Genomic DNA, 42,792 nt, shown 5'->3' on the forward strand with positions numbered 1-42,792 from the left:
CGTATTGGCCGGGAAACCCGCGCCACACAGATTGCGCAGGCTTGCAGATAAGCCACAACCTGTGGGAGCGACTTAAGCCACTAATCGGCCGTCGACAGTTGCTCCCACCCGTTGAGCTATCGCTTCGAGCGTGCCGTCAAGCGATGCTGGCCAGCAGCTTTTCCCATTCCTTGTTCTCTTTCTTGGACACACCACCGAGCAGGTCGAGGGCCTGACGCAAGCGGTAGCGGGTCAGATCAGGGCCGAGGATTTCCATGGCATCGAGCACCGACACCGAGCTTGCCTGGCCGGTAATGGCCGCGAACATCAGCGGCATGGCGTCGCGCAGCTTCAGTTCCAGCGCCTGGACCACGGCCTGGATGCAATCGGTGATACGCTCTTTCTCCCACTGCCGCAGGCTCTCGAGCTTCCACAGGATCAACTGCATCACCTGGCGCACTTGGTCAGCGGACAGCTTCTTGCTTTCGAACAGCTTGGCATCGAGCTTGAGGCCGCCTTCGAAGAAGAAAACACCCAGCGGCGCGATCTGGCTGAAGGTTTCGACACGACCCTGCACATGGGGGGCGATCTTCATCATGTAATCGCTGTTGAACGCCCACTTTTGCACGCGTGCGGCAAACTCCTGCACTGGCAGCTCGCGCAGCCATTGGCCGTTTAGCCAGGACAGCTTCTCGATGTCGAAGATCGGCCCCCCCAGAGAGATGCGCGACAAGTCGAAATGCTCGACCATTTCAGCCAAGGAAAACTTCTCACGCTCGTCGGGCATCGACCAGCCCATGCGGCCGAGGTAATTGAGCATTGCCTCGGGCATGAAACCCATGCGCTCGTAGAAAGTCACCGAGGTCGGGTTCTTGCGCTTGGACAACTTGGACTTGTCGGGGTTACGCAGCAGTGGCATGTAGCAGAGCTTGGGTTGCTCCCAACCAAAGTACTCGTAAAGCTTGATCAGCTTCGGTGCCGACGGCAGCCACTCTTCGCCGCGCAGCACATGGGTGATACCCATCAGGTGGTCATCGACCACGTTGGCCAAGAAGTAGGTCGGCAGGCCGTCGTTCTTCATCAGCACCTGCATGTCCATGCGGTCCCATGGAATCTCGACATCGCCACGCAGCATATCCGGGACTACGCAGATACCTTCGCTCGGTACCTTCATACGGATCACGTGGGGCTCGCCTGCGGCAAGACGGCGCTGGACTTCCTCGTCGCTGAGCAACAGCGCACGGCCGTCATAGCGCGGGGTTTCACCACGGGCCATCTGCTCGGCGCGCATCTGTTCCAGCTCTTGGGCCGTACAGAAGCAGTAGAAGGCATGGCCGGCATCGACCAATTCCTTGGCGTATTTGGCGTAGATCTCGCCACGCTCGCTCTGCCGGTATGGGCCGTGCGGGCCACCGACATCCGGGCCTTCGTTCCATTCGATGCCAAGCCAGCGCAAGGCATCGAAGATCTGCTGCTCCGACTCGCGTGTGGAGCGTAGCTGGTCGGTGTCTTCGATACGCAGGATGAACTCACCGCCATGCTGCTTGGCGAAGCAGTAGTTGAACAGGGCGATGTAGGCGGTGCCGACATGGGGGTCGCCCGTGGGCGATGGCGCGATACGCGTGCGAACGGTGGTCATGGAGGGTCTCGAACGAAAGATGAAACAAAGGCGGGATGTTAGCAGGGAGCAGGCACTGGGCTCCAGCAATGGCGCGAACGCCACTTGTCTAATGGCTATCTGCCGCTGTTAAATTTACTTACATTTCTGGAACGATAGTCCTCATGCCTGCCCAACTCAAACGCCGCCTGGCGATCTTTTTCGCCCTGGTAGCCCTCATCGCCTTGGCCTTCCTGGCAGAGTGGTATCTACGCGGCCGCTTCTACGAAAGCACTGACAATGCCTATGTTCAGGGCGAAATCACCCGCATTTCCAGCCAGCTCGGTGCACGCATCGACGGGGTACTGGTCGACGACAATCAGCATGTCAACAAGGGCGACCTGCTGGTGCGCCTGGAGGCGGCCGACTTCGAACTGGCCGTGGCACGTGCCCGAGCAGCCTTAGCCACACGCGAGGCCGAATACGCCCAGGCGCAAAGCCGGTTGACCCAACAGAGCAGCTTGATTGCCGCCGGGCAGGCTCAAGTGGCAGCCAATCAGGCCACGCTCGAGCGCTCGCGGCTGGACCTGGGCCGCGCCGAGAAACTGCGCAAGCCTGGGTTCATCTCCGAAGAACGGGTGACTACCCTGTCGGCCGAGAATCATGTGGCCGGCGCCCAAGTGGATAAGGCCCGCGCTGACCTGCAGAGCCAACGCCAGCAGATCAACGCTCTGAGTGCCGACCTCAAACGCCTTGATGCGCAGATCGCCAATGCCCGAGCCGACGTGGCCCAGGCAGAGCTGAACCTTGCCCGTTGCGAGATACGCGCACCTTTGAGCGGCACCATCGGCCAGCGTAACGCCCGCAGCGGCCAGGTGGTGCAGGCAGGCGCCTACCTGCTGTCGATCGTGCCCGATGAAAATATCTGGGTGCAGGCCAACTTCAAGGAGACTCAGATTGGCAAGATGCACCCCGGGCAGCGTGCCACCCTGTTGTTCGACAGTTATCCCGACACCCCGATCGAAGGCCGCGTCGATAGCCTGTTCGCGGCGTCCGGCGCACAGTTCAGCCTGTTGCCGCCTGATAACGCCACCGGCAACTTCACCAAAGTGGTACAGCGCATTCCGGTGAAATTGACCTTCGCCGCCGACAACCCCCTGCACGGGCGCATTCGCCCGGGTATGTCGGTGACTGCCACCGTCGATTTGCGCCACGAGGATGATGGCCGCGATGGCCGGTGATCAACTGCAGCGCCCCACTGCCGAGCCAACACGGCGCGACTGGATAGCGGTGATGAGCGTGATGCTCGGTGCGTTCATGGCCGTGCTGGACATCCAGATCACCAACTCCTCGCTCAAGGACATCCAGGGAGCGTTGTCGGCCACGTTGGAAGAAGGCTCGTGGATTTCCACCTCGTATCTGGTAGCGGAGATCATCATGATTCCGCTGACCGCATGGCTGGTGCAGTTGCTGTCGGCGCGACGTTTGGCGGTCTGGGTGTCAGGTGGCTTCCTGTTGTCCTCATTGCTGTGCTCGATGGCCTGGAACCTGGAGAGCATGATCCTGTTCCGCGCCCTGCAGGGCTTCACAGGTGGTGCCTTGATTCCGCTGGCCTTCACGCTGACCCTGATCAAGTTGCCCGAACATCACCGCGCCAAAGGCATGGCCATGTTCGCCATGACGGCGACGTTCGCCCCTTCGATTGGCCCCACCTTGGGAGGGTGGCTAACTGAAAACTGGGGCTGGGAATATATTTTCTACATCAACATCCCACCCGGGCTGGTGATGATCGCCGGCTTGCTCTACGGCCTTGAGAAAAAGCCGGCGCATTGGGAACTGCTCAAAAGCACCGACTATGCCGGCATCGTCACGCTGGGCCTTGGCCTGGGCTGCCTGCAAGTCTTTCTCGAGGAGGGTCACCGCAAGGATTGGCTGGAGTCGAATCTGATCGTCGGCCTTGGCGCCGTAGCTTTGGTCAGCTTGATCACGTTCGTAATCGTGCAGTTTTCCAAGGCACAACCGCTTATCAACCTGCGCATTCTGGGCAATCGTAACTTCGGGCTGTCGAGCATCGCCAGCCTGGGCATGGGCGTGGGCCTGTATGGCTCGATTTATCTGCTGCCGCTATACCTGGCACAAATCCAAGGCTATAACGCGCTACAGATCGGCGAAGTGATCATGTGGATGGGCATTCCGCAGTTATTTCTGATCCCGCTGGTGCCGCAGCTGATGAAGATCGTGCCACCCAAGCTGCTGTGCGCGCTGGGCTTCTGCTTGTTCGGGGTGGCCAGCTTCGGTTCGGGGGTGCTGAACCCAGACTTCGCCGGACCTCAGTTCAACCACATCCAGATCATCCGCGCCCTCGGCCAACCGATGATCATGGTGACCATTTCGCTGATTGCCACGGCCTACATCCAGCAGCAAGATGCTGGCTCGGCGTCGAGCCTATTCAATATTCTGCGAAATCTAGGCGGTGCGATCGGCATCGCTTTGTTGGCCACCCTGCTGGATGCCAGAACCAAAGTGTACTTCGACTATTTGCGCGAATCGGTGGTACCGAGCAACCCGCAAGTGGCGGAGCGCCTTGCCCAATTGGCAGAGCGGCTGGGCAGTGACAGTGCGGCGCTTGGCAAGCTCAGCGAGATCACCCATCAGCAGGCGCTGATCATGGCCTATAACGACGCGTTTCACCTTGTGGGAATAGGTTTGGCGGTGAGCATGGTCGCCGTGTTGCTGACCCGCAAGCTGCCCCAGGGGCTAAAAGCGGGTGAGGCTCACTAGGCCCTGTATGACAGGCCTCGCTGCTGGGGTGAAGCTGCATTGAAAGCCTGCGTTCGATGCTGATTTAAAAACCGCAAACGCCGCTTTCTTCGGCTGTTAGTGCCCTAGCCCGACCTGCAATTCACACAGTGAGGGTTCAAGTTGCGCATACCACCCTGTTCGCGCACGACCCAGCAACTGCAGGTTGCGCACCTCTGTGGGGCGGCTCAACCCGCGAAAAGCTGGGTGATGATCAACTGGTGATCAGGCGCTCGCGCAGCTTGGTAATCTCGTCGCGTAACTGCGCGGCAGCCTCGAACTCCAGGTCGCGTGCAAACTGCATCATCTTCTCTTCCAGTTGTTTGATGCGTTTGGTGATTTCGCCTGGTGTGCGCAGCTCGGCCTCGTAGCGGGCGCTCTCCTCGGCTGCCTTTGCCATGCCCTTGCGCTTCTTGCTGCGCGCACCGGGCACGGTGGCACCCTCCATGATATCGGCGATGTCCTTGACCACACCCTTTGGCACGATGCCATTGGCCTGGTTGAAGGCAATTTGTTTCTCGCGACGCCGCTCGGTTTCGTCGATGGCACGCTGCATGGAGCCAGTGATGCTGTCGGCGTATAGAATCGCCCGGCCATTGAGGTTGCGCGCAGCACGGCCGATCGTCTGAATCAGCGAACGCTCGGAACGCAGGAAACCTTCCTTGTCGGCATCGAGGATCGCCACCAGCGACACCTCGGGCATATCCAGGCCCTCGCGCAGCAGGTTGATACCCACGAGCACATCGAAGGTGCCCAAACGCAGATCCCGGATGATCTCGACCCGCTCGACGGTATCGATGTCGGAGTGCAGGTAACGCACCCTGACATCATGGTCGGCCAGGTAATCGGTAAGGTCTTCGGCCATGCGCTTGGTAAGCGTGGTTGCCAGAACCCGATCGCCCTCAGCCACACGCTTGCGGATCTCCGACAGCAGGTCGTCGACCTGGGTGAGCGCCGGGCGCACCTCCACTTGCGGGTCGACCAGACCGGTCGGGCGCACCACCTGCTCGACCACCCGGCCGGCATGTTCGGCTTCGTACGGGCCCGGGGTGGCCGAAACGAAAATAGTCTGTGGACTGACAGCCTCCCACTCGTCGAAACGCATCGGCCGGTTGTCAAGCGCTGACGGCAGCCGGAAGCCGTATTCGACCAGGGTTTCCTTGCGCGAGCGGTCGCCTTTGTACATGGCGCCGACCTGGGGCACGCTGACGTGGGACTCGTCGATCACCAGCAGCGCATCGGCCGGCAGATAGTCGTACAGGGTGGGCGGCGGCGCCCCGGCCGGGCGGCCGGACAGGTAGCGCGAGTAGTTTTCGATACCGTTGCAATAGCCAAGCTCGAGGATCATTTCCAGATCGAAGCGGGTACGCTGCTCCAGGCGCTGAGCCTCGACCAGCTTGTTGGCCTTGTGCAGGTACTCAAGACGATCCGCCAGCTCTTCTTTGATGCCCTCCACCGCCTGCAGCAAGGTTTCTCGTGGCGTCACGTAGTGGCTCTTGGGGTAGAAGGTGAAGCGTGGCAGCTTGCGAAACACCTCGCCGGTCAGCGGATCGAAGGCTGCGATGTTATCCACTTCATCATCGAACAGCTCGATGCGGATAGCCTCAAGGTCCGATTCAGCCGGGAAGATGTCGATGACGTCGCCGCGCACCCGGAAAGTGGCACGGGCAAAGTCCATTTCGTTGCGGGTGTACTGCAGGTCGGCCAGACGGCGCAGCAAGGCGCGCTGGTCGAGTTTGTCGCCGCGGTCCACGTGCAGCACCATCTTCAGGTACGTCTCGGGGCTGCCCAGGCCGTAAATACATGACACCGTAGTGACGATGATCGCATCGCGGCGCTCCAGCAACGCCTTGGTAGCCGACAGACGCATCTGCTCGATGTGGTCGTTGATCGAGGCATCCTTCTCGATGAAGGTATCCGACGACGGCACATAGGCTTCTGGCTGGTAATAATCGTAGTAGGAGACGAAGTATTCGACGGCGTTGTTGGGGAAGAACGCCTTGAACTCGCCATACAACTGCGCCGCCAGCGTCTTGTTTGGCGCCAGTACCAGGGTCGGCCGCTGTACCTGCGCAATGACGTTGGCGATGCTGAAGGTCTTGCCCGAACCAGTCACCCCAAGCAGCGTCTGGTGTGAGAGGCCGGCCTCGATGCCTTCGACCATCTGACGGATGGCCTCGGGCTGGTCGCCTGCCGGCTGGAAACGGGTGACGAGCTGAAACTCGGACATGACGGACCTCGCGGCAACGCAGTAACTGTAAATTTAGCCAGTAGTCTATACCCAAAAACGCCCGAAGTGGGCCGGATTCAAGGCCAGGCTGTCAGCGCACATTACGGTTGACCGGGCAATTGGACCAACGGTCGAAAAATATTTGCGCAAATCGCCGGAAAACCTGCGCCAGGCTGTCGCAGTGACCGGTCGGTATCACTATACTGACTCCCCGTTTGTGCACCGCTTCAGTGCATTCGGCTGGAGCGTGTACGCCCTATCACTCTCCAATCAGAGCCGAAGTAACAATGAGCCTGTTTTCCGCTGTCGAGCTGGCACCCCGCGACCCTATTCTGGGCCTCAACGAAGCTTTCAACGCCGACCCACGTACCGACAAGGTCAACCTGGGCGTAGGCGTTTATTGCAATGAGGAAGGCCGCATTCCGCTGCTGCGCGCCGTGATCGAAGCCGAAACTCAGCGTGCCGCCCAGCACGCCTCGCGCGGCTACCTGCCTATCGATGGGATCGCCACCTACGACCAGGCTGTGCAGAAGCTGCTGTTCGGTGCCGGGTCGCCGTTGCTGGCCGCTGGTCGTGTGGTCACCGTGCAAGCCGTTGGCGGCACTGGCGCCCTGAAGATCGGTGCCGACTTCCTCAAGCGCATCTCGCCGAACGCGGTGGTGGCCATCAGCGACCCGAGCTGGGAAAACCACCGTGCGCTGTTCGAAAGCGCAGGTTTCCCGGTGCAGAACTATCGGTACTACGATGCGCCGAGCAACGACGTCAACCGTGCCGGCATGCTCGAAGACCTCAATGCATTGCCGTCCGGCTCGATCGTGGTGCTGCACGCCTGCTGCCACAACCCAACCGGCGTCGACCTGAGCCTGGAAGACTGGAAGAACGTGCTGGAAGTGGTCAAGGCCAAAGGTCACGTGCCGTTCCTCGACATGGCCTACCAGGGGTTCGGTGACGGCATCGCCGAAGACGCCTTCGCCGTGCGCCTGTTCGCCGAATCGGGCATGGAGTTCTTCGTCTCCAGTTCGTTCTCCAAGTCGTTCTCGCTGTATGGCGAACGCGTCGGGGCGCTGTCGATCGTCACTGCCTCCAAGGACGAAAGCACCCGCGTGCTGTCGCAGGTCAAGCGCGTGATCCGCACCACCTACTCCAACCCGCCGACCCACGGCGCCACGATCGTCGCGACAGTGCTCAACAGCGCCGAACTGCGCCAGATGTGGGAGACCGAACTGGGCGAAATGCGTGAGCGTATTCACGGTATGCGCAAGCAGATGGTGGCGCTGCTGGCCGAATACGGCGCCAACCGCGACTTCAGCTTCGTTGGCCGCCAGGTGGGTATGTTCTCCTACTCGGGCCTGACCGTTGAGCAGGTTGCGCGACTGAAGAACGACTTCGGCATCTACGCACTGGATACCGGCCGTATCGCCGTCGCCGCGCTGAACCAGAGCAACATCCATGTGGTCACCAAGGCCATCGTTCAAGTGCTGTAACTGATTGATTTGTCAGGAGGAGGCTTGACTTCCTCCTGGCAGACGGTAAGATACGCGCACATTCCGCGATAGCTCAGTCGGTAGAGCAAATGACTGTTAATCATTGGGTCCCTGGTTCGAGTCCAGGTCGCGGAGCCAAACACTGAAAAAGCCCCCGATTGCGCAAGCATCGGGGGCTTTTTCGTTGCCTGGCTAAACGGCTATTGTGCCGATGAGATCCAGCGCCGGCACGTTGTGGCAAAAATTTCTCAGCAAGGGCGCCCGATTGGGTAGAACTCGCCGTTGCTCCAAACCCCGAGCCACTCCTGGTCGTCGATCATGCGCGGCACGGCCAGATCGACCATCTGGTAAAACACATTGCGATGAATCAGCGCCTCCAGATTCGTGCGCATCAAGATATAAGGCGCCGGCTCTTGAGTGACCGGATCGGTTTCGACCCGCAGCGGGTTTTGCGGCCCAGCGTCGACCTGATCCTCAACATTGCTGGTAAAGCGCAGCACCTGCGCCTGGCCACTGCCCAGCACTTGCAGCGCTACCGCCACGAACGGCGCGTCGTCCACCCGGATACCGACCTTCTCTACCGGCGTCACCAGGAAATAATCATCGCCGTCGCGGCGCATGATTGTAGAAAACAGGCGAACCATCGCCTTGCGCCCGATCGGTGTACCCAGGTAGAACCAGGTGCCGTCCCGGGCGATCCGCATGTCGATGTTGCCGCAGAAATCCGGGTGCCACAGATGCACCGGCGGCAGGCCTTTATGCTTGGGGATCTGCGCCAGTAGGTCGTTGGCCTTGCCGGAATCGCTCATACGCTGCCCTTACTCGCTCATGCCCAGAAGGCTACGAGCGTACTCGCGCATGGGCCTTGCGAGCAAATCCTGAGGCGATTGGTCATGGAACGTCAACAAACCGCCACGGCTCTTGATCCGCGCGGTGTCGATCAGGTAACGCGTATTGGTTTCGATAAGCATCATCTGAACTACCCCAGTGTCCCAACCGAGGCGGTCGACAGCCTGCTCGTCGTACCATTCGTCGCCATTGCCAATACGGTCATCGCTGCGGGCGAAGCGGGTATAGAGCACATAATCGGCGCCGAACGACCGGGCTTGGGCGATCGCTTCCTCAAGCCCCAGCGGCCCTTGGGCGCGACGCACCAGCGGGAAATACTCGACAAATCCTTTGAAGGCCTCCTCGGCTACCACATTTTGCTTTGGCACCGGGCCTTTACCGGGCGGCATGAACGCGCCTTGGCCGATGAATATGAACGAGTCAGGCTGCAGGCGAATCGACAGCGTTCGGCGGGTATCGCTATGGTCCAGCAAACCGGCATCGCTCATATGGTAACGGACGCCCTCGCCCATATCGCTGACATTCATGCAGCCGCCCAGCGCCATCAGCGCCAGCAGCAAAACCAGGCTACGCATCTTTCCTCCAGTGGCCGGTGACGAAAAACCGGCGAATAGCCGGCGGATGCAGCTTTTGCGCCAGCTTCAGCCGCCTATCACCTTCATCACCATCACGTCACCGGAAAACGCCAGCTCCTGCTTGTCTGCCAGGGCCTTCACCAACAACCGTTGCAGCGCGGGCAGTGCCAGATGGCGGGGTTTTTCCAGCAGGTCGGCGACATAGTGGCGGTTGCTCGAAGACAGGCAGCCGTGTAACCAGCCAGTGGAGGATAGCCGCAGGCGCGAGCAGGTACGGCAGAACGGCACGCTTTCATTGGCGATGACGCCGAAATGGCCGTGCCCGGGGATCTGATAGCGCAGTGCGGTAGCATCGACCGCAGCATCGACTTGCTCAAAGCCGTACCGGCTACCGATCACATCGAGCAAAGCTTCGAGCCCAACGAACTGTTGCACGAAGGCCTTGTTATCCCGAGCCAGATGCCCCATACGCATCAGCTCGATGAAGCGCAGCTCAAAGCCTCGGGCCATGCAGTACTCGAGCATGGGTAATACCTGCTCAAGATTCTGACCACGCATTGGCACCATGTTGACCTTGATTCGCATGCCTGCGGCGCTGGCTTGGTCCATGCCCGCCAACACACTGCCCAGATCCCCGCCGCGAGCAATGCGGCGGAACGCCATGGGGTCCAGGGTATCAAGGGACACATTCAGGCGCCGAATGCCGGCTGCCTGTAACTGGGGCAGCTTGCGTGCCAGCAATTGCCCGTTGGTGGTAAGGGCAATGTCGTCGAGCCCGAGCTTGGCCACCGCCGTGAGAAACTCATCCAACCGCGGACTGACCAAGGGTTCGCCGCCGGTAATGCGCAAACGCTCGATGCCAGCCGCCTCAACCAGGTAGGCGACACCCCGGGCCAGAGCTTGGGCGGACAATTCATCCTGAGCCGCGACCAGACGCTTGCCATCCGGCACACAATAGCCGCAAGCGTAGTTGCAGGCAGCCGTCAGGCTGACGCGCAGATTGCGAAAACGCCTGCCTTGACGATCGACGATCATGGGTAACTCCAGCATGGATGAATCGGGCCGGCAAAACTTGACTCAAGAATCAGGTTTTTGCAAGCCCCATTTCATGCCAGACTCACCCGCTCATGCACCGCTTGATCAGTGACTAGGTTCCGGATCACGTTTGCGCTTGTTGCCCATGCGCACGCCGATGTCCATGAGGAACTGGAAGAAGCCCTCCTGATCCTCAAGCACATTGCTCCAGAACGGCGAGTGATACAGCGCCACAGCACCGTGCACCAATGCCCAGGCAGCGCAGTAGTGAAAGTACGGCGGTACGTCTTCGAGCTTGCCTTCGCTGATGCGGCCCTTTATCAGTTGAGTCAGGCGGTCGAAGTTGGACGCACGGATGCTGTGCAGCTGCTCGACCATTTCCGGCACCTGATTACCCTTGACCACCTTTTCTTCGAGGCGATCGAACAGCCGATAACGCTGTGGGTCGCGCATACGGAACTCGAAATAGGCGCGCGACAGTGCTTCTTTGTCGCGGTCGACATCGGCCGAATGCAGCAGTGCATTCAGGTCACGCTCGTAATCGAGCATCAACCGCAGGTAAATCTCGGCCTTGGACTTGAAATGCTTGTAGATCGTGCCTTTGCCGATACCTACAGCATCGGCGATCATCTCGACGGTGACGCTGTCTTCACCCTGTTCGAGGAACAGCTTCAGGGCTGTGTCGAGGATTTCCTGTTCGCGGCGGCGAAATTCACGGACCTTACGAGGTTCTTTCTGCATAGGAAGGACTGGATGACATTGAAGCGGTTTATTATGCCTAACTTGCAGCAAATTGCACGGATCATCCACGCATGTCTATGTTTCATGATGAGATCGGGCTGGCTAGCGAGGCAACTGCTCAGGCAAGCGACCATGATCAGCAGCCCACACCCGCTGCGCTCAGGACCGCCGCCCCCACGTCAGAATGCCCGTGCCATGCGTTCAGAGAGGAAGGAACGGCGCGCGTATTCCAAATCTGTTTAAAAAACGTACAGAAAGCACTGGCACGGCGGAAATCATGGCCAATACTTAAAGTGTTGGCGCGGCGCATCCCCCCAAGTGGCGCGCCGATAAAGGTGCTCAGGGACCGCGTACCTTTGTTTTACTCCTAATGGTCTTAACCCGGATTCCCCCCCCAGAACCCGGGTTTTTTTTGCCCAGGCAGCGGGGAAAGGGTCACCGTACTCGAGCTTGGGGGAACAGGCGCTTGAAGTTGTTCGTCGTTTGTTCAGCCAACTGCTCGTAGCTGACGCCGCGCAACGATGCTACATACTCGGCCACTTCGCGCACATACTGGGGCAAGTTCGGCTTGCCGCGATGCGGGATGGGTGCCAGGTAGGGCGAGTCGGTTTCGACCAGCAGGCGATCGACCGGTACCTGCCGAGCCACCTCACGCAGGGCCTCGGCATTGCGGAAGGTGACGATTCCCGATAGCGAAATGTAGTAACCCAGCTCCAGCGCTGCCTTGGCCATCTGCCAGTCTTCGGTGAAGCAGTGCAACACACCTGCCTGGGGCAAGTTGGCTTCACGCAGTAAGGCCAAAGTATCGGCCTGCGCAGCACGGGTATGCACGATTACCGGCTTGCCAGTCTGGCGCGAGGCCTCCAGATGCAGTCGGAACGACGCCTGCTGCAACTCGGCGGCTTCGGGTTCGTAGTGATAGTCAAGGCCCGTCTCACCGATCGCTACCACGTGCGGATGGGCAAGCTCGCCCAGCAGCCATTGCAGCGCTGGAGTTTCCCCGGGCGCGAGGTCCAGCGGATGCACGCCCACGGAGCAATCGACATCGGGGTACTGTTCACTCAGCGCCTTCACCGCACCGGCGTTTTCAGCACTGACACCGATGCACAGAAAATGCCCTACCCCACGCTCCCGCGCTGCCTGCAATGCAGCGTCGAGGGAGCCCTGGTGGGCGCTCAGGTCAAGACGGTCGAGATGGCAATGGGAATCTACGAGCATGGCAAACGGCACACATGAGAGAATGGAAAATCAACGAGAACCCGGCAGTTGCACCCAGTGGGCCAGTAGCGCCTCTAGCAGCAATACGCGATTGAGGTTGGCTTTGCCCAGCACCTTCTGTCGCTGCTCTAGGACCCAGGCCTGGGTTTGCAGCACTTTATCTTGGCGGGCCTTCTGCGCCAGGTACTGCACGACCTTGCGCATATCGGCCAAGCCCAGGCCCTCTTCATCCTGGGTCAACTGGTAGCGCAGAATCAACTGCGACCATTCAAAGAACCAGTCGAACAATAGCAACAACGGTACACTGCCCCAGGCCTCGGCCAATTGGCTCGGCGACTGCTGCTGCTTGAGCAGCTTTTTGACACCATCGGTCACCAGAGCACGCTGCTCCCGAATACCTTGAGCCTGCAGGGTCGCAGCCCTTAGTGGCGACCCTGCAGCCAGGGTCAGCAGTTCCTGACGCTCGGATTCATCACAATCGGGTAGCGCCGAGGCCAGCCATGCCTGGCTATGCTCAACGCTCGGCTGGGGGCACGCCACTTGCTGGCAGCGGCTTTTGATGGTCGGCAGCAGGCGACTGGGCTGGTGACTGACCAAAAGCAGCACAGTATCGCCAGACGGCTCCTCAAGGCTTTTGAGCAAGGCATTGGAGGCATTGACGTTCATTGCCTCGACCGGCTCGATCAAGACCACTTTACGCCCGCCCAGTTGCGCGGTCTGCACGACGAACGACACCAGTTCGCGTACCTGGTCCACTTTGATCGGCTTTTCAGCCTCTTCAGGTTCCAGTACGAAGTTGTCCGGATGGCTACCAGCCTTGAGCAGCAGGCAAGACTTGCACTGGCCGCAGGCATCCAGCCCATGTGGCTGCTGGCACAGCAACCGCGCCATCAGCCGCTCGGCCAGCGCACGCTTACCAATACCCTGCGGCCCGTGTAGCAGGTAGGCATGGGCATGGCGTTCACGGCCGGCCAGTTGCTGCCAAAGCGCCTGCTGCCAGGGATAGGCCTCAGCCACGGCAGCGCTCCACGATAGCGGGCAGCAGCACATCGATGGCGCGCTGTACCGCTTCAAGCGGCTGCGCCGCATCGAGCAGGGTATAGCGTCGCGGCTCGGCCTGGGCGCGCTGCAAATAGGCCTGGCGCACGGCCTCGAAGAACGCTTGCCCCTCCTGCTCGAAACGATCCAGGCGACCACGCGCAGCGGCACGGGCCAGGCCGACTTCAACTGGCAGATCGAAGACCAGGGTCAGGTCCGGGCGCAGATCACCCTGCACGAAGCGCTCAAGCTCAGCGATACGCGCCACGGACAACCCACGGCCACCACCTTGGTAGGCATAGGTAGCGTCGGTAAATCGATCGCACAAGACAACGGCACCACGGGCCAAGGCCGGGCGAATCACCTGGGCCAGGTGCTGGGCACGGGCAGCGAACACCAGCAGCAGTTCTGTATCTGCCGCCATCAGCTCATCACTGGGCGCCAACAGCAGCTCACGGACCTTCTCGGCCAGCGGGGTGCCGCCAGGCTCGCGCGTCAGGACCACGTCCAGGCCCTGCTCCCCCAGGCGCGCGGCCAGGTAATCACGGTTGGTGCTCTTGCCCGCGCCTTCGGGGCCTTCCAAAGTAATAAACAAGCCGCTCACAGGCAGTCCTTAGTGTTGGTCGTCGGGCGTTGGCGCATCTGCCGGTGCAGCTTCGCCGGAGGCACCCTGCTCTGCAGGTTCGGCAGTGCCAGCAGGCGCACTTTGCGGTGCCGGGCTGGAGCGGTAATCCGCGCGACGTTTGAGCTGGAACTCGCGCACAGCAGAGTTGTGATCGTCCAGGTCATCGGAAAAAACATGGCTGCCGTCGCCACGAGCAACAAAATACAAGCTGGTGCCATCGGCTGGGTTGAGCGCGGCATGAATTGCCTCACGCCCGACCATGGCAATGGGTGTAGGCGGCAACCCGATCATGGTGTAGGTGTTGTAGGGTGTCGGTTCACGCAGGTCGGCGCGGGTGATCTTGCCGTTGTAACGCTCACCCATGCCGTAGATGACCGTCGGGTCGGTCTGCAGCATCATGCCCAGGCGCAGGCGGCGTACGAACACCCCGGCAATTTGCCCACGCTCCTGGGGGATGCCGGTTTCCTTTTCCACCAGCGAGGCCATGATCAGTGCCTGATAGGGGTCGCGGTAGGGCAAGTCCGTCGTACGCTCTGCCCACTCCTTGGCCAGCACTTCGTCCAGGCGCATATAGGCCTGCTGCAGCAGTTCCACATCGCTCATGCCGCGCACGAAGCGGTAGGTGTCAGGGAAGAAACGGCCTTCTGGGAAAACACCCGTGTGGCCGAGCTTATCCATCACCTCGGCATCGGACAATCCATCGAGCGTGTGTTTGATCTTTTCATGCCTGGCCACTGCGGCGCGCACCTGGCGGAAAGTCCAACCTTCGACCAGTGTCAGGTTGTACTGCACCACATCGCCACGGCGCCAGGCATCGAACAGCTGTGCCACGGTCATACCCGGCGTGAGCCGGTACTCACCGGTATGCAGCGGTGTACCCGCCATATTGAAGCGCCAGTAAAGGCGCAGCCACACAGCATCGTCCAACAGGCCCTCGGCCTGCATGCGATAGAACATGCGATTGGGGTTGGTGCCATTGGGCACATCGAGCAGGCGCTCTTGCGCCACATGCAGGGGCTGCTCCAGAACAGAGTTGACCTTCCACGCCGACCAGCCTAGGACGAGGCCGGCTAGGATCAAGCCCATTTCCAGCAGCAGCAGGAATTTGCGTCTCACGAATTCAGGTATCCAGTAACGTACGAGCAACGGCCTGCAGTTTACGGGTGAGCGGCCCCGGCGACCAGTTGAGCGCGCCAACTGCACGCACCGGCCAGACGCCGTAGACACTATTGCAGACGAACACTTCATCAGCCTGCTGCAGTTCTTCGAAAGCGATGTCACGAACCTGGGTTGGCATGCCCAAGCGCGGCGCATGCTCCAGCAGGGCACCACGCATCACACCGGCAACACCGCAACGGCTGAGATCGGCCGTTACCAGCACGCCAGCACTTACCATGAACAGGTTGCTGTACACCCCTTCGACCACCCTGCCCTGCCCATCCCGCATCAAGCCTTCGGCATGTTCGCCGTCCTGCCATTCGGCACGGGCCAGCACTTGCTCCAGGCGATTGAGATGTTTGAGCCCAGCCAGCAACGGTTGTTCCCCAAGCCGGGTTTGGCAGGCGAACAACCTAACGCCATGCTCGGCGTGCTCGGCAGGATAGCTGGGCAGTGGCGCGCCCTGCAGAATACGCCGCGGCGCAACACCGGCAGCGGGCGCATACCCGCGCTGGCTGTCACCGCGGGTGAGAATCAGCTTGGCAACACCGTCACCCAGCTGGCAAGCGAAGCGTTGAATTTCGTCACCTACCAGCGCCAGGTCAGCATCGATTGCCAGGCGCTTGCACCCCAGGGCCAAGCGGGCCAGATGCCCGTCCAGCAGGCTGGCACGCCCACCACGCACGGCGATGGTCTCGAACAGCCCATCACCGTAGGCCAGGCCGCGGTTCTGCAGATTGATTGCAGTAGCGTCCTGGCCGTCGACCCAGCAGTGCATCAGTCAGCGAACCGGCGGAATACCAGCGAACCGTTGGTGCCACCAAAACCGAACGAGTTGGACAACACTACATCGATTGGCATGCTGCGCGCCTGATGTGGCACGAAGTCGAGGTCGCAGCCTTCATCCGGCTCATCGAGATTGATGGTCGGCGGCGCCATCTGGCTGTTGATCGCCAGCACGCTGAAGATCGCCTCCACCGCACCGGCGGCGCCAAGCAGGTGCCCGGTCATCGATTTGGTCGAGCTGACAGCCAGCTTGTAGGCATGATCACCGAACACACGCTTGATCGCCGCTACTTCGGCGATGTCACCGGCTGGCGTCGAAGTACCGTGGGCATTGATGTAGCTGACCGCCTCAGGCGCGATACCAGCATCACGCAAGGCATTGGCCATGCAACGGGCTGCGCCCTCACCGCTGTCGGGTGGCGAGGTCATATGGTAAGCGTCGCCGCTCATGCCAAAACCAACCAACTCGGCATAGATGGTCGCACCGCGTGCCTTGGCGTGCTCGAGCTCCTCGAGTACCAGGGCACCGGCACCGTCAGACAGCACGAAGCCGTCACGGCCCTTGTCCCAGGGACGACTGGCACGGGCTGGTTCATCGTTGCGGGTCGACAGCGCACGGGATGCGCCGAAGCCGCCCATGCCCAAACCACAGGCGGCCATTTCGGCGCCACCGGCGATCATCACATCAGCTTCGCCGTAGGCGATGTTGCGCGCAGCCATGCCGATGCAGTGGGTGCCAGTGGTACACGCCGTGGCGATGGCGTAGTTCGGCCCCTGCAGCCCCAGATGGATCGATAGGAAGCCGGAGATCATGTTAATGATCGAGCCCGGCACGAAGAACGGAGAAATACGGCGCGGGCCCTGCTCGTGCAGGGTACGGCTGGTTTCTTCGATGTTGGTCAGGCCGCCGATACCCGAGCCCATGGCCACGCCAATGCGCTCACGGTTGGCATCGGTGACCTCAAGGCCGGCGTTGCGCACCGCCTGAAAACCGGCTGCCAGGCCGTACTGGATGAACAGGTCGAGTTTGCGGGCTTCTTTTGCCGACAGGTACTGCTCAACCTCGAAGCCTTTCACCGAGCCGCCAAAACGGGTGGAGTAGGCAGACAGGTCCGTGTGCTCGATCGGACCAATGCCACTGCGGCCAGCCAGAATGCCCTGCCAGGTGCTCGGTACATCGGTACCCAGTGGCGACAGCATACCCATACCGGTGACCACGACGCGTCTACGCGACACAGTACTCTCCTTTTCTAATCACAGAGTTTCTTGCCATTGCATTCAAGCAATGGAATGAAATGGCAACAAGCTCTCGCAGCGAGCGAAATGACGCCATGGGCTTGCAAAGAAAAAACCGCACGCCAGCAAAGGCAGTGCGGTTCTTCTCGACAAGAAGCGTCGACTACAACGTCTTAAGCCTGGTGGTTCTTGACGTAGTCGATTGCAGCTTGAACGGTAGTGATCTTCTCGGCTTCTTCGTCAGGGATTTCGGTCTCGAATTCCTCTTCCAGAGCCATCACCAGCTCAACGGTGTCAAGCGAATCGGCACCCAGGTCATCGACGAAGGACTTCTCAGCAGTCACTTCCTCTTCCTTGACGCCCAGTTGCTCGGCGACGATTTTCTTGACGCGTTCTTCGATGGTGCTCATACCTAGTTTTCACTCCTAATGGACATATGTCAGGCAGCTGGCCGGTGACCAAGTTTATAGAAAGACGTTCGCTTTTCAAGCGGAACGATCCTTCGCTTGAGCAACCTCACCGGCTGCCTGGAATCTGGTTGCAGCTTTATAACGGATTTTAGGCTCGCAGTATGACTCTTTTTTGAAGCAATCCGTCACATCGCATTGCAGTTTTACATGTACATCCCGCCGTTGACCGGCACAGTTGCGCCGGTAACGTAGCCAGCGCCGTCCGATGCCAGGAACGAAACCACCTTGGCGATTTCCTCAGCCTGGCCCAAGCGGCCCAGCGGAATTTGCGTCTGCAGGGCTTCGCGCTGCGCTTCTGGCAGCTCGCGGGTCATGTCTGTGTCGATGAAGCCTGGGGTAACCGAATTGACGGTGATGCCCCGCGAGCCCACTTCACGCGCCAGCGCACGGCTAAAGCCTTCGAGGCCGGCCTTGGCCGCCGCGTAGTTGGCCTGGCCGGCGTTGCCCATGGCACCGACGACCGAGCCGATGCTGATGATACGACCCCAACGCGCCTTGGTCATGCCGCGCAGTACGCCCTTGGACAGACGGTAAAGGCTGTTCAGGTTGGTATCGATCACGTCGAACCACTCGTCGTCCTTCATGCGCAGCATGAGGTTGTCACGGGTGATGCCGGCATTGTTGACCAGAATGGCGGGGGCGCCGAACTGCTCGCCGATAGCGCTCAGCACAGCTTCCACGGACTCGGCGCTGGTGACGTTCAGCTCCATGCCAGTGCCAGCGATCCCATGCTCTTTGAGGGTGGCAGCGATGCGCTCGGCACCGGAAGCCGAAGTGGCGGTACCGATCACGGTCGCGCCCTGGCGGCCCAGCTCGAGGGCGATAGCCTGGCCAATACCACGGCTAGCGCCGGTGACCAGTGCAACTTTACCTTGCAGGCTCATGCAAGCTTCTCCAAATCAGGCCAGCGCCGCACGGGTGGCGGCGACAGCATCAGGGGTATTGAGGTTGTAAGTGGTCACGCCCTCGGCGCAACGCTTGTTCAAGCCGGCCAGCACCTTGCCCGGGCCGCACTCCACCAGGTTCACCGCGCCATTGGCGGCCAAGGCCTGCACGCACTCAACCCAGCGCACAGGCTGATACAGTTGCGCCAACAGGTCTTGCTTGAGCGCATCGAGGTCGGCGGCGATGGCCGCGGTGACGTTCTGCACCACTGGAATCTGCGGGGCCTTCCACTCGATGGCGTTGACCGCCTCGGCGAAACGCTCGGCGGCAGGCTTCATCAGCGCACAGTGCGACGGCACACTGACCGCCAGCGGCAGAGCACGCTTGGCGCCCGCCTCTTTGCACAATTCGATGGCACGGTCCACTGCAGCCTTGTTGCCGGCGATCACCACCTGGCCAGGGGAGTTGAAGTTCACCGCACTGACCACTTGATCTTCGGCGGCCTTGGCGCAAATCTCGACCACCACCGCGTCATCCAGGCCAAGGATGGCCGCCATGGCGCCGTGACCTGCAGGTACGGCTTCCTGCATCAGCTGGCCACGGCGCTCGACCAGACGCACCGCGTCCTTGAGGGTCAGGCTGCCCGCGGCGACCAGTGCACTGTACTCACCCAGGCTATGCCCGGAAACGAAAGCTGGCTGCGCGCCGCCTTCTTCGAGCCACAGGCGCCACAGGGCGACCGAGGCGGTAAGAATCGCCGGCTGGGTCTTGTCGGTTTGATTGAGCTTTTCTTCCGGTCCATTCTGAACCAGGTCCCAAAGGTCGTAGCCCAGAGCTTCGGAGGCCTCTTTGAAGGTCTCGATGATCACCGGCTTTTCGGCGCCCAGCTCTTTGAGCATGCCCAGGGATTGGGAACCTTGACCGGGGAAGACGAATGCGAGGGATGCAGACATTGAACAAGCCCTTATGATCTTGTCATCGGATAGAGTGCGCCAGCCAAAGGCCAGGCGCGGAATCTGAAAACTTGGATGGAAACGCAGACCAAGCGGTCACATTTAAGCACTTCATCGTTTGAATGCCTAAGGTAACAGGTCTTCAAGCCGGCCATGCAGCCGCCGTGGGAGGTTTTCCTGGATCTCGATCAGCGCCCGCTGGATCGCGCTTTGAAACCCTTGGACGCCCGCCGAACCATGGCTTTTGATAACGATGCCCTGCAGGCCGAGAAAGCTTGCGCCATTGTGCCGCGCTGGCGCGAGGTCAGCCTGCAGGCGCTTGAGCAGCGGCATCGCCAATACCCCAGCTATCCGCGACAACGCGCCGCCCTTGAACAATTGTTCGATACGCTGACCAATCATGGTAGCAAGGCCTTCGCTGGACTTGAGCAGGATGTTGCCAACGAAGCCGTCGCACACCACCACATCCGCTTCGCCACGATACAGGCCGTCACCCTCGACGAAACCAACATAATTGAGGCCACGGGCATCCTGCAGCAAGCCGGCTGCCAGCTTGACCTGCTGATTCCCCTTGATGTCCTCGGTACCGATGTTCAGCAAAGCGACCCGCGGCCTGTGGATACCCAAGGCCTGGGCCGCCACCGAGCCCATCACCGCGAACTGGTACAGATTATCGGCACTGCAATCCACGTTGGCACCCAGGTCGAGCAACTGGCAATAGCCTGACTGCGTAGGGATTGCCGCGACCATGGCCGGCCGGTCGATACCTGGCAGGGTCTTGAGCACGAAACGCGACAACGCCATCAGCGCGCCGGTATTGCCGGCACTGACGCAGGCCTGAGCCTTGCCGTCACGCACCAGTTCGAGGGCAATGCGCATCGACGAATCCGGCTTACCACGCAACGCCTGGGATGGCCGCTCGTCCATGTCAATCACCTCACTGGCGGCGACAATCTGCAGGCGCGCGCGATCGGCAGCTGATAGGCCGCTGACCAGTTCTTCAAGGAGGGAGGGTTGACCGACGAGGGTCAGGTGCAGCGAAGGGGTAGCCGAAAGGCAAGCAATGCTAGCCTGGACAATGCTGCGGGGACCGAAGTCCCCGCCCATTGCGTCGATCGCGATGATCTGAGCGGACAAGGATTACTCGTCAGCGCCCTTGTCGATCACTTTGCGACCACGGTATACGCCTTCTGGCGAAACGTGGTGACGCAGGTGTACTTCACCGGTGGTTTTTTCTACCGACAGCGCGTTTTCCGACAGAGCGTCGTGCGAACGGCGCATGTCACGGGCAGAGCGGGATTTTTTGTTCTGCTGAACAGCCATAATTGATTAACTCCTAAACGTTTGGGTCACGCTTTAACTGCGCCAAAACACTGAACGGGTTGGACCGCGATACCTCGTCCTTGCTCGAGTCGGGCTCGTCTGCGCCCGCCGGCTGCTGGCATTCTTCCGGATGATGAGCAGGCACGATAGGCAAGGCGAGCAGCAGCTCCTCCTCGACCAAAGCCTGCAGATCCAAAGGATCTTCGCCCAGTTCCAGCACGTCATAGCCTTTCGGCAACGACTGGGTATTCGCACCCTCCTTCACCACAGCGTAAGTACACTCGCTATGGATCGGCAGGGTGACCAGCTCAAGACAACGCTGGCAAACCATTTTGACTTCGACGTCCAGCTCGCTGTGGATAACCACCACGTGCTGTTCATCTCGTTCAAAATCGAACTTCGCCTGCACCGTACCGACATCGTCGGAAAGCGGGTCGCAGAGTCTTTCCAAATCAGCGAGTTGCAGCGTACCAGTGATGGATACGCCTCGATCGGCTAATTTGCGCGGGTCAACGTGAGGTGGAATCGGGTCATTCAACATAGGCGCAGCATTCTAGGGATGCCCCCCGCCCCTGTCAAAGGAAATTAGGCGGCATCTCACATGTTAGAATCAGGTTCACCTGACCAGGAGTCTATCATGCTGCCTTTGTTGCTGGCTTCCAGCTCTGCTTACCGGCGCGAACTGCTCGCGCGCCTGCGCTTGCCCTTCACCTGGGCCAGCCCCGATATAGACGAACGACGCCTAGCTGACGAGCCCGCCACGCAGCTGGTTCAGCGCCTAGCGAGACAGAAAGCCGAAGCGCTTGCCGAGGATCACCGCCAGCACCTGATCATTGGCTCAGACCAGGTGGCCGTGCTGGGCGAGCAGATCATCGGCAAGCCACACACCTTCGAGCGCGCCTGCGAGCAACTGCTCGAGTCCAGCGGCCAGCAAGTGACCTTCCTGACCGGGCTGGCACTGCTCAATACAGCGACTGGGCAATGTCAGATCGACTGCGTGCCGTTCACGGTAACGATGCGCGAATTGAGTAGGGAGCGTGTCGAGCGCTACGTGAGGGCGGAGCAGCCATTGGATTGCGCCGGCAGCTTCAAGGCCGAGGGCCTGGGAGTGAGTTTGTTTCAGAGCACCCATGGGTGCGATTCAACGAGCTTGATCGGGCTGCCGCTGATTCGGCTGGTGGATATGCTGACCCGTGAAGGCGTGGCTGTTCCCTAGCCGGGCTTGGGGGCTATGGTGCCGTCGAGATCAAGCGCCGCAGGGGCGGCACTTGATCTGACCAGCACCACGAAACTCAAGGCACACTCAACGCAACTGCGGCCCCTGGAACCCCATCCACATCGCCAGGTGCTCAGCCACACTGGCACCGATGCGCTTGGAGAACCGGTCGAATGGCGACTCCTGCACGGTGTAATCGACCAGATCCTTCTCACCGACCACTTCACGTGCTACGTAGCTGGCACTGCCCAAGCCATCCACCAACCCCAGCGACTTGGCCTGCTCACCCGACCAGATCAGCCCACTGAACAGTTCCGGATGCTCTTTGTCCTTCAAGCGGTCACCGCGCCCCTGCTTGACCATGGCGATGAACTGCTGGTGCGTGGTGTTGAGCACACCCTGCCAGAACGCACGCTCATCAGGCTTTTCCGGCGAGAACGGATCAAGGAAGGCCTTGTGCTCCCCTGCGGTATAACTACGGCGCTCGACACCCAACTTCTCCATCGCGCCGACAAAGCCATAGCCGGCCGCCGTCACGCCAATGGAACCCACCAGGCTTGCCTTGTCGGCATAGATCTCATCCGCAGCACTGGCGATGTAATAGGCGCCGGAGGCCCCTAGATCAGTGATGACCGCGTATAGCTTGGTGTCCGGGTGCTCGGCGCGCAGCCGACGGATCTCGTCATACACGTACCCTGCCTGCACCGGGCTGCCACCTGGGCTATTGATACGCATGACCACCGCCTTGGTCTTTGGGTCCTTGAACGCTTCGCGCAGGCTCTTGATCAGATTATCGGCACTGGCAGCTTCCTGATCGGCGATCACCCCCCGCACCTCAACCAGCGCTGTATGATTGCCGCTTCGGGTAGCCGCTGCATCCATATCCATCAACGGCGTGAACAGCACAAGAATGCCGAACAGGTAGACGAAGGTCAGCAGCTTGAAGAATATCCCCCAGCGCCGCGCCCGACGCTGCTCTTGAACGCCTGCCAGCAGCGTCTTTTCCAAGAGTTTCCAGCTCTTTTGCTCGACACGAACCTCTTCGTTACGTGCTTCGCGCGCTTCGCGAGCGAGGCGCTCCTCTTCGGTTTCGTTAACCGGCGCTTTCCACTCGTCAGCCATGCTCACCTACCCTGGAATTGAATTTGCCTGGAACCGGCCAGCCACTCGCGCAGCTGGGAAAAATGATCGATGCACACTTGCGGCCCGAACTCGGCCAGCGCCTCTAGCGACATGGCACCGTAGCCCACCGCCACCGAATGCACGCCCGCGTTGCTGGCCATTTGGAGGTCGAATGCAGAATCTCCGACCATCAGTGCCCGCCCCGGTTCTACAGCGCAATGCTTGAGTATTTCCTCGAGCATCAGCGGGTGGGGCTTACCGCGGGTTTCATCGGCGGCCCGCGTGATATCGAAAAAGTGCTCCCAGCCATTGACCTTGAGTACCCGGTCAAGTCCGCGGCGGGCCTTACCGGTAGCCACCGCCAGGCGATAACCCTCGGCCCGGAAGGCATCCAGCGACTCGACCACACCGTCGAACAGCGGCGAGGGCTGCTGATCCAGGGCCATATAGATGTCGGCGTAGTGCTGACGGAAGGTTTCGACCTGCCGGGGATCGAGGTGCGGATACAGCGTCGAGATCGCCTCCCCCAGCGCCAGACCGATGATGCCCTTGACCGCATCTTCGGCACTGGGCGCTTCGCCCGCTCGCTCGGCGGCGGCGTTCATCGCCTCGACGATGCGGCCGATCGAATCGGCCAAGGTGCCATCCCAATCGAAAATCAGCAGTTCGTAATCACGGCGCACTGAGTCGCTCCACGGTTTTGGCCCAGACCTCATCCACAGGCGCCTCGAGCTTGAGCTCGCCACCGTCGGGCAGTGGCACGGTCAAGGCGTAGGCATGCAGGAACAGGCGCTTGCCCCCCAACTCGCGAATCTCGCGACTGAAGTCTTCGTCGCCGTACTTGGCGTCGCCAGCAATCATGTGCCCGGCATGCAGGGTGTGCACGCGGATCTGGTGGGTGCGGCCGGTGATCGGGCGGGCTTCGACGATGGTGGCGAACTCCCCGAACCGGCGCAGCACTCGGAACAGGGTCAGCGCTTCTTTGCCCTCGTCATTGACTTCGACCATGCGCTCACCAGAGCGCAGGTTACTTTTTAGCAGCGGTGCGTTGACTTGCTTCTTCGAGGTAGGCCAGTGGCCGCGCACCAGGGCCATGTAGCGTTTGTCCACCCCATCGCCGCGCAGGGCAGCATGCAGATGGCGCAGCATGCTGCGCTTCTTGGCGATCATCAACAGGCCAGAGGTGTCACGGTCCAGGCGGTGCACCAGCTCCAACTCCTTGGCGTCCGGGCGCAACTGGCGCAGTGCTTCGATCACCCCGAAACTCAGGCCGCTACCACCATGTACGGCGATACCGGCTGGCTTGTTCATCACGATCAACGCCTTGTCTTCATAGACGATGGCCGCCTCCAGGCGCTGCAGCAGCCCCTGGGCCACTGGCGCCGGCTCATCGCGCTCTGGCAAACGCACCGGCGGCACGCGCACGATATCGCCAGCTTGAATTTTATACTCAGGTTTGACCCGCCCCTTGTTGACGCGCACCTCACCCTTGCGCAGGATGCGATAGACCAGCGTCTTGGGCACGCCCTTGAGTGCGGTGATAAGGAAATTGTCGATACGTTGGCCGGCAAGTTCCGGCGCGACTTCTATCAGCTGTACGCCGGAAGTCGGAGGGGTATTGGTCGTCATGGAGGGGATCATAACAATTATTTATGGAATTGAAGCACTTAATCATTACTGCTATAGTCGCGAACGCCGCCAAAAGCGGCAGGCCAGCGAAACCGGGCCCTTGGCCGGTTCCTGACCTAAGCAGCTCTCCAGGACGCGAGGCCGTCCTACGGGGTTTTCGCCAGTTTACCGAATTGCCTGGAATCGCCACCAGCGCCGTGTAGAGAAGACCGAAAAAAAACGACAAGTGTGGTTGTTCACCTGCTTCCCGATTCTTTTCGCAGCACCTCTGCCCGCCCCGTCGCTTCCACGCAACGCAAGGCGAATGCTTCGGAAATACCTGCCTTGGATATGTAATGGCGTCAGCTTCGCGTTCGAAGCTGGCGAAAAATGCAACCCGTTGCGGATTCAGCGCGCGGCAGCACCCGAATTATCAGGGATACGTGCAGGGTGGAGATGCACAGCCCTCGGACCGTGTAGCACCGCGTCCGGCCACCGGCCCACTGACTTGGCCGGCGAGCGGATAAGGTCCTGAACAGATGCCCTAGGGCGTCCACGGCTGACGGTTGATTCCTCCTCCTGACTGAGTGCACGAGGCCCGCTTGGTTGATTCGGATACCCATTCGAAGCCACCGGGGCCTGGTAGGCACCGCAGCAAACAGGACGCGTCGTCGCGACAACGGCAGGCTGGGTAACGGCTGGTGCCGAACGTTGCTCGACACGGGGGTGGCCCGGCCACCCTTTGCGCACCTTGGCACCGACCATGAGAAGTCGTGTGTGCCGAACGCCGTTTCCGGCAGCCCGGAAACCGACGGTACAACATGAAAAGAATGCTGATTAACGCAACTCAACCCGAAGAGTTGCGTGTAGCTCTGGTGGACGGCCAACGTCTGTACGACCTGGACATCGAGTCCGGGGCGCGTGAGCAGAAAAAGGCCAACATCTACAAAGGCAAGATCACCCGGATCGAGCCAAGCCTGGAAGCCGCGTTCGTCGACTTCGGCTCCGAACGTCACGGCTTCCTGCCGCTGAAGGAAATCTCCCGCGAATACTTCAAGAAAGCCCCTGAAGGCCGGGTCAACATCAAGGAAGTCCTGAGCGAAGGCCAGGAAGTCATCGTTCAGGTCGAGAAGGAAGAGCGCGGCAACAAAGGCGCCGCCCTGACCACCTTCATCAGCCTGGCTGGCCGCTACCTGGTGCTGATGCCCAACAACCCGCGTGCCGGGGGCATTTCCCGCCGCATCGAAGGCGAAGAGCGTAACGAACTGCGCGAAGCCCTCAACGGCCTGACCGTACCGGGCGACATGGGCCTGATCGTGCGCACCGCAGGCCTTGGCCGCAGCAGCGAAGAAATGCAGTGGGACCTGGACTACCTGCTGCAGCTGTGGACCGCCATCAAGGAAGCCTCCCTTGACCGCGCCGCGCCATTCCTGATCTATCAGGAAAGCAACGTCATCATCCGCGCCATCCGCGACTACCTGCGCCAGGACATCGGCGAAGTCCTTATCGACAGCATCGATGCCCAGGAAGAAGCCCTGACCTTCATCCGCCAGGTCATGCCGCAGTACGCCAGCAAGGTCAAGCTCTACGAAGACAGCGTCCCGCTGTTCAACCGTTTCCAGATCGAAAGCCAGATCGAGACCGCTTTCCAGCGCGTCGTCGACCTGCCGTCCGGTGGCTCGATCGTGATCGACCCGACCGAGGCCCTGGTCTCCATCGACATCAACTCGGCGCGCGCCACCAAGGGCAGCGACATCGAGGAAACCGCCCTGCAGACCAACCTGGAAGCGGCCGAAGAAATCGCCCGCCAGTTGCGCCTGCGTGATATCGGCGGCCTGATCGTCATCGACTTCATCGACATGACCCCGGCCAAGAACCAGCGCGCGGTTGAAGAGCGCGTGCGTGAATGCCTGGAAGCCGACCGTGCTCGCGTGCAGGTTGGCCGTATTTCGCGCTTCGGCCTGCTTGAGATGTCCCGTCAGCGCCTGCGCCCGTCACTCGGCGAAAGCAGCGGCATCGTCTGCCCACGCTGCTCCGGCACCGGCATCATCCGTGACGTGGAGTCGCTGTCGCTGGCGATTCTGCGCCTGATCGAAGAAGAAGCCCTGAAGGACCGCACCGCCGAAGTCCGCGCCCAGGTACCGATCCCGGTAGCGGCCTTCCTGCTCAACGAGAAACGCAATTCGATCACCAAGATCGAACTGCGAACCCGTGCGCGCATCATCATCCTGCCGAACGATCACCTGGAAACGCCGCACTTCGAAGTCCAGCGCCTGCGCGACGACAACCCGGAAGTGCTGAACAACCAGTCCAGCTACGAAATCGCCGCCGCCGAAGCCGAAGAGGCTCCGCAGCCGACCGCTACCCGCACCCTGGTGCGCCAGGAAGCCGCCGTGAAAACCGCGCCGGCCCGTGCCAATGCACCGGTACCGAGCGCTGGCGAAGAGCAACCGCAGTCGGCTGCACCTGCAGCGCCTGTAGTGAGTGCACCTGAGCCAAGCCTGTTCAAAGGCCTGGTGAAATCGCTGGTCAGCCTGTTCGCCGGTAAGGAGGCACCTGCTGCCGCGCCAGTGGTAGCCGCCCCAGAGAAGCCCGCTGCCGAGCGCAATGGCCGCAACGAAGAGCGTCGCAACGGCCGCCAGCAGAGCCGTAACCGCAACGGCCGCCGTGATGAAGAACGCAAACCACGCGAAGAACGTGCCGAGCGCTCCCCACGTGAAGAGCGCGCACCTCGTGAAGAGCGCGCCCCGCGTGAAGAACGTGCACCACGTCAGCCTCGCGAAGACCGTCGCGGCAACCGTGGCGAGGAGCGTGTGCGTGAATTGCGCGAGCCCCTGGACGCCCCAGCCGTAGAACGCGAAGAGCGTACGCCGCGTGACGAGCGCGCACCTCGTGAAGAACGTGCTCCGCGTGAAGAACGTGCTCCGCGTGAAGAACGCGCTCCGCGTGAAGATCGTGCTCCGCGTGAAGAGCGTGCTCCGCGTGAAGAACGTGCACCTCGTGAAGAGCGTGCTCCGCGTGAAGAACGTGCACCTCGTGAAGAGCGTGCCCCTCGTGAGGAGCGTGCTCCACGTGAAGAACGCGCCCCTCGTGAAGAGCGCGCTCCGCGTGAAGACCGCCAGCCTCGCCCTGCCCGCGAAGAACGTCAGCCACGCCCTGCGGAGCAGGCGGCTGAGCAGGCTGCTGCACTGGCCGAAGAGCAACTGCCGAATGAGGAACTGTTGCAGGACGAGCAGGAAGGCACCGACGACGAGCGTCCTCGCCGCCGTTCTCGCGGCCAGCGTCGTCGCAGCAACCGCCGTGAGCGCCAGCGCAATGCCAATGGCGAGCTGATCGAAGGTAGCGATGAAGAAGGCAGCGAGGAGCAGCCACAGCAGCATCAGGCCACTGAGCTTGGCGCTGATCTGGCTGCAGGCCTCGCCGTAACTGCCGCTGTAGCCAGCACCAAGATCAGCGCCAATGCTGAGGCTCAAGCCAACCAGCAGGCCGAACGCGCCAGCGCTGAAGCCGCCACCAGCGAAAGCAGCCAAGCAGACGTGCCGACCGCACCGGCTGCCCAAGCCGAAGAAGCTGTCATCGCTCCAGCAGTTGAGCAGCCCGTCAGCGAGCCAGTCACCGTGGTCGAAGCCGGCGTCGAACCAGTGGTCGAAGTCGCGGCGCAGCCAGCGGTCGAACCGGTAGTTGCTGCCGAGCCCGTTGAAGCACCTAGTGAAGCACCGGTGCAAGCCCCCGTGGTAGAAGCCGAGGTGGCCGGCGCGGCGCCAGTGGTCGAAGGCGGTGAAGCCGAGAAAGCTCCGCTGGAGGCAAAAGAGGCACCCGTTGCCGAGCAACCCGCAGCTATCAGCCCAGCCGAGCCGCAAGTGGCGGTAGCAGAGCCGGCCACTACGCAAGCTGCGCCAGCGCCTACAGAGCCCGCACCGGTGCAAACCCCGGCAGCCGTCGAGCCTGCAACCGTCATGCTGCCCAACGGCCGTGCTCCGAATGACCCACGTGAAGTGCGTCGTCGCAAGCGTGAAGCCGAGGCTGCTGCCAAGGCGGCTCAGCAAGCGGCCGAGCCTGTACTGGAAACCGCCGATGAGCAAAAACCACATCACGGTTGATCGCTCAAGCTGAATGAAAAAGCCCCGCCAGTGCGAACTGGCGGGGCTTTTTCTTGGCTAGTGGGTGACTCAATATCGTAAGCGTCCGGGTGAGTGTCCGGCGAACTGAGTGGATGTTGAATCAAAGCGAGCGGCGAACAGGTCTACACCGGCCAACGAGCCGATCGCGCCCAACTGAGCTCAGGAACTGCACCTCGCGTGCAAGCGCTGACTTTGAAAAGACCGCTGAAGTAAGACCTCAGTAGAGGTTAGGCTCCATCTCCAACGCCACCCCGAACCGCGCCAGGATATCGGCCTGAATACGCTGCGCCAGGGCATACACCTGGGCCCCGCTCGCCTGGCCGTAATTGACCAGCACCAGCGATTGCAGCCGGTGCACACCAGCATCGCCCTCACGGTAGCCTTTCCAACCCGCCTGCTCGATCAGCCAACCGGCTGCAAGCTTCACCTGGCCGTCTGCTTGCGGGTAGGCCACCACGGCGGGATGTTGTTGCCGAATACGCTCCACCAGCTCAGCCGCCACTACCGGGTTCTTGAAGAAGCTCCCGGCATTGCCAAGCTCGGCCGGGTCCGGCAGCTTCTCGCGGCGAATACTGCAGATTGCATCACTGATCGCCTGGGCAGTCAGCTGCTCAACGCCCTGCTCTGCCAGGCGCTGACGCACAGGGCCATAGTCCAAGTGCGCTTGCAAGGCATGACTCAGGACAAAACGCACCCGCAGGATCAGCCAGCGCCCAGGGTTGCGCTTGAAGACGCTGTCGCGGTAAGCAAAGGCGCAGTCCTGCAGCGTGAAGTCGCATAGCTCACCGGTTTCGCGGTCCAGCGCAGTCAACCCGGCGAAGACATCCTTGATTTCCACACCGTAGGCACCGACGTTCTGCATCGGCGCAGCACCTACAGTGCCAGGGATCAGGCTGAGGTTTTCCAAACCACAGTAGCCTTGCGCCAACGACCACTGTACGAATGGGTGCCAAGGTTCACCCGCTTCGGCCTCCACCACCACTCGCTCGCCGTCGTCACTCAGCAGCCGTCGCCCACGGCTGGCAATATGCAGCACCAGCGCATCGACATCGCGGGTAAGCAGCAGGTTGCTGCCACCGCCAATCACCTGCACTGGCACCTGGCGCTGGCGCGCCTGCGTCAATGCCTCGCGCACCTCGTCATCGCTGTGGGCCTGGGCAAAATACCGAGCGGCAACGTCGATGCCGAACGTGTTGTAGGGCTTTAGTGAAACATGCTCTTGCCAAACCACCGTCATAGCCGCCCCTTGATTTCCACTACCAGGTCGCGACACGCCGCTTCGATCAAGTCCAGCACCTGCTCGAAGCCCTCGGCACCGCCGTAGTAAGGGTCTGGCACTTCATCCAGGGCTGCACCGTAGCGGCGCAGGAACAGGTCAAGCTCGCCATTGGCATTGTGCGGGCGCATGGCGCGCAGGTGGCTCAAGTTGCTTTCATCCATGGCTAGGATCAAATCGTACTCGGCGAAATGCGCCGCTTTGACTTGTTGGGCGCGCTGGCGCGACAAATCATAACCACGTGCCAGCGCCGCCTTGCAGGTGCGGCTGTCCGGGGCCTTGCCCACGTGCCAGTCACCCGTGCCGGCAGATGCCACATGCACCTGTTCAGCCAGGCCCGCCTGCTGCAATTGATGGCGCAGCACGCCTTCTGCGGTGGGCGAACGACAGATATTGCCAAGGCACACGAACAGGACACGCATCACGCCTCCAGCAAGCGCCTTACGCGCTCCAGGTCTTCGGGGGTATCGACACCCACGGCGGGTGCCTCGATGGCATCTTCGACGTGGATACGCACGCCGTGCCACAGGGCGCGCAGTTGCTCGAGGGCCTCGGCCTGCTCGAGCCAGCATGGGCCCCAACTGACGAAATCCTGAAGGAAGCCTACACGGTAGGCATACATGCCGATATGACGGCGGTAAGGGACACCCTCGGGCAACAGATTACGCTGGGTTGCAAAGGCATCGCGGGCCCAGGGCAGCGGCGCGCGGCTGAAGCTCAGCGCCAGGCCATTCTTGTCGCTGACAACCTTGACCGCATTGGGGTTGAACACGGTCTGCGGCTCATGGATCGGCTCGGCCAGGGTCGCAATGCCCGCTTGCGGGTGGGCTGCCAGGTTGGCGGCCACCTGGTCGATGATCACCGGAGGAATCAACGGCTCATCGCCCTGCACGTTGACCACGATGGCATCGGCGGGCAGCCCCAGATGAGCGGCCACCTCGGCCAGGCGGTCAGTGCCCGATTCGTGGTCGGTACGGGTCATCAGCACTTCGGCGCCGAATGCATTACAGGCATCGAAGATGCTGGCGTCGTCGGTAGCGATGACCACACGGCTGGCGCCACTCTTGCGCGCCTGCTCCCATACGTGCTGGACCATCGGTTTGCCAGCGATCGCCAGCAGCGGCTTGCCCGGCAGGCGCGTGGAACGCAGCCGCGCCGGAATGACTACAGTGAATTCCACACTCATTTGTCCAGACGCTCGTCGTCGGTCAGGGTGCGCGCCTCGCTTTCCAGCATGACCGGGATGCCGTCACGGATGGGGTAGGCCAGACCCGCGCCCTTGCTGATCAGCTCGGTCTTGTCGGCGCTGAGCTTGAGCGGGCCTTTGGTAATCGGGCAGGCCAGAATATCGAGCAGTTTGGTGTCCATGAAAGGGTTCCTTTGGGCCAGGTGGCCGAAACGGTTGAGTCGCAGAAGTGAGCTCAGGGCTTGGGTAGCAGTCGCTGTAACTGGCTGTCGAACCAGGCGGTGAAGGCCGGCGTGGGCTGGGCCTCGACTGCCAGGTACCACCAGTCGTCAGCGGCGAAGGCCCGGCATTTCACCGCATCTTTTTCGGTCATCACCAGCGGCAGAGCCGGGCTGAAGGCCAGGCTTTGAGCACTGAACTGTGCATGATCGGCAAAAGGATGCGGCACCGGCTGCCAGTTTAGCCTCAGCAGGGTATTGAAGAAACGTTGCGGGTTGCCGATACCGGCCACCGCATGCAGGCGCTGCCCTGGCGGGAAATGGTCAAGCCCACGGCGTTCGCCGCTGCGCAGGTTGACCAATGCTGAAGGTTGCAACTGAAAGCCAAAACCATCGGCGCGGTCGCCATCGGCACCGTTGTAAAGCACGGCATCGGCCTCTTGCAGGCGCTCGCTAGGTTCGCGCAAGGGGCCAGCAGGCAGGCAGCGGCCATTGCCCAGCCCGCGCGCGGCATCGATCAGCACCAGTTCAAGGTCACGGGCCAGGCGATAGTGCTGCATACCGTCATCGCACAGGATCAGGTCCAGCCGCTCGCTGGCCAACAGCGCCTGCACCGCGCCGGCGCGGTCCGGGTCAATCACCAGCGGCACGCCCGTGCGCTGAACGATCAGCAAGGGCTCGTCACCGGCTTGCTCAGCCGGCTGGTTTGCGCTCACGCGCCAAGGATAATGCGGCGGTTTGGCGCCATAGCCACGGCTGACCACGCCTACCTTGATATCCTGGCGCCGGCAATGCTCGATCAGCCAGAGGATCATGGGGGTCTTGCCGGTGCCTCCGACGGTGATGTTGCCCACCACCACCACTGGCACAGGGGCCCGATAGCTTGGGCTTTCACCATTGAGGAATCGCGCGCGCTTGCGCATCACCACACGGCGGTAAAGCACTTCGAGCGGGCGCAGCAAAGCCAGGGCAGGATGCCCGGCGTACCAGGCGGCGAGCAAGCGATCGGCGAGCGCCATCAAGGTGTCCCCTGAGCGGCCTCGACGGTGGTCATGCGCAGGTGACTGAAACCGAGCTTGCCGGCAGCATCCATCGCAGTGATCACGGCCTGGTGTGGGGTTTTACCATCGGCGCTGATGGCCAGCGGCAGTGTGTTGTCGCCACCGGACTCACGCTCGATTGCCTCGGTCAGGGCCGCCAGGTCACTCTTGGGCAGTAGGTGGTTATTCACCGAATAAACACCGTCGGCACTGATGGTCACCTCCACCAGCTTGCCCTGATCGGCCGGAGGCTGCTCGGCCGTGGTGGCCTCAGGCAACTCGACGCGTAATTGGGTTTCGCGGGTGAAGGTAGTGGTGACCACGAAAAACAGCAGCAGCACGAACACCACATCGATCAGCGATGCAAGGTTGATGTCGATGTTCTCACGCTGGCGATTGCGCCGAAACTTCACGCCTTGCCTCCGGCCACTTCCACTTCCCGGTCGCCCTGGACCACCTCCACCAGTTTGATCGCTTCTTGCTCCATGCCCACTACCAGCTCATCGATGCGGCGCAGCAGGAAACGGTGGAAGAATACCGCCGGGATCCCCACCATCAGGCCGGCTGCGGTAGTAACCAGAGCCTTGGAGATCCCCCCGGCCAGCACAGCGGCGTTTGCGGTCATTTGCGAGCCCATGAAAGCGCTGAAGATGTCGATCATGCCCAACACGGTGCCCAGCAGGCCAAGCAGTGGCGCCATGGCGGCAATGGTGCCGAGGGTACTGATGTAGCGCTCGAGTTCGTGAATGACTCGCGAGGCGGCCTCCTCGATGCACTCTTTCATGATTTCGCGGCCATGGCGCGAGTTGGCAAGGCCTGCCGCGAGGATCTCGCCCAATGGCGAGTCGGCGCGCAAGGCCTTGAGCTTGTCACTGGTGAGTTGCTTGTCCTTGATCCACATCCACACCTGGCCCAGCAAGTGCGGCGGGGTGACGCGGCTGGCGCGCAGAGTCCACAGACGTTCGACGACGATCGCCATGGCGGCAATGGAGCTCAGAATGATCGGCAGCATCATCCAACCACCAGACTTGACCAATTCCCACACAGTAAACGCCCCTCTGGAAAAAGGCCGCCACTCTAACATACACGCGCCGGGTGCTCATCTGCCGGAGGTCAGGGAAGTGGTACTGGGCTCAGGATGCTTGGCGCCTGGGGCGCCGAGTACCATCTGCGCGGTGCATCATGAAATGCCCCCGATTTAAAGGCGCTGGAAGTGAACGCATAAGATCTGCCAACCGCACTTCACTGCACTCGCCAAAACCTTCGCTGGCGCCCCACACTTTCGACCTCACCCTGCGCACCGAGCGCCAGCCGCAACGCACCCTCCACAGCAGTGTCATGCATCACCATCCCATAGCGCCGATACCGCTCGACCACTTGTGCGTGGGGGTGCCCGAAGCTGTTGTTGCGCCCGCGCGAAATCAACACCCCACGCGGCGTAGTGGCACGGATGAACGCCTCGGTGGATGAACTGCGGCTGCCATGGTGCGGGGCCTGAAGCCAGTCGATACGTGGCGCTTCATGGGCATTGAGCCAGGCGCGTTCGGCGCCTGCCTCGATATCGCCGGCCAACAGCAAACGCTCACCTTGCGCCTCGACCAGTAACACGCAGGAACGATCATTGCTGCTTTGCCCGCTTTCCCAGCGCCACAGCGAAAAATCCACGCCGTCCCAACTCCACCGTTCACTGGACGCACAAGGCTGCACGGGGACCTCTTCCAGCGCTTCGCCACCTATCACGCGAGCCACCGGCAAGCCTTTGATGATGGCCACGGCGCCACCGGCGTGGTCCGCATGCGCGTGACTGATCAGCATCAGGTCCAAGCCCGCCACACCCAATTTACGCAGGGTGGGCAGCACTACTCGTTCCCCCAGGTCGAAATCGCCTTTGGCAGGCCCTGCGTCGTATAGCAACGTGTGATGTCGAGTACGCAGCAAAACCGCAAGGCCTTGGCCGACATCGAGCTGCCAGACCTCGACCTGCCCATGGGGCACAGGCGGCTTTGGCGCCCACAAGGCCAGTAACATGACCGCGCCCAGGCTGCGCAGCGGCACGCCGCCAGGCAGCAATAGCAGCAGCGCCCCTAGGCACACCAGCAACCAGGGCCCTATCGGTAGCGCTGGCGGCACCCATGCCGGTTGCCATGCGGCCACCCACGCAAGCAGGGCGAACAGCAGGTGCAGCGCCGCGCCCGCAAGCCATAGCAAACCCTCCCCTACCCCCGGCACTGGCAACAACAAGGCCCCAAGCAATGCCGGGGGCAACACCGCCACGCTCACCCATGGCACCGCCAGCAGGTTCGCCATCGGCGCAGTCAGACTCACCGGCAACCCTGTGGCCAACAATACCGGCAGTAAACCGACGGCAATCACCCACTGCGCCCGGGTCCAGGCCTGCCAGGGGCGCCAGTTGCCAAGCCGGCCAGCGAAGCTGTAGATGAGTATCGCCACCGCCGCGAACGACAGCCAGAACCCTGGCAATAACGCAGCCAAGGGGTCGACCAGCAATACCACGGTCAATGCCAGCAGCAACGGCAACAGTGCCCCCAGCTGCCGAAACCGCAATCGCCATAACAGCACAACTGCCAACATCAGACAGGCGCGCTGCACCGGCACGCCGGCGCCGGCCAGCCAGCCGTAGGCCAGCGCCGCCACCAGCGCCAAGCCGCATGCCCAGGGTAACCATGGCCAACTGCGCGGCCACAGGCCCCAGCGTGCCAGGCTTGCCACCAAGGCATAGAGCATGCCGGCGACCAAGCCAATGTGCTGTCCAGAAATCACCAGTAGATGCACCGTGCCAGTTGCCTGCAGCGCCTGCCACTGTTCCCGGGCAAGGCCCGCGCCGTCGCCGAGCACCAAGGCTGCCAAGCCCGCTTGCTGCCCATGGGCGTCGACCCTCAGTAGCCGCTCACGTAGCGCGTCGCGCCAATCGGGGGCCACCGCGCGGGTAAGCTCACCGGCTTTGACCGTGCCTACGGCACCGATACGCCGAGCCAGCAACTGCGCCGCTCGATCTGGGCCATGGGGGTTGAGCAGACCTGCCGGGCGCTGCAAGGTCGCCGCCACACGCCAAGACTCGCCAGCACGAATGGATGGGCCATCGAACCAGCTCAATTGCAGGCGCTGCGGTAGTTCAGCGCGGCGCGAATGCGCCTGTTGCAGCTCAAAACGCACGCCCTGCGCAGTACGCGTGGGCAAGCCAACCACCCGCCCCTCCAACCACAGCGTACGGCCGTCCAAACCAGCCTCTAGCCGGTCATTCAATGCCAGCTGTGCCGACCAGCAGGCCCAGGCTAATCCCAGCGCGAAGCAGCCCAGCGGCCAGAGCCGCGTGGGCAGGCAACAAGCCCCTGCCAGCACTAGCAACAACAGCCAACCGACCGATGGCAATACCGGGAGAAAGCCCAGGCATAACAGCCCGAGGGCGAGCGCAAACATCCCTGTGCGCATGAGTTAGAGCTCCAGAAGCGCAATAGCTCACTCATGCATAGACGAAAAGCCGGCGTGGCCCGCTAAACAATTGTCACAAACTCTAAACGAGGCGCCACGTGAATCGAGGCATACTTCCCGAATCAACGCTCCGGGAGCCTACATGCCGCGCCGACTTTTCAAACGCTACATGCCGGACCCGAGCAGCATTCGGGAACACAAGTCTTTACGTTTTTTCGGCAAGCTGCTGCACGATCCAAACCTCTGGCACCTCAACCGTCACTCGGTGGCACGGGCCATGGGCGTAGGCCTGTTCGCGGCCTTGATCCCCATTCCCATGCAAATGCTGCTGGCTGCCGCAATGGCCATCCCGGTGCGCGGCAATCTGCCAATCGCGGTCAGCTTGGTCTGGCTGACCAACCCGCTGACCATGCCACCGGTGTTTTTCGTCACTTACATGACCGGCGCCTGGCTGATGCAGGTGCCACCGCGCAGCCTGCCTGAAGAACTGACGTTCGAATGGATCACCGACCAGCTGGCAACGGTGTGGCAACCGTTCTTGCTGGGTTCGGTGGTGTGCGCGGTGGTGCTTGGCGTGGTCGCCTGGCTCACCACCCTGCTGTACTGGCGCTGGTGGATCGGCCGGCAGTGGCGCCGGCGCAAGCAACGGGTATCAGGCGCGCATGCCGCGGCCGCTGACCAGCAGGCGAACACACAGCCCGTAAAGCACCGCAGTGGCCACCAGCATGAAGGTGATCGCCGTGCCGATACTGATATCCGACACCCCTAGGATGCCGTAGCGGAACGAGTTGACCATGTGCAACACCGGGTTGGCCAACGACACGGTCTGCCAGAACGGCGGCAACAGGTTGATTGAGTAGAACACCCCGCCCAAGTAGGTCAGTGGCGTCAGCACGAAGGTCGGGATGATCGAAATGTCGTCGAAATTACGTGCGAACACGGCGTTGACGAAGCCCAGCAACGAGAAAATGGTCGCCGTCAGGAAGACCACGACAATGGTCACGCCCAAGTGGTGCACCTGCAGGTCGGTGAAGAACATCGACAGGATGGTCACGATCACCCCCACTGCCAGCCCGCGCAGCACACCGCCCAGCACATAGCCCACCAAAATGGTGTGCGGCGATACCGGCGACACCATCAGCTCTTCGATGGAGCGCTGGAACTTACTGCCGAAGAAGCTCGACACCACATTGCCATAAGAGTTGGTGATCACCGACATCATGATCAGCCCCGGTACGATGTACTGCATGTAGGTGAAGCCACCCATGTCGCCGATCTGCCGGCCGATCAAGTTACCGAAGATCACGAAATACAGCACCATGGTGATGGCTGGTGGCAGCAGGGTCTGCGGCCAGATGCGCAAAAAGCGCCGCACTTCGCGGTAGACGATGGTGTTCAGGGCGACCCAGTTGGTGCGCAGTTCCACACTCATACGGCCACCTTCGACAGGTTCTTTTCCACCAGAGACACGAACAGCTCCTCAAGTCGGTTGGTCTTGTTGCGCAGGCTTTGCACTTCGATGTTCTGCAATGCCAGTTGGCCGAACAGCGCGGTGATACCGATGTCCTTGTCCACTTGCACTTCCAGGGTATGCGGTGTCAGCAGCCGGCACGGGTAGCCCTGCAGCACTGGCGCCGAGGCCAAGTCCTGCTTGAGATCGAGGACGAAGGTTTCGACATGCAGCTTGCCCAGCAGTTGGCGCATGCTGGTGTTCTCGACGATGGTGCCATGGTCGATGATGCCGATGTTACGGCACAGCTGCTCGGCCTCCTCCAGATAATGAGTGGTGAGGATGATGGTGATGCCTTTCTGGTTGAGCTCGGTAAGGAAGCTCCACATTGATCGACGCAGCTCGATATCCACCCCGGCTGTCGGCTCGTCGAGGATCAGCAGACGTGGTTCGTGGATCAATGCGCGAGCAATCATCAAGCGGCGCTTCATGCCGCCCGACAGCGAGCGCGACTGCACATCGCGCTTGTCCCACAGGCCCAGTTGGGTCAGGTACTGCTCGGCGCGCTCCTTGGCCAGCTTGGGCGGGATGCCATAGTAGCCGGCCTGGGTCACGACGATGTCGAAGGTTTTCTCGAATTGATTGAAGTTGAATTCCTGGGGCACCACACCCAGGCAGCGCTTGAGCGCGGAGGGCTCGCGGTCCAGGTCGTGGCCGAACACGTTTACCGTGCCAGTGGTCTTGTTCACCAAGGTGGACAGGATGCCGATGGTGGTGGACTTGCCGGCGCCGTTAGGGCCAAGCAGAGCGAAGAAATCGCCTTCGGCAACATCGAGGTCGATGCCTTTCAAGGCCTGGAAGCCGTTGCCGTAGGTCTTGGTCAGCTGCCGGATGGACAGGGCGGAACTCATAGCGGGCCACTTACCGAAGAAAAGGTGAAGGGTACGCCAGGTAAAGTCACTGGCGCAGTGAGTGCAGCCATGGTGCAAGCCCATGCCGCGCAAGTACAGTCACATCTATTGATAATGACTATCGAAGGAGGTTCAGGTGAGCGCGGTCATCACCGCAGCCTGGTACGCCGGCCGTTGCTTGAGGCGTTCATACCAAGCTTCCAGGTGATACATGGCCGGGCGCTCGATGGGCATTTCGAACCAGGCGTAAATGAAGCTGCCCAGTGGGATGTCGCCCATGCCGATCTGGTCACCGGACAGGTACGGTTGTTTGGCCAAGGTCTGGTCAGCGATTGCCAACAATTGAGCACACTGCTTGTGCGCCGCGTTGATCGCCACCCAGTCGCGCTGGTCTTGCGCAGTGCGCAGCAGGCCCCAAAACAGCGGGCGGAACGGCGTGGCGAAGGACGAGGTGGTCCAGTCCATCCATTTGTCGGCCAGGGCGCGCTGGCGTGGGTCTTCCAGGTACCAGCCCTGGTCACGGCCGTATTCGGCACACAGGTAGCGCACGATGGTGTTGGACTCCCACAACGTCAGGTCGCCATCTTCGAGCATAGGCACCAGACCGTTGGGGTTGCGGGCCCGGTAGTGCGGTTCGTCCACCACGCCAAAGGCGCCGCCGGCATCGATCGACTCGAAGGCCAAGCCCAGCTCGTGGGCGATCCACAACGCCTTGCGTACATTGCTGGAATTTTTGCGGCCCCAAATTTTCAGCATTGCAGCGTCCTCATGAATGGGCAAAGCAGACAGTCTACTTCATGCATCCACCGCCTGTACCGGCGTCGAAGCCAGCTCACCCGGACAAACCACCTGAAACTCCCACCGCCACACCCTGTCACTGTTCTGACATCGCCGTTTACAGTGATGCGTCTAAGCTGTCTGGGACGGCTCAAGCCCTTGGCTCCAAGGAGGATCGATTATGTTGCTGTTGTGGTTGGTGGTGCTGGTGATTGGTGCTGCGTACCTCACGCACCGGCGCTTGGCGCCCTTGCAGATAATTGGCATCGTCGCCGCCTACGTATTGCTGATGGGCATTTTCAGCAATGCTCCCGGCTGGCTACTGGCGCTGATTTGGATCGTACTGGCCCTTAAGGCAGCTTTGATGGCATTGCCGGACTGGCGGCGCAAAGTGTTTTCCGGCCCAGTGTTCAAGTGGTTCCAGCGCACCCTGCCGCCGATGTCGCAAACCGAGCGCGAAGCAATCGATGCCGGCACAGTCTGGTGGGACGGTGAGCTGTTCAGCGGCCGCCCTGACTGGCGTACCTTGCTGGCCTACCCGGCACCGAAGCTGACCGACGAGGAACAGGCGTTCATCGACGGCCCCACAGAACAATTGTGCGCCATGGTCAGCGATTGGCAGATCGGCCAGGACCTGGACCTGCCATCCGAAGCCTGGGACCACATCAAGCAGCATGGTTTCTTCGCCCTCATCATTCCCGAGGAATATGGCGGCAAGGGCTTTTCGGCCTATGCGCACTCGCAAGTGGCGATGAAATTGGCCACCCGCAGTGGCGATCTGGCCTCCACCGTGATGGTGCCAAATTCCCTGGGCCCCGCTGAACTGCTGCTGCATTACGGCACCGACGAGCAGCGTAACTACTACCTCCCGCGTCTGGCATGCGGTCAGGAGATCCCCTGTTTCGCCCTTACCGGCCCATTGGCTGGCTCCGACGCGGGCGCCATGCCAGATACCGGGATCGTCTGCAAGGGGCAATGGCACGGTGAAGAAGTCCTAGGCCTGCGCCTGAACTGGGAAAAGCGCTATATCACGCTTGGGCCGGTCGCCACACTGCTGGGCCTGGCGTTCAAGGCTTACGACCCGGACCACCTGCTAGGCAACGAAGAGGAACTGGGCATCAGCCTGGCGCTTATCCCCACCGATACGCCCGGTGTCGAAATCGGCAAACGCCACTTGCCGCTGGGCGCCGCGTTCATGAACGGCCCCAACAGCGGCAAAGATGTGTTCGTGCCGCTGGACTATCTTATCGGTGGCCAAGCCATGCTCGGCAAGGGCTGGATGATGCTGATGAACTGTCTGTCGGTGGGCCGCTCGATTTCCCTGCCTGCGGTTGGCACCGGCGCAGCCAAGTACACCAGCCTGGTCACCGGCCAGTACGCCAATATCCGTGAGCAGTTCAACGTGCCATTGGCCGCCTTCGAAGGCATCCAAGAATCGCTGGCACGCATCGGCGGCAATGCATGGCTAATGGACAGCGCTCGCCTGCTTACCGCCAAGGCGGTGGACCTGGGCGAAAAGCCTTCGGTGCTGTCGGCCATTCTCAAGTACCACCTGACCGAGCGCGGCCGCGAATGCATCCAGCACGCCATGGACGTGCACGGCGGCAAGGGCATCATCATGGGCCCCAACAACTACTTGGGTCGCAATTGGCAAGGGGCGCCGATCTTCATCACGGTCGAAGGCGCCAACATTCTTTCGCGCAACCTGATGATCTTCGGTCAGGGCGCTATTCGCTGCCATCCGTTCGTGCTCAAGGAAATGGCATTAGCCGGTCGTGAGGACCATGACCAAGCCTTGAGGGAATTCGACGACCTGTTGATGAAGCACATCAGGTTTGCTGTCGGCAACGCAGCGAGCACGCTGGTTCTGAACCTCGGGCTTGGGCGCTTTGAGACGGTGCCCGGTGATTCCTTGAGCCAAGGCTACTTCCGCTCCCTAAACCGCCAGGCGGCCGCCTTCGCCCTCCTGGCCGACCTATCAATGATGTTGCTTGGCGGCGCACTCAAGCGCCGGGAGCGCCTGAGCGCTCGGCTGGGCGATGTATTGAGTTACCTGTACCTGTCGAGCGCCGCGCTCAAGCGCTACCACGACTTGGGCTCACCCGAGCATATGCAGCCCTTGCTATGCTGGGCTATGGAAGAAAGCCTAGGTCAGGCAGAAAAGGCCCTGGACCGACTGCTCGACAACTTCCCCAACCGCTTTGTCGGATGCGCACTCCGTGCCCTGGTATTCCCGCTTGGCCGCCGTCATACCGGGCCGAGCGATGAGTTAGATGCCGAAGTGGCAGCACTGATAGGTCGCCGTAAAGGGGACCCGGCGCTGGAGGAGCTCTTGGGGGGCTGCTTCAGGCCGAGCGCTGCAGGCGATCCTGTCGCAGCGCTGGAGCAAGCAAGCGTATTGTTGGAAGACACCGCAGCACTGTCAAAGACGCTGCACCAGAGCCTCAAGGAGGGGAAGTTCACGCCAAGCCCAGGGCAATCCGTCGTCGAAGCCGCAAGTGAAGCGGGCATGCTGCTACCCGCCGATAAACAACGCCTGGAGAGCGCCGAGGCCGCTCGGCGCCGGGTAATCGACGTAGATGCTTTCGATAAAACCCAACTAAAACGCCCGGAAGGCGCCATTCGTTGATCGGCCCCGTCCATCACGTCCCCGTACGGCCTTTCACACCGTGTTTCAACGCGGTGTGAAAAGCTTGATTACACTTTCCATGGCCATCATGGGCATGGGAACAACGACGATGCCCCACAGCCATGCGAAGTCATGTATGTGCTGAGCCCAGATGACGGTGTAAGGTGAGGGGTCATCCGGGTCGAGTGTAATGGTCCCGTTTTGCGCTATTTGCGCATTTCCGGCCAGTACATGCCACCGTGTCTCGCTCTCAGAGCTCCGGTGCTCTCTGCCGTCCAAGTCCACGCTAAACAGCTGTAACTGCAAGGCGCCATCCACATCGACCATCTTGAAATAATGGGTTGGCTGGGCCAGCAAATTCAAGAAATGGCAAACGCCCTTTTGCCCTGCCGATGTTGCAGTGACTACATCCAGTTTCACAGGTGAGGCAGCAGAGGCTTTACTCAACGCAGGCACTAGGGTGTTGGCGTCCGAATTAAAGACAAGCGAACTTTCTAGCACCGGCGGCTTATAGAAGTATTGCCCATTCACCGCCTCCAGCGCACCGTGCGCTTGTCCCTCAAATGCCCATGTCACCGGGCTAGCGCTTGCTGCAGACAGCGGTTGAGGGACGCTTTCGACACCCACGTTAACAAGTTGCGCCATGGGTGACACAATAAGCCCAGCCGAGCCGCTAGCCACGTTTGCCTGCTGGGATAGTGGCACGGGCTCATAAGCGGCGTTCATCATCAGACTTTGTTTACTATAATACCCTTCCTTGAAGGTATAGCTACCGGGAGGCGCAAATAATCCAACCAGCCAATCGGC

40 protein-coding genes and 1 tRNA gene are annotated in these 42,792 nt (G+C 61.2%); 8 read left to right on the top strand and 33 right to left on the bottom strand.

All coding sequences use genetic code 11. From position 1 onward, the window contains the following. Positions 1-136: 136 nt before the first annotated feature. Positions 137-1,618, bottom strand: a complete 1,482-nt coding sequence (gene gltX, locus ACK59H_RS16595) for a glutamate--tRNA ligase (protein WP_409264642.1) — start codon at positions 1,616-1,618, stop codon at positions 137-139. 143 nt (positions 1,619-1,761) lie between these two features. On the opposite strand from gltX, the gene ACK59H_RS16600 reads away from it, so the two are divergent. Both ACK59H_RS16600 and ACK59H_RS16605 read left to right on the top strand, forming a co-directional pair. Next, on the top strand, positions 1,762-2,817 hold the full coding sequence (locus ACK59H_RS16600; protein WP_060478238.1) for an HlyD family secretion protein: 1,056 nt from the start codon (positions 1,762-1,764) through the stop codon (positions 2,815-2,817). A gap of 49 nt (positions 2,818-2,866) precedes the next feature. Next, entirely contained in the window at positions 2,867-4,357 is a 1,491-nt protein-coding gene (locus tag ACK59H_RS16605) for an MDR family MFS transporter (protein ID WP_196375135.1), read from the top strand. A 232-nt stretch (positions 4,358-4,589) separates the two neighbouring features. On the opposite strand, the gene uvrB is transcribed toward ACK59H_RS16605, so the two are convergent. After that, positions 4,590-6,605 (bottom strand): excinuclease ABC subunit UvrB, encoded by a 2,016-nt coding sequence (gene uvrB / locus ACK59H_RS16610; protein WP_060478237.1) that lies wholly within the window; start codon positions 6,603-6,605, stop codon positions 4,590-4,592. Between the two features lie 287 nt (positions 6,606-6,892). On the opposite strand from uvrB, the gene ACK59H_RS16615 reads away from it, so the two are divergent. Together ACK59H_RS16615 and ACK59H_RS16620 are read left to right on the top strand one after the other, a co-directional pair. After that, positions 6,893-8,089 (top strand): amino acid aminotransferase, encoded by a 1,197-nt coding sequence (locus ACK59H_RS16615; protein ID WP_409264643.1) that lies wholly within the window; start codon positions 6,893-6,895, stop codon positions 8,087-8,089. 62 nt (positions 8,090-8,151) lie between these two features. Beyond that, positions 8,152-8,227: transfer RNA gene (locus tag ACK59H_RS16620), tRNA-Asn, on the top strand. A gap of 110 nt (positions 8,228-8,337) precedes the next feature. Here the strand turns inward: ACK59H_RS16620 and ACK59H_RS16625 are convergent. The 16 genes from ACK59H_RS16625 to ACK59H_RS16700 form a co-directional block, all read right to left on the bottom strand. Beyond that, complete coding sequence (locus ACK59H_RS16625; protein ID WP_060478235.1) at positions 8,338-8,898, bottom strand: DUF1285 domain-containing protein; 561 nt, start codon at positions 8,896-8,898, stop codon at positions 8,338-8,340. A 9-nt stretch (positions 8,899-8,907) separates the two neighbouring features. After that, positions 8,908-9,513: a DUF4823 domain-containing protein gene (locus ACK59H_RS16630; RefSeq protein ID WP_060478234.1), complete on the bottom strand. Its 606-nt coding sequence runs from the start codon at positions 9,511-9,513 to the stop codon at positions 8,908-8,910. Between the two features lie 66 nt (positions 9,514-9,579). Then, positions 9,580-10,548, bottom strand: a complete 969-nt coding sequence (locus ACK59H_RS16635) for a GTP 3',8-cyclase MoaA (RefSeq protein ID WP_060478233.1) — start codon at positions 10,546-10,548, stop codon at positions 9,580-9,582. A gap of 105 nt (positions 10,549-10,653) precedes the next feature. Beyond that, complete coding sequence (locus ACK59H_RS16640; RefSeq protein ID WP_060478232.1) at positions 10,654-11,289, bottom strand: TetR/AcrR family transcriptional regulator; 636 nt, start codon at positions 11,287-11,289, stop codon at positions 10,654-10,656. A gap of 435 nt (positions 11,290-11,724) precedes the next feature. Further along, positions 11,725-12,507 (bottom strand): TatD family hydrolase, encoded by a 783-nt coding sequence (locus ACK59H_RS16645; protein WP_060478231.1) that lies wholly within the window; start codon positions 12,505-12,507, stop codon positions 11,725-11,727. A gap of 30 nt (positions 12,508-12,537) precedes the next feature. After that, positions 12,538-13,524 carry a DNA polymerase III subunit delta' gene (locus ACK59H_RS16650; RefSeq protein WP_060478230.1) on the bottom strand — a complete coding sequence of 329 codons (987 nt, stop codon included), beginning with the start codon at positions 13,522-13,524 and terminating at the stop codon, positions 12,538-12,540. Further along, positions 13,517-14,149, bottom strand: a complete 633-nt coding sequence (tmk, locus tag ACK59H_RS16655) for a dTMP kinase (protein ID WP_060478229.1) — start codon at positions 14,147-14,149, stop codon at positions 13,517-13,519. Before tmk ends, ACK59H_RS16650 begins: the two co-directional genes overlap by 8 nt. Positions 14,150-14,158: 9 nt before the next feature. Beyond that, positions 14,159-15,286 carry an endolytic transglycosylase MltG gene (gene mltG, locus ACK59H_RS16660; RefSeq protein WP_060478228.1) on the bottom strand — a complete coding sequence of 376 codons (1,128 nt, stop codon included), beginning with the start codon at positions 15,284-15,286 and terminating at the stop codon, positions 14,159-14,161. A 4-nt stretch (positions 15,287-15,290) separates the two neighbouring features. Then, positions 15,291-16,106: an aminodeoxychorismate lyase gene (pabC, locus tag ACK59H_RS16665; RefSeq protein WP_060478227.1), complete on the bottom strand. Its 816-nt coding sequence runs from the start codon at positions 16,104-16,106 to the stop codon at positions 15,291-15,293. Beyond that, positions 16,106-17,350: a beta-ketoacyl-ACP synthase II gene (gene fabF, locus ACK59H_RS16670; protein WP_060478226.1), complete on the bottom strand. Its 1,245-nt coding sequence runs from the start codon at positions 17,348-17,350 to the stop codon at positions 16,106-16,108. The genes pabC and fabF overlap by 1 nt, the downstream gene beginning before the upstream one ends. 173 nt (positions 17,351-17,523) lie before the next feature. Beyond that, entirely contained in the window at positions 17,524-17,760 is a 237-nt protein-coding gene (gene acpP, locus ACK59H_RS16675) for an acyl carrier protein (RefSeq protein ID WP_009685065.1), read from the bottom strand. A 203-nt stretch (positions 17,761-17,963) separates the two neighbouring features. Beyond that, entirely contained in the window at positions 17,964-18,704 is a 741-nt protein-coding gene (gene fabG, locus ACK59H_RS16680; protein WP_060478225.1) for a 3-oxoacyl-ACP reductase FabG, read from the bottom strand. A gap of 15 nt (positions 18,705-18,719) precedes the next feature. After that, on the bottom strand, positions 18,720-19,658 hold the full coding sequence (gene fabD / locus ACK59H_RS16685) for an ACP S-malonyltransferase (protein WP_081016641.1): 939 nt from the start codon (positions 19,656-19,658) through the stop codon (positions 18,720-18,722). Between the two features lie 126 nt (positions 19,659-19,784). Continuing rightward, a complete protein-coding gene (gene plsX, locus ACK59H_RS16690) occupies positions 19,785-20,795 on the bottom strand; it encodes a phosphate acyltransferase PlsX (RefSeq protein WP_081016640.1) in 1,011 nt (336 codons plus the stop codon). Positions 20,796-20,798: 3 nt separating this feature from the next. Continuing rightward, complete coding sequence (gene rpmF / locus ACK59H_RS16695) at positions 20,799-20,981, bottom strand: 50S ribosomal protein L32 (RefSeq protein ID WP_010223221.1); 183 nt, start codon at positions 20,979-20,981, stop codon at positions 20,799-20,801. Between the two features lie 13 nt (positions 20,982-20,994). Beyond that, on the bottom strand, positions 20,995-21,522 hold the full coding sequence (locus ACK59H_RS16700) for a YceD family protein (protein ID WP_060478222.1): 528 nt from the start codon (positions 21,520-21,522) through the stop codon (positions 20,995-20,997). A 96-nt stretch (positions 21,523-21,618) separates the two neighbouring features. Here ACK59H_RS16700 and ACK59H_RS16705 point away from each other — a divergent pair, with 96 nt between their 5' ends. After that, entirely contained in the window at positions 21,619-22,197 is a 579-nt protein-coding gene (locus ACK59H_RS16705) for a Maf family protein (protein ID WP_409264644.1), read from the top strand. 87 nt (positions 22,198-22,284) lie between these two features. On the opposite strand, the gene ACK59H_RS16710 is transcribed toward ACK59H_RS16705, so the two are convergent. From ACK59H_RS16710 to rluC, 3 genes are read right to left on the bottom strand one after another with little or no spacing between them, the layout of a single operon-like run. Next, a complete protein-coding gene (locus ACK59H_RS16710) occupies positions 22,285-23,319 on the bottom strand; it encodes a S49 family peptidase (RefSeq protein ID WP_060478220.1) in 1,035 nt (344 codons plus the stop codon). Between the two features lie 2 nt (positions 23,320-23,321). Next, positions 23,322-24,002: an HAD family hydrolase gene (locus tag ACK59H_RS16715; RefSeq protein ID WP_060478219.1), complete on the bottom strand. Its 681-nt coding sequence runs from the start codon at positions 24,000-24,002 to the stop codon at positions 23,322-23,324. Continuing rightward, positions 23,992-24,948, bottom strand: coding sequence for a 23S rRNA pseudouridine(955/2504/2580) synthase RluC (gene rluC / locus ACK59H_RS16720; RefSeq protein ID WP_060478218.1), 957 nt, complete (start codon positions 24,946-24,948; stop codon positions 23,992-23,994). Before rluC ends, ACK59H_RS16715 begins: the two co-directional genes overlap by 11 nt. Positions 24,949-25,748: 800 nt before the next feature. Between rluC and rne the strand changes: the two genes are divergently transcribed. After that, a complete protein-coding gene (gene rne, locus ACK59H_RS16725; protein WP_060478217.1) occupies positions 25,749-29,027 on the top strand; it encodes a ribonuclease E in 3,279 nt (1,092 codons plus the stop codon). A gap of 238 nt (positions 29,028-29,265) precedes the next feature. Here the strand turns inward: rne and murB are convergent, their stop codons facing one another. The 8 genes from murB to ACK59H_RS16765 all read right to left on the bottom strand — a co-directional run bounded on the left by murB (position 29,266) and on the right by ACK59H_RS16765 (position 36,218). Further along, the gene (gene murB / locus ACK59H_RS16730) at positions 29,266-30,285 is read right to left on the bottom strand and encodes a UDP-N-acetylmuramate dehydrogenase (protein WP_060478216.1); all 1,020 of its coding nucleotides are present in this window, start codon (positions 30,283-30,285) and stop codon (positions 29,266-29,268) included. After that, entirely contained in the window at positions 30,282-30,746 is a 465-nt protein-coding gene (locus ACK59H_RS16735) for a low molecular weight protein-tyrosine-phosphatase (RefSeq protein WP_060478215.1), read from the bottom strand. The genes murB and ACK59H_RS16735 overlap by 4 nt, the downstream gene beginning before the upstream one ends. After that, complete coding sequence (gene kdsB, locus ACK59H_RS16740) at positions 30,746-31,510, bottom strand: 3-deoxy-manno-octulosonate cytidylyltransferase (protein WP_060478214.1); 765 nt, start codon at positions 31,508-31,510, stop codon at positions 30,746-30,748. Before kdsB ends, ACK59H_RS16735 begins: the two co-directional genes overlap by 1 nt. Then, positions 31,507-31,692 (bottom strand): Trm112 family protein, encoded by a 186-nt coding sequence (locus ACK59H_RS16745; protein WP_003247142.1) that lies wholly within the window; start codon positions 31,690-31,692, stop codon positions 31,507-31,509. The genes kdsB and ACK59H_RS16745 overlap by 4 nt, the downstream gene beginning before the upstream one ends. A 53-nt stretch (positions 31,693-31,745) precedes the next feature. Beyond that, complete coding sequence (lpxK, locus tag ACK59H_RS16750) at positions 31,746-32,747, bottom strand: tetraacyldisaccharide 4'-kinase (RefSeq protein WP_060478213.1); 1,002 nt, start codon at positions 32,745-32,747, stop codon at positions 31,746-31,748. Continuing rightward, complete coding sequence (locus ACK59H_RS16755) at positions 32,747-33,181, bottom strand: biopolymer transporter ExbD (protein WP_060478212.1); 435 nt, start codon at positions 33,179-33,181, stop codon at positions 32,747-32,749. The genes lpxK and ACK59H_RS16755 overlap by 1 nt, the downstream gene beginning before the upstream one ends. Continuing rightward, positions 33,178-33,813: a MotA/TolQ/ExbB proton channel family protein gene (locus tag ACK59H_RS16760; RefSeq protein WP_060478211.1), complete on the bottom strand. Its 636-nt coding sequence runs from the start codon at positions 33,811-33,813 to the stop codon at positions 33,178-33,180. Before ACK59H_RS16760 ends, ACK59H_RS16755 begins: the two co-directional genes overlap by 4 nt. 197 nt (positions 33,814-34,010) lie before the next feature. Continuing rightward, the gene (locus tag ACK59H_RS16765; protein WP_060478210.1) at positions 34,011-36,218 is read right to left on the bottom strand and encodes a DNA internalization-related competence protein ComEC/Rec2; all 2,208 of its coding nucleotides are present in this window, start codon (positions 36,216-36,218) and stop codon (positions 34,011-34,013) included. Positions 36,219-36,360: 142 nt separating this feature from the next. Between ACK59H_RS16765 and ACK59H_RS16770 the strand changes: the two genes are divergently transcribed. Then, positions 36,361-36,987: a DUF2062 domain-containing protein gene (locus ACK59H_RS16770; RefSeq protein ID WP_155500265.1), complete on the top strand. Its 627-nt coding sequence runs from the start codon at positions 36,361-36,363 to the stop codon at positions 36,985-36,987. Here the strand turns inward: ACK59H_RS16770 and ACK59H_RS16775 are convergent. The 3 genes from ACK59H_RS16775 to ACK59H_RS16785 form a co-directional block, all read right to left on the bottom strand. Then, positions 36,871-37,650, bottom strand: coding sequence for an ABC transporter permease (locus tag ACK59H_RS16775; protein ID WP_060478209.1), 780 nt, complete (start codon positions 37,648-37,650; stop codon positions 36,871-36,873). The two genes, ACK59H_RS16770 and ACK59H_RS16775, sit on opposite strands and share 117 nt — an antisense overlap. Further along, the gene (locus ACK59H_RS16780; protein WP_060478265.1) at positions 37,647-38,579 is read right to left on the bottom strand and encodes an ABC transporter ATP-binding protein; all 933 of its coding nucleotides are present in this window, start codon (positions 38,577-38,579) and stop codon (positions 37,647-37,649) included. Before ACK59H_RS16780 ends, ACK59H_RS16775 begins: the two co-directional genes overlap by 4 nt. A gap of 132 nt (positions 38,580-38,711) precedes the next feature. Next, on the bottom strand, positions 38,712-39,335 hold the full coding sequence (locus ACK59H_RS16785; RefSeq protein WP_060478208.1) for a glutathione S-transferase: 624 nt from the start codon (positions 39,333-39,335) through the stop codon (positions 38,712-38,714). Positions 39,336-39,537: 202 nt separating this feature from the next. Here ACK59H_RS16785 and ACK59H_RS16790 point away from each other — a divergent pair, with 202 nt between their 5' ends. Further along, positions 39,538-41,985 carry an acyl-CoA dehydrogenase gene (locus tag ACK59H_RS16790; RefSeq protein ID WP_060478207.1) on the top strand — a complete coding sequence of 816 codons (2,448 nt, stop codon included), beginning with the start codon at positions 39,538-39,540 and terminating at the stop codon, positions 41,983-41,985. A gap of 45 nt (positions 41,986-42,030) precedes the next feature. On the opposite strand, the gene ACK59H_RS16795 is transcribed toward ACK59H_RS16790, so the two are convergent. Next, on the bottom strand, positions 42,031-42,792 hold a 762-nt coding region (locus tag ACK59H_RS16795), incomplete at its 5' end, for a hypothetical protein (protein ID WP_409264645.1).

Source organism: Pseudomonas sp. KCJK9000 (assembly GCF_046230725.1).
GTDB classification, from domain to species: Bacteria; Pseudomonadota; Gammaproteobacteria; order Pseudomonadales; family Pseudomonadaceae; genus Aquipseudomonas; species Aquipseudomonas promysalinigenes.

Coding starts and splice junctions, on each gene's coding strand:
- gltX (WP_409264642.1), bottom strand. CDS start 1,618: ATGACCACCGTTCGCACGCGTATCGCGCCATCGCCCACGGGCGACCCC.
- ACK59H_RS16600 (WP_060478238.1), top strand. CDS start 1,762: ATGCCTGCCCAACTCAAACGCCGCCTGGCGATCTTTTTCGCCCTGGTA.
- uvrB (WP_060478237.1), bottom strand. CDS start 6,605: ATGTCCGAGTTTCAGCTCGTCACCCGTTTCCAGCCGGCAGGCGACCAG.
- ACK59H_RS16615 (WP_409264643.1), top strand. CDS start 6,893: ATGAGCCTGTTTTCCGCTGTCGAGCTGGCACCCCGCGACCCTATTCTG.
- ACK59H_RS16625 (WP_060478235.1), bottom strand. CDS start 8,898: ATGAGCGATTCCGGCAAGGCCAACGACCTACTGGCGCAGATCCCCAAG.
- ACK59H_RS16630 (WP_060478234.1), bottom strand. CDS start 9,513: ATGCGTAGCCTGGTTTTGCTGCTGGCGCTGATGGCGCTGGGCGGCTGC.
- ACK59H_RS16635 (WP_060478233.1), bottom strand. CDS start 10,548: ATGATCGTCGATCGTCAAGGCAGGCGTTTTCGCAATCTGCGCGTCAGC.
- ACK59H_RS16640 (WP_060478232.1), bottom strand. CDS start 11,289: ATGCAGAAAGAACCTCGTAAGGTCCGTGAATTTCGCCGCCGCGAACAG.
- ACK59H_RS16645 (WP_060478231.1), bottom strand. CDS start 12,507: ATGCTCGTAGATTCCCATTGCCATCTCGACCGTCTTGACCTGAGCGCC.
- pabC (WP_060478227.1), bottom strand. CDS start 16,106: ATGCACTGCTGGGTCGACGGCCAGGACGCTACTGCAATCAATCTGCAG.
- acpP (WP_009685065.1), bottom strand. CDS start 17,760: ATGAGCACCATCGAAGAACGCGTCAAGAAAATCGTCGCCGAGCAACTG.
- fabG (WP_060478225.1), bottom strand. CDS start 18,704: ATGAGCCTGCAAGGTAAAGTTGCACTGGTCACCGGCGCTAGCCGTGGT.
- fabD (WP_081016641.1), bottom strand. CDS start 19,658: ATGTCTGCATCCCTCGCATTCGTCTTCCCCGGTCAAGGTTCCCAATCC.
- rpmF (WP_010223221.1), bottom strand. CDS start 20,981: ATGGCTGTTCAGCAGAACAAAAAATCCCGCTCTGCCCGTGACATGCGC.
- ACK59H_RS16700 (WP_060478222.1), bottom strand. CDS start 21,522: ATGTTGAATGACCCGATTCCACCTCACGTTGACCCGCGCAAATTAGCC.
- ACK59H_RS16705 (WP_409264644.1), top strand. CDS start 21,619: ATGCTGCCTTTGTTGCTGGCTTCCAGCTCTGCTTACCGGCGCGAACTG.
- ACK59H_RS16710 (WP_060478220.1), bottom strand. CDS start 23,319: ATGGCTGACGAGTGGAAAGCGCCGGTTAACGAAACCGAAGAGGAGCGC.
- rluC (WP_060478218.1), bottom strand. CDS start 24,948: ATGACGACCAATACCCCTCCGACTTCCGGCGTACAGCTGATAGAAGTC.
- rne (WP_060478217.1), top strand. CDS start 25,749: ATGAAAAGAATGCTGATTAACGCAACTCAACCCGAAGAGTTGCGTGTA.
- murB (WP_060478216.1), bottom strand. CDS start 30,285: ATGACGGTGGTTTGGCAAGAGCATGTTTCACTAAAGCCCTACAACACG.
- ACK59H_RS16735 (WP_060478215.1), bottom strand. CDS start 30,746: ATGCGTGTCCTGTTCGTGTGCCTTGGCAATATCTGTCGTTCGCCCACC.
- kdsB (WP_060478214.1), bottom strand. CDS start 31,510: ATGAGTGTGGAATTCACTGTAGTCATTCCGGCGCGGCTGCGTTCCACG.
- ACK59H_RS16745 (WP_003247142.1), bottom strand. CDS start 31,692: ATGGACACCAAACTGCTCGATATTCTGGCCTGCCCGATTACCAAAGGC.
- lpxK (WP_060478213.1), bottom strand. CDS start 32,747: ATGGCGCTCGCCGATCGCTTGCTCGCCGCCTGGTACGCCGGGCATCCT.
- ACK59H_RS16765 (WP_060478210.1), bottom strand. CDS start 36,218: ATGCGCACAGGGATGTTTGCGCTCGCCCTCGGGCTGTTATGCCTGGGC.
- ACK59H_RS16770 (WP_155500265.1), top strand. CDS start 36,361: ATGCCGCGCCGACTTTTCAAACGCTACATGCCGGACCCGAGCAGCATT.
- ACK59H_RS16775 (WP_060478209.1), bottom strand. CDS start 37,650: ATGAGTGTGGAACTGCGCACCAACTGGGTCGCCCTGAACACCATCGTC.
- ACK59H_RS16780 (WP_060478265.1), bottom strand. CDS start 38,579: ATGAGTTCCGCCCTGTCCATCCGGCAGCTGACCAAGACCTACGGCAAC.
- ACK59H_RS16785 (WP_060478208.1), bottom strand. CDS start 39,335: ATGCTGAAAATTTGGGGCCGCAAAAATTCCAGCAATGTACGCAAGGCG.
- ACK59H_RS16790 (WP_060478207.1), top strand. CDS start 39,538: ATGTTGCTGTTGTGGTTGGTGGTGCTGGTGATTGGTGCTGCGTACCTC.